This is a genomic window from Halococcus thailandensis JCM 13552 (assembly GCF_000336715.1).
Classification (GTDB): Archaea; Halobacteriota; Halobacteria; order Halobacteriales; family Halococcaceae; genus Halococcus; species Halococcus thailandensis.
The window spans coordinates 108,520-163,543 of sequence record NZ_AOMF01000145.1; the positions used below are offsets into that span (position 1 = coordinate 108,520).

Below are 55,024 nucleotides of genomic sequence, written 5' to 3' on the forward strand. Positions count from 1 at the left end.
TGGCGACGAGCTTCGCGCTCGGAGGGAGTTCGCGCAGGCGGTCGCGGAACTCGGTCTCGGTCAACGGGTCGTCGGGCTGTGCGCGGTCCGTGGTGGCGCTCATGCTCACCACTCTTCGACGGGCTATGGTAAAACTTGCCCATATATGGGAATGTATACTACTACCGCATGAATGAATACCTTTGCCCTTATATTTCGTGGTGAGACGCGCACCGCACGGTCAGGATACGGATGGCGTGAGCAGTTGGATCGTGCCAGTCGGTTCGCTCGACGGTCGCCACCGACGGGCAGCGCGTCATATCCGTACGGTTTTATTCCTCGGCCGAAAACCACGGGTAGCGTGAAGGGACAGGAGTGGTACCAGACCGCCGAGGTCGCCGAGGAGTACGACACCAAGCGGTTCTCCGACGGCGGCCGGCTCATCGACGAGCGGGAGAAGGAGGCCGTGCTCTCGGCAGTCGGTCCCGTCGAGAACAAACGCATCCTCGAAATCGCCTGCGGAACGGGGCGATTCACGACGATGCTCGCCCAGCGCGGCGCTGATATCGTCGGCCTCGATATCTCGCCCGCGATGCTCCAGGAGGGTCGGAAAAAGGCGCGCGCGGCGGGCGTCGACGACCATCTGGAGTTCATGCGCGGCGACGCCGCCCGCCTGCCCTTCCCCGACGACCACTTCGAGACCGTCATCGCGATGCGGTTTTTCCATCTCGCCGATACACCCGCCTCGTTTCTCGCCGAGCTACGCCGCGTCGCCCGCAAGCAGGTCGTCTTCGACACCTTCCGTCGGTTCAGCACCCGCAGCATCTACAACTGGCTGCTGCCGATGGGCTCGCGGCTGTACGCCCGCGCCGAGATCGAGGAGCTGCTCGACGGGGCCGGACTCCAGCTGGCCGGCGAGGAACACGACTTCTTCTTCCCGTACGGCCTCTATCGCCAGCTCCCCGACGCGATGGCCACCCGCGTGCGCGAACTCGACGACATGATCATGGACTCGCCGATCGGCGAGTACGTGGCGTCGGTATCGTACTGGGACGCACGGTTGCAAGGGGAGTGAGAACCGATCGCCGTGCTGTCGGCTGGTGCGAACTTTCGTCGATAGTGGACTAGCTGGCACACGAGCGTCCGCGAGCGACCGCTTCGTCGGTCGTCGGGAGGATCGGCAGCGATCCGAAGATAAAGCGGTTGTTTTTATGTCGAGCGGCGCTATTCGGTCGGTATGCAGCTCTCGGTGGTCGTGCCGACTCTCAACGGCCGAACCCAACTCGTGGCGTGTCTCGACGCGCTCGCGGCGGTGGCCCCCGAGAGCGAGGTGGTCGTCGTCAACGGTCCCTCCGCGGATGGCACCACCGGGATGGTCAGCGAACGCGACGACGTCGACGTGCTCGTCGAGGTCGCCGACCGCAATCTGAACGTCGCGCGCAACGCCGGCATCGAACACACGACCGGCGAGCACGTCGCGTTCGTCGGCTACGACAAAACCATCGAGTCGGGCTGGAAGGACGCGCTCATGGCGGGCTTCGACACCGGCAGCCACGGCGACGGTCGTGCGCACACCATCGCCGAAGGGTATCCACCGCGGATGCGCCGGGACGTGGGGGTCGTCACCGGGCCGGCGCGATCGGCCGACGGACCGACGACACCCGAATCACGGACCATCACCGGCCGCGAGGTGACGTATTTCGACGGCTCGAACGTCGCGTTCACCCGCACGGCGCTCGAAGAAGTAGATGGATTCGACGAATATCTCCAGACGGGTGGTGCGCGCGATCTCGCCCACCGGCTCGCGGCCGCGGAGTACGACGTGCGCTGGGCGGCGGGGATGGCCGTCGGCGACGCGCTCGGCACCGAGACGACCCCGTCGGCCCCGCGAGCGATCTCCGACGGCGGCCGAACCGAGCGCGACTGGTACTGGAAGTATCGTGCGCTCGCCTACCGCCTCGTCAAGAACTACGGGCTGCGGCCGACGACCGCCCGACGACTGCTCTCGCACGCGGGCCGGGACGCCCTCACCGGACTCGAAGGCGTCGTGCGCGGCGAGGCGAGCCCGACCAACTGGGTCGGAAACGGGCGGGACGTGCTCGTCGGGAGTCTGCGCGGCAACGGCTCCGGGCTGGCCGCGCGCTGGCGCTCACGCGACCGCCGCAACCCGAACGGGCTCTCCGCACGATCCGAGCGGGCGGTCGCGGTCCACGACTGGCGCTGACGGCGATTGATAAGCGTTCGTTCCGATGTTCGTGTGCCAGAGCCTGCCGTTCGCGTCCGGCGTTTCCGCGACCCCGAGTAGCAATTTTTATATAGAACCGCAAACGACCCATTGACGAGGATTTCAAATCATGGCACAGCAACAGCGCATGGGTGGACAGCCGATGTTCATCCTCAGCGATGACAGCGAGCGCACGCGCGGTGAGGACGCACAGAGTTCGAACATCGAGGGCGGCAAGGCCGTCTCGGAGTCCGTCCGGACGACGCTCGGCCCGAAAGGGATGGACAAGATGCTCGTCTCCGATTCGGGCGACGTCGTCATCACCAACGACGGCGCGACGATCCTCGGCGAGATGGATATCGAGCATCCCGCCGCACAGATGATCGTCGAGGTCTCCGAGACACAGGAGGACGAAGTCGGCGACGGGACGACCACGGCGGCCGTCCTCACCGGCCAGCTGCTCGCCAAGGCCGAGAACCTCCTCGACGACGACGTCCATCCGACGACGATCGTCGAGGGCTATCACGAGGCCGCGGAGCTGGCCCACGAGGCCGTCGACGAGATCGTCGTCGACGAGACGGTCGACGACGACGTCCTCCGCAACGTCGCCGAAACGTCGATGACGGGCAAGGGCACCGGTGACGTCGGCGCCGAGGCGCTCGCCGAGACGATCGTCGAGGGGATCCGACGGGTCGAGAACGACGGCGTCGCACGCGAGGACATCACCGTCCGCACCCAGACGGGCGCGAGTTCGAGCGCGACGGAGCTCGTCGAGGGCGTCATCAGCGAGGAGGAGCCGGTCCGCGAGGACATGCCCGCGACCGTCGAGGACGCCTCGATCGCCGTCCTCGACGTCGAGTTCGACATCCGCGAGTCGAACGTCGACGCGGAGTACGACGTCGGGAGCGTCGAGGATCTCAACGCCGCCATCGACGCCGAGGAGAGCCAGTTCGAGCAGTACGCCGACGCACTCGCCGATCTCGACGTCGACGTGGCGTTCGTCACCGAGAGCGTCGACGACCGCGCGGCCGCCCATCTCGCCGACGAAGGGGTACTGGCCTTCGAGAGCGTCGATGACGACGAGGCGAAGGCGATCACGCAGGCGACCGGCGCGAGCCGCGTCGGTGCCATCGACGACCTCGAAGCGGACGATCTGGGCAACGCCGAGCGCGTCAGCGTCGAGTCGTTCGCCGACGACGATCTCGTCTTCGTCGAGGGCGGCGCGGCCGCCGAATCCGTGACGGTGTTCGCCCGGGGCGGCACCGATCACGTCACCGACGAGCTCGAACGCGCGCTCCACGACGGGCTCGACGTCGTGACCGCCGCGCTCGATGCGGGTGGTGTGGTACCCGGTGGCGGCGCGAGCGAGGTCGCCATCGCCGCCTACATCCGTGACCACGCGGCGAGCATCGAAGGGCGTCGCCAGCTCGCCGTCGAGGCGTTCGCCGACGCGACCGACGTGCTCCCGCGTACGCTCGCCGAGAACACCGGCATGGATCCGATCGACGCGCTCGTCGAGCTGCGCAGTCGCCACGACAGCGAGGGCCGAGCCGGCATCATCAGCGAAAGTCAGACCGGCACCGTCACCGACCCCGTCGAGGCCGGCGTGTTCGACCCCGCCGCCGTCAAACACGAGGCCATCGAGAGCGCGACCGAGGCCGCGACGATGATCGTCCGTATCGACGACGTCATCTCCGCGGACAACTAATCGACCCACCGTTTTTTTCGACCCGAGCGACGACCAGCGCGTCGCACGTCCGTCGACGGTCCTCAGATCGTCGGAAGCCGCCAGTCGTATCGCAGCGCCAGCAGGCGAAGGCCGAGCACGACGACTGCACAGCCGAGCGCCGCCCGACCGGACGCGACACCCGCCCGCACTGTGAGCCAGAACGCAACTCCGCCGATCACCGCCGGTGTCGCGTAGAAGTCCTCGTGGAGCACGCTCGGCACCCGACCGAGCAGCAGATCGGCGATGCTGCCGCCGCCGACGCCGGTGAGCGTCGCGAGAACGACGACGCCGAACGGCGAGAGTGCCGCTCGAACGCCGACGAGCGCGCCGGTGGCCGCGAACGCCGCGAGCCCGACGGCATCGGGGAGCTGGACCACCGCGTGGGTCCGGAGGCGACTGCCGAGCAGTCGTGCGAGCACGAGCGCGAGTGCGACGCCAGCGAGGGCGATGGCGACGTCGCCGGTCGTCCGCAGTGCGACCGGGACGCGGCCGACGAGCGTGTCGCGGAGAATGCCGCCGCCGAGCGCCGTGAGCATGCCGAGAACAGCGATGCCGAACAGATCGAGATCGGCGTCGGCACCCTTGAGCGAGCCGGCGAGCGCGAACGCCACGAGGCCGATCGCGTTCATCGCGCCGAAGGCATCGACCATCAGACGTCCGTCAGCACGACCGGATCGCCCACCGCGACGTCGAACGCCCGCTCGCCACGGCCACGATTGACCGCGAGTTCGACGTTCTCGTGGCTGCCGACAGTGACGAGGCGCTCGCCCGATGCGACGTGGGCGTACGACCGTTCGACCGGTGCCCCCTCGTCGTTGACGGTGATACTGTCGCCGAAGGAGCCGTCGAGCGCCTCGCCGGGAACGTTCGTGATGGCGTTGCCGAACCCGTCGACGACGAGCACTTCGCCCGCGATCGCGTCGTTGCGGTGTGTCGGTTCGGGAAAGGAGAGCTCCTCGATCCCGTCCGCCGGCGTGCAGCGATCGAGACTCTCGACACTGTCGATGCCCGCCTCGTGGACGGCGGCGGCTGCCGGCGCGAACACGTCCCGGCCGTGGAACGTCGAGCTCTCGGCCTCGTCGTCGGCGATCACGAACGCCTCGATGTCGTTGCCGTCGGCGAGTCGGCGAGCTGCGGGGACGAGAACGCCGTTGTCCGGCCCCACGAGGGCGTGGTCGCCCGCACGCACGACGAGCGCCGCGCGGTCGGTGCCGACGCCCGGATCGACCACGACGAGGTGGACGGCGGGCGGGAAATAGGGAAGTAGCTCGCGCAGCCAGAACGCCGCCGTGCGGACGTCCTGTCTGGGGAACTCGTGGCTGACGTCGACCAGTCGGGCATCGGTGTTCGAGAGGAGCACGCCCTTCATCGCCGCCGGGTAGGGTGTGCCGAAGTCGGAGCTCAGCGTGAGCATGCTATTCGGGATCGGCGGTGTTCGAGCGGTGCGGACGGTTGTCGGCCGCGCCGTCGGTGTCGCTCACCCGCTGGAGGCGCTCGATGCCGTCGATCTCGGTGACGACGTCGACGACGGCGCTCGGGACGAGCTCCTCCCAGCCCTCGTCGTCGATCATGCGCTCGCGGATCTCGGTGCCTTCGAGCTTCTCGCGCTCGAACATCGGCGACTGGCGCACCTCGACGCCGGCCTCCGAGAACAACTGGACGACGAGCGGGTTGTTCGAGTAGGCGACGTCGAACGCCGGCGACATGCTCCGAACGTGGGAGACCCAGACGGCGTTGCGATCGAGATCCTCGATCGGCACCGGATAGATGACGAGATCGGCGTCTTCGAGCGACTTGGTGATCATCATGATGCGCTCGCCGGCGGTGAACGGGTTGTGGCGCGTGTGTGAGTCGTCGGCGCTGCCGATACCGAGGACGAGCTCGTCGACCTCGTCGGCGATGCGTTCGACCATGTGGTGGTGGCCGTCGTGGTAGGGCTGGAAGCGACCGATGTAGAACCCCCGCGTCATATCCACACTCCCGCCCCACACGTATATAAAACCGGCCGGTCGTCCGTGAACGGCGAATCGTGCCAGAAACGCACTCACAGGGGCGGTTTCGACAGCGTGTGCACGACGTTCGAGGGGAGAAAGTATATCAGTAAACGTGCCCTCGTTTCTACTGTTAGAGACAGTCACATGAGCAACGACACCGACACCGACGACGCGTTCCCGACCGAGTCGGAGATCGACTCGGACTCGGAGTCGGGAGCCGAGACGACCGTGCCGTCAGGGGAGAAACTCGGCAGCGACGTCGACGACGAGGCCATCATCGAGGGGCAAGAGGACGACCTGCTCGGGGGGCTCGACATCGAATCGACCGCCGACATCGAGATCCCCGACCGACTCGTCGATCAGGTCATCGGACAGGATCACGCCCGTGACGTCGTGATGAAGGCGGCCAAGCAGCGCCGCCACGTCATGATGATCGGGACGCCCGGGACGGGCAAGTCGATGCTGGCTAAAGCGATGAGCCAGCTCCTGCCCAAGGAGGATCTCCAGGACGTTCTGGTCTATCACAACCCCGACGATGGCAACGCGCCGAAGGTCCGAACCGTGCCGGGCGGGAAGGGCAAACAGATCATCGAGGCGCACAAGGAGGAGGCCCAGAAGCGCAACCAGATGCGCCAGTTCCTGATGTGGATCATCATCGCCATCGTGCTGGGCTACTCGCTGCTGATCGCCGGGCAGGTGCTGCTCGGTATTCTCGCCGCCGGCGTCATCTACATCGCCTTCAAGTACAGCTCGCGCAGCACTGACGCGATGATCCCGAACCTCCTGATCGACTCCTCGGACACCCAGACCGCCCCGTTCAAGGACGCGACGGGTGCCCACGCCGGCGCGCTGCTCGGCGACGTCCGCCACGACCCGTTCCAGTCGGGTGGGATGGAGACGCCGAGCCACGACCGCGTCGAGTCGGGAGCGATCCACGAGGCCAACAAGGGCGTGCTGTTCCTCGACGAGATCAACACGCTCGACGTGCGCTCCCAGCAGAAGCTGATGACGGCGATCCAGGAGGGCGAGTTCTCCATTACGGGCCAGTCCGAGCGCTCCTCGGGCGCGATGGTCCAGACCGAACCCGTCCCGACGGACTTCGTCATGGTCGCCGCCGGGAACCTCGACGCGATGGAGAACATGCATCCGGCGCTGCGCTCGCGGATCAAGGGCTACGGCTACGAGGTGTACATGGACGACACCATCGAGGACGAGCCGGAGATGCGCCGCAAGTACGCCCGGTTCGTCGCCCAGGAGGTCGACAAGGACGGGCGGCTCCCGCACTTCACGCGCGATGCCATCGAGGAGATGATCCTCGAAGCCCAGCGCCGTGCGGGCCGGAAGGGGCACCTCTCGCTCAAGATGCGTGATCTCGGCGGACTCGTCCGCGTGGCGGGCGACATCGCCCGTGCGGAGGACGCCGAGTTCACCACCCGCGAGCACGTCCTGCAGGCGAAGAACCGCTCGCGCTCGATCGAACAGCAGCTCGCCGATACGTTCATCGAGCGCCGCAAGGACTACGAGATGACCGTCGCACAGGGCGACGTCGTCGGCCGAATCAACGGGCTCGCCGTGATGGGCGAGGACTCGGGGATCGTCCTCCCCGTGATGGCCGAGGTCACGCCCTCGCAGGGCCCCGGTGGCGTGATCGCCACCGGTCAGCTCAAGGAGATGGCCGAAGAGGCCGTCCAGAACGTCTCGGCGATCATCAAGAAGTTCTCCGACGAGAACATCTCGGAGAAGGATATCCACATCCAGTTCGTGCAAACCGGCCAGCAGGGTGTCGACGGCGACTCGGCCTCGATTACCGTGGCCGCCGCCGTCATCAGCGCGCTGGAGGACGTGCCGGTCGATCAGAACCTCGCGATGACCGGCTCGCTCTCCGTCCGGGGCGACGTGCTCCCGGTCGGCGGCGTGACCCACAAGATCGAGGCCGCGGCCAAGGCCGGACTCGAACGGGTCATCATCCCGGCGGCGAACGAACAGGACGTGATGATCGAGGACGAGTACAAGGACCAGATCGAGGTCGTCCCCGTCTCGCACATCAGCGAGGTGCTCGAAGTCGCCCTCGCCGGCGAGGGCGAGAAGGACGGACTGGTCGACCGCCTGAAGTCGATCACCGGCCAGGCGCTCGACCGGCAGCAGGTCGGCCAGCAGGGCACCGGCAGCCCCAGCCCGCAGTAACGTGGCCCGTTGGGCGGTCTTCGCGGGGCTGACCGCCCTCGTTCTCGTTTTGTTGCTCGCGCTCGCGCGCGTTTCCCAGGTGGCGAGCCACGAGGCCGCCCCGACGGATGAAACGCCGGCGAGTGTTCCCGAACACGCTGAACCAGAGCATCATCCGGAGGCAGCACCCCACCAGGAAGCGGAATCCCATCCGGACGCCGAACAGCGTCCGGAAGCGGAGCGTCCGAAACGCGAACCACAGGAACCCGCATCGCTGTCGACGGGGCTACTGCTCGCGAACGTCGCGCTCTCGCAGGGACTGTTTCTCGTCGTCCTGCTCGGCAGCGCGTGGTACACGCGGATCCCGCTCGGAGCGCTCGGTGCGTCACCGGCAACCAGTGGCCTCCGAGAACTCGCCATCGGCGTCGCGCTCGGCGTCGGACTGTATCTCGCCAACGAGGGAGGGTCGCGCGCGGCGAAGGCTGTCGGCATCGAGGTGCCCGAGCAGCTGCGCGGGTCGCTCGCGCCCGATTCGAGGGGCGGCTGGATCGTGCTGCTCGGCGTCGTCCTGCCGACGATCGCCGTCTTCGAGGAGTTCCTCTTCCGGGCGGCGCTCGTCGGCGCGTTCTCGACGGGCTTCTCGCTCTCACCGTGGCTGCTGGCGCTGCTCTCGTCGCTCGCGTTCGCGCTCGGTCACGGGGCGCAGGGCGCGCTCGGCATGGTCGTCACGGGAAGCCTCGGCTTCGTGCTCGCGGGTGCGTTCGTCGTGACCGGAAGCCTGCTCGTCGTGGTGGTTGCTCACTATCTCATCAACGCGCTGGAGTTCGCCGTCAACGAAAGTTCGCTCGGGTAATCAATCCTCGAATGGAGCCACGGCATCCGCGTCGATCAACTCCTGAATTTCTCCCGCGTCGTAGCCCGCCTCGTGGAGGAGGTCGCGGGTGTGTTCGCCGAGGCGGGGCGGATACTGGCGGATCGTCGTCGGTGTATCCGAGAAGTGCATCGGGCTGCCGGGCATCTCGACGGTACCGGCTGCCGGGTGGTCGATCTCGCGATGCATCCCGCGCGCCGCGACCTGCTCGTCGGCGAAGACGTCGGCCATGTCGTGGACGTCGCTCGCGGGCACGTCGTGCTCGTCGAATAGGGTGAGCAGTTCATCGGTGTCGTACTGCCGGAGCTCCTCGGCGAGCAGCGAATCGAGTGCTTCGCGGTTGGCCACCCGGTCCTCGTTGGTCGCGAACCGGTCGTCGTCGATGAGATCCTCGCGATCGAGCGCCGTACAGAAGTTCGGCCAGAGGTTTTCGGAGGCGACCGCCACCACGACGTGGCCGTCGTTCGTCGCGAACGCCTGATACGGCGCGATCGTCGGGTGTTTGCTGCCCATCCTGGTGGGCGGGTCGTCGGTCGCGAAGTAGTTCGACGCCATGTACGTCATCCAGGCCACCTGGCCGTCGAACAGGCTGATATCGAGTTTCTGTCCCTCCCCATCTCCGAGTTCGCGTTCGAGCAGCGCCGCCAGGATCCCCTGCGTGGCGTACATCCCCGCGCCGATATCGGCGATGGCGACGCCGACGCGGACGGGAGTCCGCCCCTCCTCGCCGGTGATGCTCATCAGCCCACCTTCGGCCTGCATGATGATGTCGTAGGCCGGGCGGTGGCTGTCGGGCCCCCACTCGCCGTAGCCAGTGATCGAACAGTAGACCAGTTCCGGGTTCGCCTCGCGGAGGTCGTCGTAACCGAGCCCCCACTCCTCCATCTTCCCCACTCGGAAGTTCTCGACGAGCACGTCGGCCTCGCGGGCGAGTTCGCGGAACACCTCGCGACCCTCTTTCGAGGCGAGGTTCAGCGCGATCGAGCGCTTGTTCCGGTTGATGCTCATGTAGTAGGCGCTTTCGTCGGAGTCGCCGTAGGAGGGCGGCTGCCAGCCGCGGGTCTGATCGCCGGTGTCGGGGCGCTCGACCTTGATCACTTCCGCACCGAGGTCGCCCAACTGCATCGTACAGAAGGGGCCGGCGAGAACGCGCGAGGCGTCGAGTACCGTCAGCCCGTCGAGCGGCCCACGATCGCCGTCGGCCGTGCGCGCTTCACCGGTCATGCTCCCTCCATGAACGCGCTCGCCTGTGGCTCGTCGGGATCCGTACGGACCTCGATCAGCACGGGTTCGTCGCGCGCGATGGCCTCGGAAACACGGTTTTCGAGGTCCGCGACGCCGTCGGCCCGGAACGCGGTCATGCCCATCCCCTCGGCGATCGTCGGGAAGTCGAGCGCGGCCGACGGCCAGCCGTAGGCCCCCGATTCGAGCCCGTAGCTTCGCTCGGCCTCCTCGCTGATGATCGCGTAGTCGTCGTTGTTGAACACGACCGTCGTGATCGGGAGCTCCTCGGCGACGGCAGTGTGGAGTTCGTGGACCGCCATCATCAGTCCGCCGTCGCCACAGAGTGCCAGCACGGGTTTCTCGGGGTTCGCCAGCTGCGCGCCGATGGCGGCGGGCAATCCGGTGCCCATCGTCGCCCACGAGCCCGGATTCACGTACCGCCGCGGGCCGGCAGCGCCGAAGACGTTGAGCGCCCACACCCGGAAGCCGCCCGCGTCGGCGCTGACGACCGTCTCGTCCGGGATCGCGCGACGAACTGCTCGAAGGCAGGCGACCGAGGTCGGCGGCTCGCGCTCGGCGTCCAGAAGGTCGGCGATGCGTTCGTCGTAGGCATCCCTGACCGCCGCGACCTCTTCGGTCCCATCCCACCCCGACGTACTTCCGTCGAGACGAGCCGATAGTGCATCGAGCGTCGCGCGCGCGTCGGCGACGATACCCACAGTAGGACTGTAGCCGGTACCGATGTCGTTCGCGTCGAGGGTGACATGGACGAGCTCGTCGGGCAGCGGTGCCGACCAGTTGCTCGTGGCGACCGCGTCGAGATCCGAGCCGACGACGAGCGCGGCGTCAGCGGCGGCCAGCGTCTCGTCGAGCTCCGGGCTGGCGCTACCGGAGAGCGTGCCNAGAGCGGGTGGTCACCACCGACGACGCCCTTTCCCTTGTACGTCGTCACGATCGGCGCACACAGGCTCTCGGCGATCGCGCTCAGTTCGGTGGCGGCTCCCGTGGTTCTGACGCCGCCGCCAGCGACGACGATCGGCTTTCGGGCTTCGTCGAGCAGTTCGGCCGCAGCGGTGACGTCGTCGGGTTCGGCAGGAGCCGACGGTTCGTGTTCGGCCGGCGATGCGACCGCCGCGTCCTGTTTGAGGAAGTTCTTCGGGATCCCGATCCTGACCGGTCCCTTCGGTGGCGTCTGCGCGATCGTGAGCGCGTGCTCGATCTCGGCGGCGGTCGCCTCCGGAGTCTCGACGAGGAGGTTCTCCTTCACGATCTCGTCGTAGATTCTGGGCGGCGTCTCGTGGATGGCGTCGCCGCCGCGGAGCTCCGGCTCGGTCTCGATGGCGATGTGGAGAAGGGGTGTACAGTCGTTTTTCGCGTTCTTCAGCCCGTTCATCGCGTTCATGTCGCCCGGGCCGGGCACGACGATCGTCGCCGCCGGCCGACCGCTGGTCTCGGCATAGCCCCACGCCGCCTGGCTGACGGCGGTCTCGTGGCGCGCGACGACGTAGCGGATGTCGTCCGCACGATCGATACCGTCGTTCAGCGGGAGCGACTGCTTGCCAGGAATGCCGAAGACGGTATCGATACCGTTCGCGCGAAGTCGCTCGACGACGGCGGTGCTGACGTGCATGATAAATCCACCACGTCGGAGGATAAAAAGCGTCCCGTAGCGATCCGTTCAGTCCTCGTGCACCGCGTGATGAGGGGTGATGTGCGGCCCGCGCTCGCCCTGCTCGACGGTCGCCGAAACGCCGAAGACGTCACGAAGGAGCCCCTCGGAGACGACTTCCGACGGCGGTCCATGGGCGTAGATCTCGCCGTCGACGAGTGCGAGCATGTGCTCGGCGTGGCGGGCGGCCTGATCGAGATCGTGGAGGACGAGCACGACCGTGACGTCGCTCTCGGCTCGCAGCGTCTCGACGATCGCCATCACCTCCAGCTGGTGGTGGAGATCGAGGAAGGTGGTCGGCTCGTCGAGCAGCAGCACCTCGGTGTCCTGGGCGAGTGCCATCGCGATCCACGCGAGCTGCTTCTGGCCGCCGCTGAGGCTGCCGAGGGTCCGCTCGCGGAGGTGGTCGACGCCCGCCAGCGAGAGTGCACGCTCGACGGCCGCCTCGTCGTCCTCGGTCGGCGAGTCGAACGCGCCGCGATGCGGGTAGCGCCCGTGCATGGCGAGGCTCTCGACGGTGAGACTCGCCGGGAGACTGCTCTCCTGGGAGAGCAAGCCGAGCTTGCGGGCGAGCTCCTTCGTCCCGAGCGACTGGATCTCCCGGCCGTCGAGCGTGACGACGCCCGAATCGGGATCGAGCTGGTTGGCGAGGCCCTGGAGAAGTGTACTCTTCCCCGATCCGTTCGGGCCGACGAGCGCCGTCACGCGGTTTTCGGGGATCGACACCGATTCGCCGTCGATGACCGGCTCACCGGTCGGATAGCCGAGCACCAACTCCTCGCCGACGAGGGCGCTGTCCGGCTCGGTCCGGCCGTCTGCCGACGACTCCCTCCCCTCTATCGTCGATCCGCCGGCGACGAGCGTACCGCCGTCCGGCGCGACCTCGCTGGAATCGGCCATCAGTCGTCACCACCGGCAGTCCGTCGTCGGTACATGTCGATTAGGCACGCCGAAAACGTCCTAAAGCCTTCCGATTTTGGCCTGCCTAAAGTCCGACGAACCGGGAAAAGGTCGGCGATGGCTACGCGGTCCCGTCGACGACGGCTGCGAGCTGCTGCCGGTCGAACAGCTGCTCGTCGGCCGGAATCTCGGGATATGGATCGCCGCTCGTGTAGTCTGGCCAGTCGCCGAACTGTTCGGGATAGAGCTGTTTGGCGGTCATCTCCAGCTGGAAGAGGTTCATGATCGGGCCCTGGTAGCGCATTCCGGCGGGATAGACGCGGTCGTTGCGGACGGCGGCGAGCTCTCGACCTGCCGGCTTGCTCGTGATGCGCTTGCGCACTTCGTCGATGTCGTGTTGTGGGGAGATGCTCCAGAGATGGAGGATCACGTCGGGATCGGCTTCGAGCATGGCTTCGTAGCCGACTTCGCCCCAGAGGCTCGACCAGTCCTTTTCGGCGAAGGCGTCGCGCGCCCCGAGCGGACGGGTGTCGGCCAGCCAGTAGCCGGGCCGGTTGAGATGGTAGGTGTAAAACGCGCTGTTGTCGTCGTTGAGCGTGACGCGGACGGCGGTCGGCCGCTCCTCCTTCGGTGGGAGCTTCGAGCGGATCGTCGAGAGCACGTTCGAATGCATCCGTTCGAGTTTCCGGTAGCGAGCGCGTTCCCGAAGCACGCGCGCGACCTTGCCAAACAGGTCCCAGAGCGAGTAGTACTGATAGCTCTCCCGGTAGGATTCCGGCGGCTCGTCGTGCGTGCCGCTGTAGAAGTTCCCGAACCAGGGGCCGACGTTGGTCGCGATCTCGTCGATATCGGCCCGTTTCCAGTTCTGCTGGGTCGAGACGTACGCCGGATCGAGGAAGTGGACGTCGCTGTCGAGTTCGTAGAGCGTCTCCTTGCTCAGCCCGTCGGCGAGCGGGTCGGTTAGGTCCTTCCAGCCCGGCGAGACGCCGTCCAGGCGTGCACAGTAGGAGCCCATGACGTCGCCGGCGAGCTCCGGACTGTAGATCGTGTTCACGGCGTCGCCGTGACCGAGCGCGACCGCCATGTCCGCGTACTGCGAGAACACGACGAACAGGGATTCGGGGGCACCCTCGAACGAAACGTCGCCCATCGGTGCCATCCCGACGGTGTACGAGTCGTCGTTCGCTGTGGTCGAGTCAGTCGACGAGTTGTTGTTCGTGCCCGACTGCGCTCCGCCGCCGGTACAGCCCGCGAGCACGCCACCGGCGAGCATCGCACTACCACCCTTGATCACGCCGCGTCGTGTGGGGTTCGCGTCGGTTCGTTCGGCCATATATTTTAGGTCCGCCAAAACAACGGTTATCCGTTTCGATCGATGCTCGACGAACCGATTTGGAACGGGCGACCGCACCGACCCGACACCACCCCGATCGACGACGGAGTCTCCACTTTCGACAGCGTTTGTTCGCTCTGTTGGGAACTGGTTTTTGGGATGCCGAAAATATATTTTCCGAACAGCAACAGTTAAGTGGGTTGTCCACCTACAATGGAGTGTAATGAGCTTCCAACAGTCCGATTCCGAGCTCCGACAGGAGTTCGGGTCCGTCGAGGAGTCACCCGCACTCCGCATCGAAGAGGAACGTGCAGAGCAGATCATCGACGCACTGAACGCCGATCTCGCCGCGTCGTACGTGCTCTACCACCAGCTCAAAAAACACCACTGGAACGTGGAGGGTGCGGAGTTCCTCGAACTCCACCGGTTCCTCGAAGAGGCCTACGAGGACGTCGAGGAACAGGCCGACGCCATCGCCGAGCGCGCGCAGGCGATCGGTGGCGTCCCGGTCGCCGGCCCGACGAACCACGCCGATCACAGCTACGTCGACTTCGAGGGCGAGGACGTCTACGACGTCCGTACCTCGCTGCGCAACGACATGGAGATCTTCGGCGACATCGTCGAGCGGTTCCGCGATCACATCGAGCTCGCCAACAGTCTCGGCGACTACGCCACCGAGGAGGTCCTCAGGGACGCCATCGACGACTACGAGGAACACGCCCACCACCTCGAACACTACCTCGAAGACGACACGCTGGTGGTCGACGAAGCGACCCACTAAAACCCGATTTTTTAGCGTTCGAGCGGAACGGTCGTATCGGTCGAGATCCAGCCATCGGCGTTGTCCGCCTCGATGAAGACGCTTCGTTCGAGAGAGGTCGAATGGATCGAGACATCGCTCTCAGCGGTCGTGGTGTCGTCGGCGCTCGTCAGTTCGGAGGGAACCGCCATACCGGTGTTAGGCGGGCCTAATTCTATAAGCGTTTTGGTCGGCCTAATTCCTCGCGATCAGTCGTCGGCGTGGGTCGCGGGCCGGTAGCCCCGGCTGATCGCCTTCCACTTCCCGGTCCAGAACCGGTAGTAGTTGACCGCGGCGGGGACGGCCATCAGCGTCACGATCGCGAGCGCCAGCCCGGCGAGGCCGAGTTGCGTCGTCGCGCCCGCGTAGGCCAGCGGCAGCGCGACCACGTAGCCGAGCACCTGCCCGTAGAACGGCCAGCGCGTATCGCCGCTCGCGCGCAGCGGGCCGGTCGCCGTCCGCGAGAGCCCCTTGAAGACGATGCCGACGCAGGTGGCGTAGATGAGCGTCACGGCGACCGGCAGTGTCCCTGCCGTCGGGTCGTCGACGAACACGCGCGCGATCGGGTCGGCGAAGACGGCGACGAGTATCGCCGAAACGAGATAGACGGCGACGCCGAACCGGATGACCTCCCGGCCGTAGGCCTCCGCGGTCGTCTCGTCGCCCGTACCGAGCTCCTGGCCGACGAGGCTGGAGGAGGCGAGGCCGAAGCCCCAGCCGGGCGTGTTGAGCAGATCGCGCACGCGCTGGGCGACGACGAACGCCGCGACGACCGCCGTCCCGAACAGATCGACGATCGCGAGCATCGGGAACTCGCCGAGCCGCCACGCGAGGTTCTTCCCAATCATCGGCATGCCGATGCGCAGCAGCCGCCGGATCGTTGCCCCGTCGAGATACGTGCCGAACGGGGCGACGGTGACGGGGAACGACCCGATCAGCGGGACCGAGCCGGTCGTGAAGCCGGTGGCAAAGGTCGTCGTGACGACAATGTTGGCGAGCACGGTGCCGATCGCCGCGCCGACGACGCCGTAGCCGAACCCGAAGATCAGGATCGCGTTGGCCGCGATGTTCAGTACGGCCCCGCCGGCGCGAACGACCATCGGCGTCCACGCGTCGTCGGTGCCGACGAGCGTGCGGCTGCCGATGAGATTCACTCCGGCGAAGGGGACGCCGAACGCGACGACTTCGAGGTAGTCGGCACCGAGCGCCACCACGTCCGGGTCGTCGCTGAGAACGCCGATGAGCGCGCTCGGATAGGTGTGAAAGAGGACGGCGACCGGGAGCGTCAGCACGATCACGCAGACGACGCTCGATCGGACTGCCTGACCCGCCGGCCTGTTCGCGCCGTAGGCCTGTGAGACGAGCGCGATGGTGCCGCTGGCGAGCCCGCCGCCGAGCGCGAACGCCATCCCCCAGTAGGGTGCAGCGAAGCCGACGCCGGCGATCGCGCCCGTCCCGATCGCCGCCCCGACCATCGCCACGTCGGCGGCGCTCTTGGACATCCTGGCCAGTCCGGTGACGATACGTGGCCACGCGAGCGTCGTCGCTCGGCGGGCACGCTCGCGTTCGATCAGGCCGGCGCGAACGAGCGCGAGTCCGACCCAGTAGACGACGAGTCGAACCGGATTCGGGAGCCGCTGCACTCTTTCGAGATCGGTGTGGCGGGATGAAATGGGTTCCGTCCTCGGCAGGAGCGACTGGCTTCGCCGACCCGATCACCGCGAGCACAGCACAGCCATCCGGTCATGGGATCCCAGCCTCAGACGGTGTCGACGTCCGTCCCGACCGAGCAGACGTACTCGCCGGTGGCGACCTGCGGCAGGCGGCGGGTACGCCAGAACACGCCGTCGACGTCGGCGGTCGTCTCGGCTTTCACGCGCCCGAAGGCGTCGGTCACGCGGAAGATACGATCGCCCTGCTCCACCGAGTCGCCGAGATCGAGCTCGAAATCGACGAGTCCGCCGGCGGGCGCGCCGTACTGCTCGAAGCCGGTCGCGCGCGTCTGCTCGCCGTTCGTGACCTCGCCGTCGAGGAAGCCGTAGGCGGTGAGGACGTTCATGACGCCCTCGACACCCGTGTCGATGCTCTCGGGATCGAGCCCGACAGCGCCGCCGAGTTCGGGGTCGATCGTGGGGATCCCTTCGTCGGGAGCGGCGCGGGCGAGCTGGCCGTCTGGCCCCTTCTGGTCGAGGACGTGCCCGCAGTCGAACGTCTTCGCGAGCGAGAGACACTCGTCGTGGAGATGGTGGCGCGGGCCACAGCGGACGCGCGTCTCGTGGATCATCCGACTGGTCGAGCCCTGATGGAGATCGAGCGCGAGATCCGCGCGCTGGACGGCCTCGAAGGTGGCCGCGGCGATGCGCTCGGAAGAAGTGCCGTGCTCGTCGCCGGGGTAGGCCCGGTTCATCTTCGTGTCGTCGATCGGGTTGCGGTGCTCGGCCACGCGGAAGCCGTAGACGTTGACGATGCCGACGACGAGGATCGTGCCCGACAGCTCCGTGGGATCGAGCTGGGGGACGAGTTCGCGGACGACGCCGACGCCGTTGAGCTCGTCGCCGTCGCTCGCGGCCTGGATGTAGAGCGTCTTGCCCGCCTCATCGCCGTTGATAACACAGACGGGCAGCCCCGCCCGAGCGCCGTCACGCGTCTCGCCGATCGGCAGTCGCCCGGTGTCGACCTCGCCGGGAGCGGCGCTCGCAGTTCCGAGGCTCGTCATTGGTTGATGGGACTCGCCGACCGACTTGAGCCGTTCGATATGCGAACCGAACCGACGCGGATTTGTCGATGCCGGCGATAGTCGAGGCGTGTCGAGCAACGCCCCCGAGCGACCACCGACCGCACAGTTCATTGCGGCGCTGTCGGTCGCCCGGAACGCGAAGATCGGGCTCGCCAGCGGCGTGGTCGTCGCGGTGCTCGCCTACGCCTACCGTGTCTTCGAGATCGCCGGCCCGTCGGTCGACACGCGCGGCTCGCCGCTGCTCTTCCTCTCGCTGGCGCTGACGCTCGTGCTCGCGGTCGCCGCACTCGTCACTGTCGGCCTGACGCTCGTTTCGGCCTACCGCCTCGCCCGCGAATCGTAACTGTAGTCGAACACAGCCCACACGATCACGGAATCGCCAAATCGATCTGCCAGATATCACCAGCCCAATAGTTATTGGCCGTCTCGACGGAGTGCAGTCGATGGATCAACATCGGTCGATGCCCCACTGGTGGCGGTACTGGAACTTCGGCGTCGGGCTGTTGCTACTCGTCGCCACCGGAGCGCTGTACGTTCTGTTCGACCCGCTGACGACAGGCGAACAGTTCGAGCTTCTCCTGTTCGTTCTGGCTGCACTCCTGTTTTTTCTCTCCGGACTGGAAATCCATTTCAGCGTCGGAGCACGACGAATACGGGAGCGACAGTTCGTCACCGCTGCACAGCTGCTACTCGGCGTCGCGCTTCTCTGGTCGCCAGCTGTTTCCGTCCTCGAACAGGCCGTCGAACCGTACGACGTCGTCGCCTTGGCCTCCGGACTGTTTATGCTACTGATTGGTGTCGGAACGGTGTACCGTCCGGCTGCGTTCGGACCGTACGACGGCGCTGATTGAGCGTCGATCAGTATCCTCGTTCACTGCTCCCCGGCGAGCGCGCCGAGTCGCTCGGCGGCCGTTCGCGGTCCCTTCGCGAGCAACACGTTGCCCGCACGGAGTTCGGTCTCGGGACCGGGCGAGATCTCCCACTCGTCGTGATCGCGCGTCACCGTCTCGGTCGTGACGGACTCGTCGGTGACGTCCGTCCGCCCCGCTCGCCGGACCGCGATGACGCGCATCCCCGTCTCGGTCTTGACCATCCGCCCGCCGAGGGTCGCGCCGTCGAGATCGCTGTCGCGGCCGACGGTCAGCCGGATGATCACCTCGTCCGATTCGCCGACGGCCTCGGCGATGACCGGATGCGAGCCGAGCCCTCTGAGGACGCCTTCACTGATCTCGACGGCCGCATCGGAGATGACCTCAGTGCTGCGTGCGAGATGGACGAGCCCGCGCAGCGAGACGGGATCGTCGACCCGGCTCGCCGCACGGAGCGTCCAGGCTTCGAAGCGCGACTGGAGCGCGTCGACCTCGGCCTCCAGGTCGACCACCTCGTCGGCGAGGTTCGTACTGTCGAACAGCACCGCACCGTAGCCCAGATCGACGGCGAGTTCACTCATGTTCTTCATCAACACCACCGAATCGGTCGCGCGTTCGAGATCCGAGATGGTCGGGTCGGGCGGCTCAGGCGGCGTGTAGGCCTCCCCAGTAGCGCTCTGATAGACGCCCTCCAGCGCTTCCTCCGGCCCGCGAAAGAGTACGACATCGTCGGCCTCCAGAGTGGTCTCAAGATCGGGATTGAGCACCCACTCGCCGGCCCGCCGGAGCGCGATCGCCCGCACGCCCGTCTCGCTCTCGAGATTGAGCTCGCCGAGAGTTTTCCCGGCGAAGCGCGCGTCGGGAGCGACCCGCGCGCGGACGATCGTCTCGACGGCGTCGGGCAGCGCCCCGCGGATCGCCTCTGGCAGACCGATCTCCTCCAAGACGACCTTGGCGATGTCGCCGGTCGCGTCGCTCACCTTCTCGGTCGCGCCGACGATCCCCACGACCGGCGCGAGCGCCTCGGCATCGTCGGGGCTGCGGGCGGCCATCAGCAGACTCATCCGTGTCTTGAGCTGGAGGACGTCCATCTCGGATTCGAGTTCGAGTACCTCGGCGGCGACCTCCCGGCTGTCGAGCAGCACCGCCGAGTACGAGAGGTCGATCATGAGCTCGGCGATGTCCTTCATCTCCGCGAGGAGCCGCTTGACGCTCCGTGGCTCGTAGCCGACCTCCCGTGACATACATCGCGTTCGACCGGGCCGATCAAAAGCTTGCCGTGGCGCAACGGTAATGCTTTTCCCGGAAGGTAGGGAAGCAGAGACATGGCCGACGACCTCCAGAAGGGCCTCGACGATGTGCTCGTTGCCGAATCATCGCTCAGCTATATCGACGGTGATGCCGGGCTGCTCGCCTATCGCGGCTACGACATCAAGGACCTGGCGCGCGAGGCGAGCTACGAGGAGGTCCTCTACTTGCTCTGGCGCGGCGAACTCCCCGACCGCGACGCGCTCGACGAGTTCGCCGACGAACTCGCCGCCGAACGCGCGATCGACGAGTCGGTCATCACGACGCTCGACGGTCTCGCTACCGCCGACGAACGTCCGATGGCCGCGCTCCGAACCGCGGTCTCGATGCTCTCGGCGAGCGACGCCGAAGAGAACGATCCCGACGATCTCGACGCCTCCCTCCGGAAAGGCCGCCGCATCGCCGCGAAAGTGCCCACCGTGCTCGCGGCCTACGACCGCCTGCGCAACGGTCAGGAGCCCGTCGAACCCCGCGAGGACCTCGGCTACGCCGCGAACTTCCTCTACATGCTCGACGGCGAGGAGCCCGACGACGTGGCCGCCGAGACCTTCGACATGGCGCTCATCCTCCACGCCGATCACGGACTCAACGCATCGACCTTCACCGGGATGGTCATCGCCAGCACGCTCGCCGACACGTATAGTGCTGTGACCGGCGGCGTCAGCGCGCTCGCGGGCTCGCTCCACGGCGGCGCGAATCAGGACGTGATGGAAACCCTGCTCGAACTCGACGAGAGCGAGAAGGACCCCACCGACTGGATCCGCGACGCCATCGACAACGACCGCCGGATCCCCGGCTGGGGCCACCGCGTCTACAACGTCAAGGACCCGCGCGCGGAGATCCTCACCGAGAAATCGAAAGACCTCGGCGAGAGCTCCGGCGAGAAGAAGTGGTACGACTACGCCGCCACGATCGAGGAGTATCTCACCGAGGAAGAGAACTTCCCCGAGAAAGGGCTCGCACCCAACGTCGACTTCTACTCCGGTACTGTGTACTACCAGCTCGGCATCGATCTCGACATGTACACCCCGATCTTCGCGATGAGCCGCGTCGGCGGCTGGGTCGGCCACGTCCTCGAATACCAGGAGGACAATCGCCTCATCCGCCCGCGCGCACGCTACGTCGGCCCCGAGAACCGCGAGTTCGTCCCGATCGACGAACGGTAAACACCCCCACTTCATTTCCACTTTTTTAGACGGGGGCATCGCGCTCGCTCACTACGTTCGCTCACGCTCAACCCCCATCCAAAAACCTGGACTAAAAACTCCTGCTCACTCGCCTGTGGCTCGTTCGCAGTGAACCGCGCTCGCTCCGCTCGCGCGGACATCGACTGCCCCCGCAAACCGCACAGCACCACAGAAGCCCTCACTCGCTCCCGCCGGTCGCTCGTTCGCCCTTCATCCACCAGGCACCGCCACCGCAACCGCACCGCAGCCGCGCCGCAAGCGGCGCGAAACCACCGGGCTGGACCGTCAGGTACTGGTTCACGACGCGCGTTCGAGCGGTATGTCACCTGATCTCCAGTGTGTTGCCTGCGGCGCTCGCTATGCCGACCGCTGGCGGTGTGCGTGCGGGCAGCCCCTCGATTTCGTCGATCGACCGCTGCCCGAGGGTCCGTCGCCTGCACCGACCACCCTCGACACCCGCGAGGGTCTCTGGACGTTCGACGAGTTTCTCCCGATCGAGCGCCGCGTCACGCTCGGCGCGGGCTGGACACCGCTCGTCGACAGCGAGGGACGGAGTCTCTCGAAGAGCCGAACGGACTCCGGTGAAGCACCCTACTGGAACTGCGCGTTCAAGCTCGAATCCGTCTCACCCACCGGGAGTTTCAAGGACCGCGGCGCGGCGCTGACGGTCTCGCGAGCGCTCGCCTGCGGGGCCGAGCGACTCGTCGAGGACTCGTCGGGCAACGCCGGGACTGCGATCGCGACCTACGCCGCCCGCGCTGGCCTCGAAAGCGAGATCTACGTGCCGGCCGACGCGACCGCCGCGAAACTCCGCGCGATCGAGCGCACGGGGGCCGATGTCGTCCGCGTCGAGGGGTCGAGAGGAGACGTGACAGAGGCGGCCATCGACGCCGTCGAGACGGGCGCGGGCTGGTACGCGAGCCACGCGTGGCGACCGTCGTTCTACGTTGGCACCAGCACCATCGCCTTCGAGATCGCCGCCCAGCGCGACTGGCACGCCCCCGAGGCCGTCGTCTGCCCGCTCGGCCACGGCACGCTGTTCCTCGGCCTCTCCCGCGGCTTTCGCGCGCTCGCCGACGCCGGCTGGATCGACGACCCGCCACGGCTGCTCGCCGCTCAGGCTGCCGGCTACGCGCCGTTCGTCGAGGGTTCGGAGGACGACAACGACCGCGCCGACGGTATCCACATCCGTGAACCGGTCCGTACCGACGAAATCGAGGCGGCCATCACGGAAACGAACGGCGACGCGATCGCGATCGACGGCGCGGCGACCGATCGCGAACACGAACGCCTCCACGAAGCGGGCTTTCCCGTCGAGCCGACGAGCGCCGTCGCACCCGCCGCGCTCCGAAAATACCGCGAGCGCGGGGTGCTCGACACGGATGCCGACGTGGTAGTGCCGCTGACCGGGCGGGCGAAGAACTGACTCAGAGCAGCGCGTCGAGCCGTTCGACACTGGTCTCCATATAGCCCCAGTCGAGCGTGAACGCCTCGATCGAGAGCGTACCGGTCCAGTCGTCTCGAAGGGGGTCGAGGATCGTCCCGAAATCGAGCGTGCCGGCACCGAACGGGAGGTGTTCGTCGCTGGCTCGACGGGTATCGTTCAGATGGAGATGGGTGACGCGATCGCGATGGCTGTCGAGGAAGTCGGCCATGTCCGTCGAATCCAGTCCGTTCATCCGCGCGTGACCGGTGTCGAGGGTCATGCTCGCGCCGGTCGCGTCGAACAAACGCGGGAACCGTTCGGCAGGGAAGAACTCGCCAGGGATGTTCTCGACGCAGACCTCGAACCCGTGTTCGCCCGCAAACTCGTCGAGTTCGCGCACCGAATCGAGCAGCTGCTCGCGGAGCTCGTCGTGTTCCCACGCGGGCGACCAGGCCGACGTGCTCGCGTGGACGACGCCCTTCTCCGCGCCGCAGTCGGCGGCCGTCTCGATCGCCGCCAGGAGTTCGCGCAGCGCGCCCTCGCGGACGTGCTCGAACGGCGAGGCGATATCGAGCGCGAACGGGAGATGTACCGCGAGATCGATCCCGTTCTCGACGGCGCTCTCCCGGACCGCCTCGGCGTCAAGATGGTTTCGCACGTGTCGCCCGTCCATCATCAGTTCGACGAAATCCAGGCCGAACGCGTCGGCGCGTGCGAACGCGTCCCCGTACTCCATCCCGACCTGCGTGACGAACCCGCGTCGAATTCCCATGCACGCGCTCGGGGACGCGAACGCTTGAATCCGCGGCGTCAGCGCTCGGGATGGATCGGCGCGTCGAACCCGCCACGTACCAGCGGTTTGGCGATATGGCGGCGCGCACAGGGCGGCACTTCGTACCATCCATCTTCGAGATCGCGCTCGACCGATTCCTCGACTTTCCCCGGCGAGCCCGTCCCACACCGTCGACAGCGATAGCCCTGCCCGCGGCCCGCGCTCTCCATCGAGCGCCCGCAATCGGGACAGGTCGGGACCACGAGTTCGGTCGTCACGAGATCGCGGACGGCGAACTTCTCGAGTTTGAAAGTCCCCTCGGAGATCTCGCCACAGACGGTGAGCGCGTCGCCGACCCGGAGCGCGCGCACTCGATCACGGAATCGTTTCGTCGGCTCGAAGGCCGCACAGGCGAGCGTCGTGCTCCCGTCTTCGAGTTCGAAGAAGACGTGGCCACCCCGACGCGTTTCGGGCGACGTCGCCACCCGACCGTCGAGGCGATACGATCGACCGTCCTCACTGGCCTCGATCGTTCCGTCACGCAGGTGCGCGTCGGTACCCTGGTTAGTGACGAACAAAGCCGCTCGCTCAATCGGTTCGCTCTCGATACGCTCCGCGACGGCGCGCACGATCTCGGGATCGTCGCCACGCACCCCGTGAAGGATCGGGCCGGGCGCGTGCGGGACACAGACCATCGCGTTCTCGCCGTGATCGACCGTATCCCACGCGTCCGGGTAGCCCCAGTCGGCGGCCGCGAACAGCGAGTCGTGATCGACGTCACGGGGCGTGCCGCGCCGATCTGCTTCCCGATAGCTGATGTGCTCGTAGGTCGGGTCGTCGAACGCCTGCCACGCGCCGACCGCCGCGAGCGCACCGATGAGACCACGCGCGTTGCCCCACTCCGCGTGGCGATAGCCAGCGGCATCGATCCGCGCCTCGGCGTCGTCGAGCGCGAGATGCTCGCGAACCGCCTGGCGTGAGAACGCCACCACGGGCTCCGGGGCCGTCTCGCCCGGGGCGACCACGATCCCGGGGTTCGTCCGCGGATCGTCGGTCGCCGCGAACGCATCGACCGCCTCACGAGCGATCGAGAGAGCTTCGTCGGCAGCGAGATCGCAGTGCACACAGAGCGCGGCGTTACCGCGCGTCTTGTGCTCGACGGCGGGGTTCAGTCTGACGAGCACCAGTCGCTCGACCGTCCCCCCGGCCGCGCGCACCGCCGCGGCGACCCGCACGGCGAGATACGTCGTACACATCCCTCGCTCGCGCGAATCGCTGTCGTCGAGCCCGATGAGCGTCACACCGGTTCTGGGACGCCGGCGCTCAACGGCGTTCCGGCTCACATTTCATATATAACTCTTTTGCCGTGGAACAACGAACCGCCCGCCGAGAGGGTCTTCCGCCGGCACAACCACTATATACGATGCGCTACTTACGTACGGCCATGTCCCGGTCCGCGCTCGTCGGCAACGTGACGGCCATGCTCGAAGACGCGGGCTTTCTCGTCAGCGAGCGCTGTGCGGTCCGCCCGAAGAGCTTCGACGTGGCTGCACGTCGCGACGACACGGTACTGCTGCTCAAGATCCTCGGCAACATCGATGCCTTCGATGCCCGCACCGGCATCGAGATGCGGCGACTCGGCACGCATCTCGACGCCACGCCGATGGTCATCGGCCTGCGAACCCGCGACGAGGAGCTGAAACCCGGCGTGATGTATCTCCGACACGGCGTGCCGGTCTTGAGCCCCGACACCGCCCTCGATCTGTTCATCGAGGACGTCCCGCCGATGATCTACGCCGCACCCGGCGGGCTCTACGTCAACATCGACGGCAAGGTGCTCGCCGACGAACGCGAAGAGCGCGAATGGAGTCTCGGCCGCCTCGCATCGGAGCTCGGCGTCTCACGACGCACCGTCTCGAAATACGAGGACGGCATGAACGCCTCCGTCGAGGTCGCCGCCAAGATGGAGGACCTGCTCGACGCACCACTCGTCGATCCCGTCGACGTGCTCGACGGTGCCGAAGACCCCGACGACGAGGACGCAACCGACGACGAGACCGACGACGCGCTCGTCGCCGTGCTCACACGGGTCGGCTTCGACGTCCATCCGACGACGCGCGCACCGTTCAAAACCGTCAGCGAGGACGACGGCGACGAGGAGAACGTTCTGACCGGCCACTCGGCGTTCACACAGACCGCCGAGAAGCGCGCCCGCATCATGTCCTCGCTCGGCACCGTCACCCGCACGCGCTCGGTCTACGTCGTCGACGACGCCAGCCGCGACGCCGTCGAGGAAACCGCACTCATCGAACGCGAGGAGATCGACGCCATCGACGATCCCGACGCGCTGCGCGAACTGATCCGCGAACGCGCCGAGGGCTCCGCCTGAAGCCTGAACCTTTTTACTGCGGAGGGTCGCCTGCGGCGACCCCGCTTGCAAAAATTTCACCGGAGCGGCGGAGCCGCTCCGAGCCCTCGCTCGCTACGCTCGCGAGGACATGAAAAACTCCCGCTCACTCGCGACTACGGCGCTCGTTCACGGTGTTCTCGTAAACGACCGCATGGAGTGAACGAGAGCCAGAGAGACGCTTCGCGTCTCTCGCGAACCGCGCTCGTTGCACTCACGCGGATGCTAACGCGTTCCGCAAACCGCCACGGCACCGCAGAAGCCCTCGCTCACTTCGTTCGCTCACCCTTCATCCACCAGGCAAGCACCGCAACCATCGGCTGCCGCACCGCAACCGCCCGGCGGCCGCCGACCGCACCGCAGCCGCCATCGCGCCGGCTCAGTAACGACTTTCAGCACGCCGGTCGAAGACCGATTATGAACCACGAAACCTCGCGCGACCTCTACGATCGTGCACTCTCGGTGCTCCCCGGCGGCGTCAATTCCTCGGTGCGAGCGACCCAGCCCTACCCGGCGTTTATCGAGCGCGGCGACGGTGGCCACGTCATCGACGCCGACGGCAATCGCTACATCGACTACGTGATGGGCTACGGGCCGCTACTGCTCGGCCACGACCTACCCGAGTCGGTTCGGGCGGCGATCCAGTCGTCGATGAGTGACGGACCGATGTACGGCGCACCGACAGAGATCGAGGTCGAACTCGCCGAGTTCGTCGCCCGTCACGTCCCCTCGGTCGAGATGCTGCGGTTCGTCAACTCCGGTACCGAAGCGACCGTCTCGGCCGTCCGCCTCGCGCGCGGCTACACCGGCCGCGAGAAGATCGTCGTCATGCAGGGCGGCTACCACGGAGCCCAGGAGTCGACACTCGTCGCGGGCGACGCCGAGAACGCGCGCTCCTCCTCACCCGGCGTGCCACAGACGTTCGCCGAACACACCATCCCGGTGCCGTTCAACGACAGCGAAGCTATCGAAGACGTGTTCGAAACCCACGGTGAGGAGATCGCGGCAGTGCTGACCGAACCGCTGCTTGGTAACACGGCGGGCGTACCGCCTGTCGAGGGTTATCACGAGTTCCTGCGCGAACTCTGCGACGAGTCCGGCGCACTCCTGATCTTCGACGAGGTGATGACCGGCTTTCGAGTGGGGGGACTCCAGTGCGCACAGGGGAAACTCGGTGTGACGCCCGATCTCACGACCTTCGCCAAGATCATCGGCGGCGGTTTCCCGGCGGGTGCGGTCGGCGGCCCAGCGGAGATCGTCGAATCGTTCACGCCCGCCGGCGACGTCTTCCAGTCGGGCACCTTCTCCGGCCATCCGGTCGCGATGGCTGCCGGCCTCGAAACCCTGCGCTACGCCGCCGAAAACGACGTCTACGATCACGTGAACCGACTGGGCGAGACACTGAGAACGGGCATCGCCGACATCGTCTCCGACCGCGCACCGGGCTACACGATACTGGGCACCGACAGCATGTTCAAGCTCGTGTTCACACGCGACGGTGCGACCGACACCGACGAGGCCTGCATCGCGGGCTATCGCCAGTCACCCGACAGCGAGTGCTTCGACCACTGCCCGAAAACAGGGGCCGACGTCGAGAGCGCCGAAACCGATCGCTGGGACAGGCTGTTCCGTCCCGCGATGAAGGAAAAGGGGATCTTCCTCACCGCCAACCAGCTCGAATCACAGTTCGTCAGCGACGCCCACACCGACGAGGACGTCGAGCAAACCCTCGAAGCCTACAAGGAGTTCTTCGAGTAGCTCAGTCGTCGGCCGGAGCCGATTCGGCGATCGATTCGGGCGCGACGGGGGCGTAGCGGACGATCCCGTCGAAATGCTCGATGGCGAACCGATCCCCGTCCGCGATGCCGCGCGCGTCGGCCTCGCGCAGTCGCGTCTCGACGAANATGTGTATAAGAGACAGATCGAGTTCCGTCTGCGCCTCGGCGAGCAGCAGCGCCGCGGTATAGATGTCGAAGACGTATTCGGCGAGCTCCTTCGCCTGTAACTGTGCCTCGTCCGTGTCCGCCCCCGCGAGATGGACGAGCGCTTCCCGAAGGTCGGCGAGTGCGTCGTCGACCGTCTCAACGCAGTCGGCCAGCACCGGATGGTCGACCGTGTCGATATGGTCCCGGATCGCCGGCAGCAGCGCCTCGTGGGCGTCCTCGCGGTCGAGCGCGCGGAGCAGGTCCAGACTGAGGACGTTCGAGGTGCCCTCCCAGATCGGGAGGACCTGCGCGTCGCGGAGCAGCCGCGGCGTGACGTGCTCCCTGACGTAGCCGTTGCCGCCGAGGACCTCGCAGGCGTAGGAAGCGGTCTCGACGGCCATCCGTGCAGTCACCTGCTTCGCGATCGGGACGAGCGCGCGCATGAGCGTGAACGCCTCCCGATCTTCCTCCCGCCGATGGCGATCGAGCAGGCCAGCACACTCGAAAGTAAAGGCCGCGGCGGCCTCGTAGTCGACGCTCATGTCCACCAGATCACGGCGCATGAGTGGCTTCTCCTGGATCGGTTCGCCGAACGCCTCGCGGGTCGCCGCCTGGACCTTCGATTCGAGCAGAGCGCGACCCATGATCCCCACCGCCGCGCCGGCGTTCGAGAGCCGCTCGAAGTTGAGCATCGCGGTCATCTGCCGGAAACCGTTCTCGGGCTCGCCGACGAGGGAGGCCTCCGCACCGCGGAACTCGATCTCGCCCGTCGGCACCGAGAGCGTCCCCAGCTTGTCCTTCAGTCGGCGGAAGAGCGCGTCGTTGACCTCGCCGTTCGATTTCGTGCGCGGCACCAGAAACAACGAGAGCCCCGCCGTTCCCTCGGGCGCATCGGGTCGGCGAGCCAGCGCCAGCGCGCCTTCGGCGTCGATGTTGGAACAGAACCACTTCTCGCCGGTCAGTCGGTAGCTCCCGTCGTCCGCCCGCTCGGCGACGGTCTCGTTCGTCCCGACGTCGCTGCCGCCCTGCTTTTCGGTGAGGAACATCGCACCCTCGATGTGCTCGTCGGCGTCGCGACTGGTGAGGCGCTCGAAGTAGTCGTCGAGCGAGCCGTCGTCGAACTTTTCGAGCACGAGCGCGACGCCGTTCGTCATCGAAACCGGGCAGACGAACCCTGCGTCGGCGTACGAGAGCAGCGTCTGCTGGGTCAGCGTATGCGTCAACCCCATCGGCTCCTCGCGGTCCGGCGGCGCGTGGAAGGCGTCGTGCGTCAGGCCGAACTCCTCGTAGGCGATGCGCTCGTTTTCGTGCTGTGTGGGATGATATTCGACCTCGTTTCGGACTGCACCCTCTTCGTCGTACGTGTGGAGTTCGGGCTCGTGTCTGTCGATACGATCGGCGTTGTCGGCAATCGTCGATCCGACGACGTCCCCGAACTCCGACAGTCGGGACTCGGCCCACGCGAACTCGTCGTCGGGATAGACGCGCCGCGCCTCGAACTGGAGCGTCCGATCGAGCTCCCAGTAGTTCGCGTCGCGGCCCGCCTCGAACTGGCCGTAGTCGATCGCTTCGCGTGTCATACTCACCCATTACCCGCCATCGCAATAACCGCTGGGGCGAGTCGCTTTTTCCCCGTGAGCGACTTCCACCGGTAATGACCGCGTTCACCCGCGAGGAAGCCGTCGAGCGCGTCGAGCGCCTCGTCGAGACCGTCGAGGAGGAGCCGATGCCCGTCCCGGTGCGCGAGCTGTGGGTCTACGGCGATCTCGCGCTCGGGCTCGATCCCGTCGAGCGCCTCGACGTCTATCTCACGAAGGACCTGCTCTTCGGCGGCGACGAGGAGCGCGAGGCGGAGTTCCGCGAGACACACGGCGTCGAAGGGATCGGCAAGACCGTGAGCGCCGACTGGGCCGACGAGTATCCCGACCGGATCCGCGCCAGCGCCAACGGCTACGCCGCCCCCGAGAAGTGTCTCGCGGCCCAGCTCGTCGGCGACGACGAACCGATCCATCTGGAGGTCTGCAACGCGAGCTTCGAGGACAACGTGACCCAGCGCCTCAAGGGGGCGATGGCCCGCGAGAACTACACCGAGATCCTCGACCCGCGCGGGGTCTGTCTCTGGCTCGACGGCCAGCGATCCGCGGACGCGTTCGAGAAACTCGAAGAAGGCGAGTTCGTCTTCCCGACCCTCGCCGATTCGCTCGGAATGGTCGGGATGGACGAGGCCGAAGCCGAACGCGCCGCCGACGCGGTGCGGGAGTACCGCGATCGCCAGGAGGGCGCGAGCGTTCGCGGTGACGTGGTCTGAGCCGCCGCAGCGGAACACGAGAAGGGTTAACTCCCCACCGGTCGTCGGCCGGTTGCATGACCGAAGAGAACGAGAAGAGACGGCTGACTCGCCGACGAACACTCTCGCTATCGGCCGGTGCGCTCGCGGTCGGGCTCGCCGGCTGTTCCGATGTCGGCCTCGGTGGCGAGGGCGAAGAAGGAGAGGACGGCGGTGAGGGAGAGGAAGGTGGCGAAAACGGAGGCGGTGGGGGCGAAGGAGGAGAAGGCGGCGAGGACGGTGGTGGAGGCGGTGACGGTGGTGAAGAGGGCGGCGGTGGCGGGGAGCAGGAAGGCGGCGAAGGGGGAGAAGGCGGCGAGGAAGGATAGTCGCGAGACACGCTTCGAAAACTGACCGACCGATCGTATCCGGGATGCGGTGAAACGACGGCCTCAGTCGGCGCGCAGTTCGCGAACGCGGTCGATGTTCCAGGCGAACCCGCGGCCATCCTCGGTCGGCGTTTCGAGGACGAACGGGAGTTCGCGCAGCTCGTCGTGGGTCACGATCGCGCGCATGCCCGCGTCGCCGATCTCGCCCTCGCCGATGTGGGCGTGTTCGTCCTTGTTCGTCCCGCAGGCGTGTTTCGAGTCGTTGAGGTGGAAACAGTGGAGATCGTCGAGACCGACCGTATCGTCGAAGGCGGCGACAGTCTCGTCGACCGCGTCGGGCGACGAGAGATCGTAGCCCGCGGCGAAGGTGTGAGCGGTGTCGAGACAGAAGCCGATGTCCGTCTGGCTGCGGTCGCGAACGGCCGCGAGATGGGCGAACTCGTCGCCCAGTTTGGTGCCGCTGCCGGCGTCGCTCTCGACGAGCAGCGTGACGTCCGCGGGGATATCGAGCTCGTCGATGGCGCTCGCGGCGTTGTCGAGCCCGTTCTCGACGCCCGCGCCGGTGTGTGCGCCGAGATGGACGTTGACGTACTCGATGCCTAGCTGTGAGGCCGCGTCGCACTCGTCCTGGAGGCTCGCGATGGATTTCTCGCGGAGGTCGTCCTTCGGCGTGGCGAGGTTCACGAGATAGGAGGCGTGGATGACCCACGGGCCGAGATCACCCTCGCGAAAGCGGGCGGCCTCCTCGTTGTCGATATCGGGGCCGGCCCAGACCTGTGGCGAGGCCGTGAATATCTGTCCGCAGTTCCCGCCGACGTCCTCCTCGCGCCCGACGGCGTTGTCGACGCCGCCGGCGATCGAGACGTGTGCTCCGACGTGCATGTACGGACGTCGCCGGGGGTACTCATAGGGCCATCGAAGGGCCGCGACTACTCGGTCGAGTCCTCGCGATCGGCTACGGCTCGCGCTGCGGTGGGATCCTCGCGGTCGCGGTTCCAGGCATCGCTTGCAAATTTCTCGCGGGCGCGCTCGTGCGCTCGATCGAGTTCGTCGTCGGTCCACGTGCCGACTTCGGCGTCGGCCCAGTCGGCGAGCGCGTTTGCGAACGCCATCACGGCGCGCTCGCGATCCACGTTCGCCTGCTCACGGACGTTCGTCACCCGTTCGTCGAAGCGCTCGGCTGCTGGGGGGTCGGCGAAGCAGGACAGATGACGCTCGGTCGCGTCGTCGAACAGGATCGAGCCGTGCTGGATGACGCTGTCGCGGCGGCGGTACTGGGCGTTGCCGCTGATCTTCCGGCCGTCGGCGGCGATCACGTCGTGGGCCGGATGAAGCGCGCGGAGATAGCAAGCAGGCTCGTGGATCGCCGGGCGATCCTCGCTCGCGAACGAGACGGGAACGTCGAGGCGATCGAACCCGTCGAAAAGTGGCTCACAGAGCAGTTCGTAGGTATCCATCAGATCGCCGGGGAGCTCGGCGGCGGGCGCGACGATGGAGTAAGAGACGTCGCCGTGGCTGTCGTGATAGATGCCACCACCACCGGTCGGTCGGCGCGTCACCGAGATCCCCTCGCGATCGCAGAACTCCCAGTCGACGGTCGCCGGTTCCTGTCGGTAGCCGAGCGAGAGCGTCGATGGCTCCCAGCGATAGACGCGCACCGTCCGCGGGCCGCCTGCCGCGGCCGTCTCGGCGGCGATCTCGTCGAGCGCCATGTTCAGTGGCCCCGGTCTGACGTCCTCGCGGACGAGCCGCCACTCCCGATCCTCGATGTCGGCCATGCGGAGTGAAACGACCATCGACGCAAAGCCGTTGTGGAGCCGGCGGTCGGGCCAGGTGTTGGTTCCACGTTCCATCGATTGCACGAAAACGGACAGCACAGGCCGTGAGCGCTGCGATCAGCTCTCATGGCCACATATATCACAGAACGTTCATTTATTCACGACCCGAACATCCACGTACCAATGATTCATCCACCCGGAGCGGTCGCATCAGCGTTCATCTGGTCAGTAACCATACTGTTCGCCGTCGCGGGTCTCTTCTGGCTGTTCGAGACCCTCGTCCTCGCGCGGTATCGGGACGACCGAGAGACGGCGTACGGCCCGGAGGACGTCCAGGTACGCATCCTCACGATCGGTGCCGAGGACGTCGTCCAGCAGACGGTCGATTCGTTGCCGGCGTCGATCACCGATCGGCACGTGATCGCCGAGAAACCGATCGCGATCGACGGTGCGGAGGTCCACGTCGTCCCCGAATCGTTCTCCTGCGAGGCGGTCCGGAAGGGTCGCGCAATCGAGTGGGCGCGGCAGACTCTGTCGTGTGATCGGGAATACGTCCTCTATCTCGACGAGGACAGCATCGTCGAGGAGTTCGACGGGCTCCCCGACGCCGACATCGTCCAGTTCAGCGAACGGCCCCGCTACACGGGGTCGTGGCTGGCGTACTTCGCCGACGTGTTCCGCATGGGCGCGCAGATCGAACAGCACGCCTTCCATCGCTTTCGCATCCCGCTGTTCGCGTGGGGCGGCGGCATCGCCGTCCGGAAGTCGCTCGAGGATCGGGTGACGTGGGACTGGCCGACGCTCGTCGAGGACACCGCCTTCCTCTGGCGAGCCGCCGAATCGGAGTCGGTCTCGTACGCGCTCGATTCGGCCAGTTTCTCGAACCAGGCACCGCCGAGCCTCGGTGAGATCTTCCAGCAGCGCCGGCGCTGGGCCGCCGGCAACCATCAGGAAGCGTCGAACCTCCCGCTGCGGTACAAACTGCTCGCGAAAGGCCGGTCGTACGTCTGGGCGATCGCCCCGATCATGCCGCTCATCACCGTCGGCGTGACGCTCAGCGGCCTGCAACTGTTTTGCTCCGGGCTGTTGCAGGCTCTCTCGATATCGCTCGCGCTGTTGATGGTCGCCTGGTTCGCGCTCGGTCTCTTTCAGTACGACCGGCTGTCACTGCGATCGCTACCGATGTTCGCGCTCGTTCCGCTGGCCGTGCTCGTCCACTCCGTGGGGGCGACGGCCGGCCTGATCGCGCCGCCGGACGACTTCCACGTCACCGAGAAGACGACCGACTGAGACGAACCATCGTCAGGGACGAATCGCCGATCGGTCGGTGACATCTGATGGAAACAGCACGTGAGCCACGGTGCGTGATCGAGCTACCCGAACATGATGTCCGAGCGATCTTGGCTCTCGACCGCGTCGAGATGCTGGCTCAGTCCCTCGTAGTAGTTCCGTACCTCGTCGGCGAACGCCTCGAGCGGTTCGGTGTCGATGTCGAGCCCATAGATCGAACGGACGCCTTCGATGAGCCGGAGCGCCGCCTCGACGTCCGGCCCCTGGCTGTGGACCGGCGTCGTGAGGATCCCAGTCGCGAGGTCGGTCTCCAGTCCGCGCTGCATCAGGCTCGCGTTCACGCCGTCGAGGAACCCCTCGGTCATCGGCGGGAGCTCTGTCCCCGACAGCCGGCGTTCCTGATAGTCCTCGGAGGCGACGTAGAACACTCGATGGCCGTCCGGTCCGTGCGGGATCGGCACGCCCGAGAGCACCGTGACCTCCGCGACATCGTTTGCGGTCGTCCAGTCGAGCAGCGCCGTGCTGAACGCTTCGGTGGCGACGGGCGGGATGAACAGATTACCGACCAGAACGGTGACGGCGAGCCCCTCACGGGAGAACAGGCGCGTGTGATGGCGCGGCGTGCCGTTCTCGAAGGGTGTGATCGTCGGCAGCTGATCGACGGCGACGTGTCCGCACTCTTCGAGATCGAGGTGGTCGACGACGTAGTCGACGGCCGTGAGACCCGCGAGCCCGAACGTCGAGAAGCCGGCGATGAGCGTCTCCGACGTCGGCTCGGCCGCCTGTTCGACGTGAAACGACGGTGTCTGCGGTGCTGGCTGTCGCGACATGGACCGCCTTCGCCCGGCCGCGTGTTAACCGTTGGCGTCACGGAAGCACGACGCCGATCGACGACCACTCACTCGGCGTGGCGGGCGATGTAGACGTCGTAGTCGGGATCCTCGGCGACGGGCGTGCCGACACTGGTCGGCGGTGCGGTGACGCGGCCGGCGTTCTCGCTGCCGACGAAGACGACCGTCGCGTCGCGCTCGTGGGCGACCTCACGGATCGTCCGACTGATGTCGGTCTCGGTCGAGGCGAGCGAGCTCGTCGCTTCGGTCGTCTCGACGTGCACCTCGCTCTCGGGCGCGATCTCCCCCGCGGTCATCGCCAGCTCGTCGCCGGCACGCTGGGGATCGAACGGCTCGTCCGCCGTGATCCAGCCGCGTTCGCGGGCGAACGAGGCGTCGTCTGGGACGACGACGAGCACGAGCACGTCCTCGCCGAGCGCCGATCCGAACTCGCGGGCACGGGAGAGCGCCGTCTTCGCGAGCGCCGAACCGTCGAAGGGAACCAGCAGCATACCGTTCGTCACGGACGGTCATGTCATAAGCGTTGGCGCTGAACGCTCCGCTCTCGGCCCCCTGAGGACAGCCGCTCGCGTTCGTACTCGTCATGATCGGTATCTACACCACCGTGCGGCTCGGGTTCGCCGGGCGCGTGAGCCGGGACGTCGAGTCACTGCTCGGATGCGAACCGATCCCGCTCGAACGGTTCGTCGCCGACTACGCAGACGCCTTCGAGCGTTCGCAGGCCGAATAGCGCCGTTCCCAGACAGAACGGTTTTTCGCTCGTGACGGCTAGCTCGGCCATGATCTGTGTTCTCTCGGATACGCACGGCACGGACGGCCATCGCCTCGATGGCCACCTCCTGGATACCGTCCGCGAAGCCGAGCTGGTGGTCCACGCCGGCGATTTCACGACCGAGCGTGTGCTCGACGCCTTCGAGGCCGAATCACGGACGTTCCGCGCCGTCTACGGCAACAACGCCACGCCGGCCGTCCGCGAGCGCCTGCCGGGCGAGCGCGTCGTCGAGCACGAAGGAATTACCATCGCTCTCACTCACGGCGACGGCCGCGACGAGACGGAACTGGCACTGTTCGGCCGGCAGGCCGACGCCGACATCGTGATCTCGGGACATTCACACCAGCCGGGCGTCACCGACACGGGTGAGATCGTGCTTCTCAATCCCGGTAGTCACGCCGACCCGCGGTGGTATCGACCGGGCTACGCAGAACTCGACCTGGAGGAGGGGCGTGTCGAGGGACGACTCTTGGAACCCGACGGAGAGGTCTTCGAGGAGTTCGTGGTGGAACTGTGAACTGAAGCAGTGTCGATACCCACAGCACCGACAGACATTTGTAGATCGAATTACAAGAACGGTGCGACGCAGCAGCCGTCACTCAGAGAATGGCACCATCACCGAGCGATCCGGCCACGGCGGTCGTCGTCCCGGTTAGCATCATCGCGTTCCTGTTCGGGATCGTCCAGCTCGGAACCGGGACGCTCTTCGGCGTGCTCCCGATCCTCATCGGCGCTGTCGGTCTGCTCTATCTCGCTGGCGGCGGCGAGCGCATCGACGAGTGGCTCGACACACGCACCACAGCCGACACGACGGCGGACGATACCAGCGAGGACGCGTTGACGACCCTCCGGCAGCGGTACGCGCGCGGTGAGATCGACCACGCGGAGTTCGAGCGCCGCCTGAACGAGCTTCTGGAAACGGAGACGGTCAGCGACGTGGCCAGCCGAAACGACGAGCGACTCGTCGAGCGGTCGCAATGACGCTCACCAGCCACGGCCCGACCGCGCCACAGCAACGGCTGTGACGCCCGAAACGGATTTACGCGGCGGTCGGCTACGCGCCTCATGGCCCTCGGTCTCGATCCGGTGTTGCTCGTTCTCCTTGCAGTCATTCTCCTGGTGTTCTTCGGGTTCTACCTCCTCATCCGGCGCACCGCCACCGCCTTCCGCGAGGGGAGCAAGCGCGGTCGGCGCTAGTCCAGCGCGCGCTCGACGCGCTCGATCGCTTGCTCGATGTTGCTCTCGTCGACGTCCCAGTGAGTACACAGCCGAACGGTGTGCTCGCCGAACGCCGACGCACGGACTCCTTCCGCGGCGATGGCTTCGACGAACGCCTCGGCCGGGTCGTCGGTCTCGACGAGAACGATGTTCGTCTCGGGTGGTGCGGCGACGAGACCGTCGATGGCGTCGAGACCGGCCGCGAGCGTCCGGGCGTTGGCGTGATCCTCAGCGAGTCGGTCGACGTTGTCGAGCGCCTCTATCCCAGGAGCGGCGACGAGCCCTGCCTGACGCATCCCGCCACCGAACAGTTTCCGGTTGCGGTGTGCACGCTCGACGAACGCCTCGCTCCCGGCGAGCATCGAGCCGACGGGCGCGCCGAGCCCCTTCGAGAGACAGAACATCACCGAGTCGGCGCTGTCGAGCAGTCGTGAGGCGGGCGTGTCGAGCGCGACGCTCGCGTTGAACAGCCGTGCGCCGTCGACATGAGTTGGAACGTCGTGCTCGTCGGCGGCCGCAGCGGCCGCGTCGATCTCGTCGGCGGTGATGGCGATACCGCCCTTCTGGTTGTGCGTGTTTTCGATCGCCAGCAGGCCGGTGCCGGGCCGATGGTCGGTACGTTCGACGTACGCGTCGTGGACGGCGGCCGGAGTGATGACGCCGCGTGCGCCGCCGTCGATGGGACGTGCCTGAATCCCCGAAAGCTGAGCGAGACCGCCGACCTCCCAGTTGTAGATGTGGCTATCGCGCTCGCAGAGCAGTTCGTCGCCGCGGTCGGCGTGGGTGCGCGCGGCGATCTGGTTGCCCATCGTCCCCGTCGGAACGTAGAGGGCGGCCTGCATGCCGACGGCCTCGGCGGCACGAGCTTCGAGCTCGTTGACCGTGGGGTCCTCGTCGTAGACGTCGTCGCCGACGGCGGCCGTACTGGCCGCCTCGCGCATCGCTTCGTCGGGTCGCGTCACCGTGTCGCTACGGAGATCTATCACGGTTTTCGTACCGGATGCGAGCTGAAATACTCAACGTCATCGGGGTTCGCCACACGCGCCATGGCTTCGCTGCCAGCCACGGCAGGGACAAACGACATACCCCATCGACACGTAGCCGCACTTGATGGTGAATCTGGCTACCGAACTGCCAGACGAGTCCCTGTCCACGAGCGAGATCGAACGCCTCCGCGAGCGCCCAGCGGTGCGAAGCGTCATCGAGCTGCCGACGAGCTACGAACACAGCCACGACGTGACGAGCACTGCGACCGCTCTCGTCGACGGAACCGTCCTGTATCTCACGCTCGATCCCGACCACGAACAGTGGCAACAGCATGTACTGGCGCGCGATGCGAACGAGCGTGAGCTACTGGAAGCGACGCTCGATCAGTTCGAAGCTGGCTAGTTGCTAGCGACGTCCGCACACGCCTGCATCACGACCTTGCTCAGCGCGGGGTGGGCGTGAATCAGCGTGTTCGCGAGCTCGTCGGCCCCCAGCCCGTACCGGACGGCGGGCGTCACCTCGTGGAGCAACGTCGACGCCTCGTGGCCGAGGATATGACAGCCGAGGATCTCGTGGCTGTCGGGGTCGGCGAGCACCTTCACGAACCCGCGATCGAGTTTCAGCGCTCGGCTCATCGCCGTGTCGGTGAACTCGGCTCGTCCGACGACGTACTCTCGATCCTCGTCGTCGAGCGCCGCCTCGGTCTGCCCGACCGCACCGATCTGTGGCTCGGTGAACACCGCGTGCGGGAGAGCGCTGAAGTCGGCGGCCCGTTCCGCCCCGTGAACGACGTTGTCGATGACGATCTCGCCCTCGTAGTCGCCGGAGTGTTTGAACATCGCATTGTCGGCGATATCGCCCATCGCCCAGACGCCGTCGACGTTCGTCATCAGTTCCTCGTCGGTCGCGACGAACCCCGCGTCGGTCGTTTCGATGTCGGTCTCGTCCAAGCCGATCGAATCGGTGTTCGGACGGCGACCGAGCGCCACGAGCAGTTCGTCGCCGGTCACGTCGATCTCGTCGCCGTCCTCCGCTTCAGCGCTCACGACGATCCCGTCGTCCGACTCGGCGACGCCCGTGACGCGATGCCCAGTGTAGACGTCGTGGCGCTCGCGGGCGATCTCGGTGAACGCGTCCGCCACCTCGCCGTCCTCGCGGGGCACGAGGGACTCTTCCATCTCGACGAGCGCGACGTCCGTCCCGAACGAGCCGAAGAAGTAGCCGAGTTCGGCCGCGATGTAGCCGCCGCCGAGCACGACCAACCTGTCCGGCGGCGTTTCGAGCCGGATCGCGTCGTCGCTGGTGAGGAAGTCGACCTCGTCCAGCCCGTCGATCACGTCGGGCACCGTGGGTCTGGAACCGGCCGCGACGACGACCTTCTCGCCGGTGTGCGTTGCGCCGCTCTCGGTCTCGATGGTGTGATCGTCGACGAACCGTGCCTCCTCCTGGACAAGAGTCAGGTTCTCCTCGTCGCGTTTGTTCGACTCCTTTCCGCTCGCAGCGTCGGCTAGTTCGTCGTTCACCTCGCGGACGAACTCGCCGAAGTGGACATCGTCGACGGTGGCCTCGATGCCGAACTGCTCGGCCGCGCGGACGTCGTTGAGCGCGTTCGCGTGCTGGATGAGCATCTTCGAGGGGTTGCAGCCACGGTTGAGACAGGTCCCGCCGATCGGTCCCCGTTCGACGAGCGCCGTGTCGAGTCCCGCCGCGGCCGCTGCCGACGCGACCGTGTTGCCGGTACCGCCGCCGAAGACGACGAGGTCGAAGTTCGCCATATAGTCCGGAGACACCCGACGCATAAATCGGTTTAGCGCGGGGAGATGAGCGACGCTCGAAAGGGTTTTTCACGAAGCGCACAATACTTCCATCGAATGGCACTTCCGATCGATCCGACCCAGCTGGACGAGGACGACGTCGGCGTGAAGCGAACGACGCTGGAGATGGAGCACGAGGCGGCCGTCGAACACGTCCGCGAGACGTTCCTCGACGCGGGCTTCGGTATTCCCGTCGAGTTCTCGCCGTCGGAACTGCTCAACGAGAAAGTCGACGCCGACCGCGATCCCTACTACGTGCTCGGCGCGTGCAATCCCGCGGTCGCCGATCGCGCGCTCGACGCTACCGACAACCGCATGGGCGGACTGTTCCCCTGCAACGTCGTCGTCTGGGAGGAAGAACCCGGGACGCAGACCGTCTATCACGCCTCGATCATGCGCATCGCGCGCCTCGTCGGCCTGGCCCCCGACGACGAGGTGATGGCCGACATCGTCGCGGACACCGGCGCGCTCGCCGACGAGGCGTTCGAGGCGCTCTGATGGGCCATCACACCTTCGACGCCGACCGCGCGGACAAGCTGGAGGACGCCGGGCGTCGCTACCGGTACGTCTCCGGTGAGGAACTGCTCTGGGCGCTCGCGCCCGATTCGAGCGACACCGTCGCCGATCTCGGCAGCGGCACGGGCTTCTTCACCGACGTCGTCGCCCCACACGCCGACACGGTTTACGCGATCGACGTCCAGGAGGCGATGCACGACCACTACGCCGAGAAGGGGCTGCCCGACACCGTCGAGCCGGTGACGACCGGGATCGAGGAACTACCCTTCGAGGATGGCTCGATCGACGGTGCGTTCTCGACGATGACCTACCACGAGTTCGCGAGCGACGACGCACTCGGCGAACTCCGGCGAGTGCTCACCGGTTCCGGTCGTCTCGCGATCGTCGACTGGAGCGGCGAGGGTCTCGGCGAGCGCGGCCCACCGCTCGACGAGCGCTACACCGTTGAGACGGCATCCGGGAGCCTTCGCGAACACGGGTTCACGATCGAGCACACGTTCACGCGCCCCGAGACGTTTCTCCTGATCGCCGTGGTTGAGTAATCAGCCGAGCTGGTCGGCGACGACGGCGTCGGCGCGTTCGACGAACGCCTCCTCGTCGCCCTTCGGGATCGTGGCCCCCGCGGCGACGTCGTGGCCGCCGCCGTCGCCGCCGAGCGCCCGCGCGACCTCGCCCATCACCGCCGAGAGGTCGAGCCCCGATCGAACTAACCTGTGTGTCCCGCGCGCGGAGACCTTGCTCTCGGTGTCGTTTTTCGCTGCGAAGGCGATGACGGGTCGATCGCCGCGCAGCGCGTCGGTCCCGAGCGCCATCCCCGCGATGATGCCGACGATCGTCTCGCGGATCGCCTCGCCGGCGTCGAACCACTGGACGTGCTCGCCCTGCGTGACGCCCTCTTCTTTCACCCAGTCGAGCCCCGTCGCGAGGTTTTTGCGGTGGTTCGTGAGCAGCGTTCTGGCCTCGTCGAGTGCGTCGTCGCGATCGCCGCGACAGACCGCCAGCCCGACGTCGGCGCGATCGTAGCGCGCGGTCGCGTTGAGCAGCGTCGAGAACTCACTCGCGTCGCGCAGCTCGGTGCCTTCGGCTTCGTTCGTGAGCGTGTAGGTCGTCCCGACGAGATCGTCGATACGGTTCGCGGGCACGCCGCGGGCGACCGCGCGCTGCAACAGCGCGCTCGCGACCGTCTGTCGCTCGTCGGCCGTGAGATCGACCCACCGCCGCCACTCTCCATCCCGTTCGAGCTCGATGTCGAGATCGGAGAGGAAGCCGATCGCACCGCGCTCGCTGCCCGAGATGCCGGGGATCCGCACGTCGTTTGCGTATTCGAGGAGTTTCGGCAGCGGACGGCTCTGTTTACCGTAAAGCGCGAGATCGGTCGTCTCGGCGAGCACGCCCGCGTCGACACCCTCGGCGACGATCTCCCGGTTCGCGCCGACGAGCTCGCCCGACGAGTCCTGCATGTCGCCGACCGCACCGACGACCGCCAGCGCCGCCAGATCCCGGTTGTCCGCTTGCAGTTCGTCGCTTCGCTCCTCGCCGCTCGCCGTTCCCGAGGTGTTGCGCATCTCGCTACCCAGCGCCCGTGCAAGAACGTAGGTCGTGCCGGCCCCCGAGAGTTCGGTTGCACCGTTGAGACCCTCCAGCAGCGGGTTCAGATGGAACTCGGTCCCGGCGTCGGCCGGCTGGTGGTGGTCGGCGACGACCGGCGTGAACGCGCCCGCGGCCTCGTGGTCGGCGATGTCGTCAAGCTGACCGCTGCCGAAGTCCGTGAAGAGCACGGTTCGAAAATCGCGCTCGGCGATCCCCGCGATCGCGTCGGGATCGAGCTGTTTTGCGAAGACGGTCTCGAAGGGGATGGCGGCGCGATCGAGTGCCTCGGCGGCGATGGCCGCGCTCGTGAGTCCGTCGGCGTCGATGTGCGAGGCGAGCAGCACCCGCTCGGCGCGAGCGAGGCGCTCGGCGCACGATCTCGCGCGTGCGTCGAGTGCCGGAATCGGTCCACCCATCGGCGGCAGCTACGGCGCAATCGGGTTTAAACCTCCGGACCGCGCACTGTGAACGCGAAAAATCGGCCGATGGCTGTGGCGCGCGGGAGCGCCAAAGGCGCGACTCGTGCGAGGGATGAGCGAACGAGCGAAGCGAGTGAGTGAATCGGTTGGGGAGGGTGTGGCCGTCGCGGTGCGTAGCGGTCGTCTGCGGTTTCACTGCGGACGAAACGATAACAAGACCAATCCGCCGAATCGTCCGATACAGTCGGTCCCGTCGCTTACTCCGACAGCCGCCCGACGGTCTCGCGCGCGAGCGCCTCGAACGACGCCGATTCGGGAACGACGTCGACGCTGATGCCCTCGCGCTCGGCGGTCTTTCGCGTCGGTTCGCCGATGGCTCCCACGACCGCACCGTTCAGCCCGGCGACGGCGGCCTCGTGCACGCCCCGCTCGGCAGCGGCCGCGAGGAAGTTCTCGACCGTGAGCGACGAGGTGAACAGCGCGCCAGCGAGATCGCCGCTCGCCGCCAGCGCCGCCGATTCGCCCGATTCGGGCGGGCGGCGCAGTTCGTAGAGGATCGTCTCGTGGACGTACGCGCCGGCGCGTTCGAGTCCGTCGGTGAGCTTCGGCGAGCCGTGGGTGCTCCGGGCGACCTCACAGCGCGCACCCGCGATCTCGTCCTCCAGATCGGCCACGAGCCCCACGGAGGAGAACTCCGCCGGCACGCGATCGACATCGTAGCCCGCCGCGCGCAGCGCCGTCGCCGTGGCGTCGCCGATGGCACAGAGCACGCCGTCGGACTGCCAGCCCGCCTCGGTGGCGATCTCAACCCCTGTTTTGCTCGTGAGTACGGTGTAGTCGGCATCGGTCCGGGGCGTCTCTCCTGTGGCTTCGACCGCGAGCATCGGGTCGAGAACCGGATCGACACCGAGCGACGCGAGCAGTTCGCCGGCGCGTTCGAGACGCTCGTCGTCCGGCCGGAAGGCGGCGACGTTCATCGCTCGGCCTCCCGGGGCTGCTCGCGCTCGTCGACGACCTGGCCGATGACCGTGACCGCGGGCGGTTCGATACCCTCGCGCTCGGCGACGTCGACGATGGTGTCGAGCGTTCCCGTCGCCACCTGCTGGTCGGGACGACTCGCGCGTTCGACGAGCGCGACCGGAGTATTACTATTCATTCCGGCTTCCCGGAGCGCTGCGGTGTAGTCGGGGAGCTTGCCGACGCCCATCAGGACGACGATCGTCCCCCCGGTGGCGGCGAGCGCTTCCCAGTCGACGGCCGATTCGTCCTTCGTCGGGTCCTCGTGACCGGTGACGAACGACACGCTCGAAGCGTGCTCGCGGTGGGTGGTGGGAATCCCCGCGAGCGCGGGCGCGGCGAGCGCCGAGGAGATCCCCGGCACGACCTCGAAGTCGATCCCGTTGGCGGCGAGATGACTCGTCTCCTCGCCGCCGCGACCGAAGACGAACGGGTCGCCACCCTTCAGCCGGACGACGTTTTTGCCCTCGCGGGCGAGTTCGACCAGCCGCTCGTTGGTGTACTCCTGACTGGTGCGCTCGCCACCGGCGCGCTTGCCGACGTCCTCGCGCTTCGCTTCGGGGATGGTGTCGATGATCTCCGGGCCCGGAAGTTTGTCGTGGAGCACGATGTCGGCCGCGTCGATGCGCCGGCGTGCCTTCACGGTCAGCAGCTCCGGATCGCCCGGACCGCTGCCGACGAGGGACACAGTACCGTTCATTCGGCGCGCTTGGCCTCCCCGTCGGTCCCGCGGGCCTGTTCGATGAGCTCGGCTGCGCCCTGTTCGGCGAGGTCGACGGCGAGTTCGCTGGCCGCCTCGGGGTGGCGCTCGATCGGCAGATCGCGCGTCGCGCTCACTTCCTCGTCACCGTCCTCGCTCAGCACGCGCACCACGGTGTGGACGTACTCGCCCTGGACGACCGCGTACGCGCCCATCGGGGCGACACAGCCGCCGCCGAGCTCCTCCAGCACGACTCGCTCGACGGTCGTCTCAACGCGCGTGCGCGGGTGGTCGATCGCCTCGTTGACCGTCTCGGCGAACGGTCCGTCGGGGGCAGTCACCGCGAGCGCACCCTGGCCGGGAGCCGGGACGAACGTCTCGGGCGGGAGCTCCTGAATGTCGAGCCCACGACCGATCCCCGTCCGTTCGAGCCCCGCCGCCGCGAGCACGATGGCGTCGTACTCCGTATCGACCTCGCGTTCGAGTGATCGCCGCTCGATCTCGCGCAGATCGTCGAACCACTCCTGGGGCGTGCGCTCGAATTCGTCGTCATCCTCCTCGTCGGCCTCCATCCGTTCTTCGTGCTCGTGCTGACGATGCGGCGCGAGCAGTTTCTCGATGCGGGTGTCGACGTTGCCCCGGAGCGGTTCGACGTCCAGATCGGGGCGGGTGGCGAGTATCTCGGCCTTCCGGCGGAGGCTCGACGTGCCGACGGTCGCACCATCGGGCAGTTCGTCGAAGTCCGTCCCGTCGGGCGTGACGAGCACGTCGCCCGGGGTCGCCCGCTCGGGGACACCAGCGACGACCAGCCCGTCCATCCCCTCGGTTGGGACGTCCTTCATCGAGTGGACGGCGAGATCGCAGTCGCCGTCGAGGACCTCCTCGTCGAGCGCGCGGACGAACGCCCCGGTTTTTCCGAGGCGGTGGATGAGTTCGTCACGGATCTTGTCACCCCGCGTCTCGACCTCGACGAGTTCGACCGATCGGCGGCGTGATTCGAGGTGTTCCTGGACGCCAGCAGCCTGACGGCGCGCGAGGTCGGACCCCCGCGTCGCCAGCCTGATGGCTCCCTCGTGTGTGCTCATGCCCGCACTCGGACGGCTGGGTTGATACCCCCTTCGAGAGCGCCTCATCGCTGGATGATCGTCGAGGGTCGAGTGCCGGCGCTGCCGCCGCCGACCGGCGGCGGTCGCGGTGGCTGTGTGGTTGCGGTGCGGGCCTGGCGGATGAAGGGCGAGGCGCGAGTAGCGAGGGACCGGAGGTCCCTCGTACCGTGCGAGCGGGCCTCCGGCCCGCGAGCAGACGACCGAAGGGAGCGAGTAGCGAACGCAGTGAGCGCGCCGAGGGCTTCAGCGGAGCGGTGCTGTGCGGAAGTTATCGAATCCGCGCGAGTGGAACGAGCGCGGTTCGCCGCGAGCGACCATCGGGAGCGAGCGGAAGTTTTTAGCGTAGCTTTTTGCGAGGAGTGGTTCGCGCGGAGCGCGAACCCGACGAAGTAAAAAGGTACTACCACGGCTCGCTCTTCAATCCGGCCCCGTAGGCGATCACGTTGGTCGTGACGTGTAGGAGCGGCGTCAGCACGAGTGCCGCCGCGAGCACGGAGAGAGTGAAGGTCGTGGTGAACCACGTGGTGGCGGCCAGTGCGGTGAGCACGAGCGCGCCGACGAGGAAGTCGAGCTGATCGAGGCCCGGGAACGCCGCGCCGCGCGAGCGGCCGGTGCGCCGTTTGAGGAAGGAGGCGACAATGTCGCCGAGGATCGCGCCGAGCGGGAGCGCGAGGGCGGCAGCAGGGGGAAACGTCGGTAGTGCCAGCCCGATTGCGGTCCCGACGGTGGGGGCGAGCACGTTGAGCAGGGCAGCGACCTCCACACCGGCGAGCGTACCGGCGAGTGCGCCGCGCCAGGTCTTGCCGTCACCGAGGAGGCGTGCGCCGTCGAGCGTCCGACCGCCGTCGATGGGGCGACCACCGCCGAGAAGCACGGCGGCGTTGTTCGGGACGTACGCCGGTAACAGCGCCCAGATCGCCACGGCGACCGTCTCGACGAGAGTCACGGAGGCACTCGACCCGGGGCGCTCTTAACCGCCCGGATTCGGCGCGCGAGCGACAGTTCTTTGCCGCCGACGGCAAAACTTGCGACCATGATACCGCCGATCGCGGATCGGTTCGTCGCCGGCGAGACCGAACGCGATGTCATCAGCCACGCCCGCGTGCTCGACACCGAGGGTATCAACAGCATCTGTAATCTCCTCGGCGAACACTACGACAGCCCGGAGCCGGCCGCCGCCGACCGCGAGTCCTACTGCGCGCTCATCGAGGCGATCGGCGGGGAAGATATCGACGCCACGGTCTCGATCAAGCCCTCACAGCTCGGCCTCGGCATCGCCGAGGGATGCTTTCGCTCCAATCTCGAACTCGTCGTCGAGCGGGCGGCCGAGCAGGGGGTGTTCCTCTGGATCGACATGGAGGACCACGAGACGACCGACGCGACGCTCGACGCCTACACCCACCACGTCGAGGAGTACGACGGGATCGGCGTCTGCGTGCAGGCGAACCTCAAGCGGACGCCCGACGATCTTCACCGACTGGCCGACTACCCGGGAAAGGTCAGGCTGGTCAAGGGTGCTTACGACGAACCGAGCGACGTCGCCTACCGGGAGAAGTCGCGCGTCAACGAGGCCTATCGCGAGTGTCTAGAGATCATGTTCGCCGAGTTCGACGGCGGTATCGCGGTCGGCAGCCACGATCCCGCGATGATCGACTACGCCGAGGAACTCCACGACGAGCACGGAACGGCCTTCGAGATACAGATGCTGATGGGCGTTCGCGAGGACGCACAGCACGACCTCGCCGCCGAGCACGAGGTCTATCAGTACATTCCCTACGGCGACAGCTGGCTGTCGTACTTCTACCGGCGGATGATGGAGCGTCGGGAGAACCTGCTGTTCGGGCTGCGCGCGCTGATCGGTCGGTAGCGACCGCTCCAGTCGACGCCGACGGACCGACGCTCGACCCGGATTTCGCCGGCAGTATCATAACCTTCGGGAAATCATACGGGCCAATGGTCTCGTGGAAGCGCGATGGCACCCGTGGACTGGTCGTGCTCGTGCCCATCATCGTCACCCTCTACGTGCTCGCATTCGTCTACAACACGATCGCCAGCCTGCCCTTCATCGAGGCGATCCAGCCGGCGATCGTCCGGGTACCGCTCACGCTCGCGGTGTTCGCACTGCTGGTCTTCGGCGCTGGCTATCTGATGCGCACCGCGAGCGGCCCGTTGGTGGAGGGGGCGATCGACGACGTGATGAACAGCCTGCCGGGACTCCGGGTGGTCTACAACGCCTCGAAGATGGCCGTCGAGACGGCCGTCACGGGCACCGGTGATCTCCAGGCACCGGTGAAACTCGAGACGTGGGACGGCCTGCGGATGACGGCGTTCAAGACGGGCAAACGAACTGAGGACGGCCGCGATGTGCTCTTTCTCCCGACCGCGCCGAACATCACCACCGGGTTCGTCATCGAGGTCGCACCCGACCAGTACGAGGAGACCGACGAACGCGTCGAGGACGCACTCACACGGGTTCTCAGCGCCGGTTTCGGCGAGACAAACGACTCCGAGGTTCCCATCGACGTCCGCGAGGAACCGCTCTATCGTGAGTCGTAGGCAGCACCGGCGGATACTCTCACGTCGACTGCACCGACCGCCGTCGGGCGCTGTCGCGCCGTTTATACCCGCTGCGGTCGATCCGACGGCATGACCGACACGGAACTCATCGACGCGCTGCGACGGGCCGACGCGGTCGAATTCGGCGAGTTCGAACTCTCCCACGGCGGTACGAGCGACTACTACGTCGACAAATACCGCTTCGAGACCGATCCAGACTGTCTCTCGCTGATCGCCGACGCGTTCGCGACACGGCTCGACGACGAGACACTCGCGGGCGTCGCACTCGGCGGAGTGCCACTAGTGGCCGTGACGAGCGTCGAGACCGATTCGCCGTACGTCATCGCCAGAAAGCAGAAAAAGGAGTACGGAACGGGCAATCGGATCGAGGGCGAGCTGGCCGAGGGCGAGTCGGTCGTCGTCATCGAGGACATCGCCACGACGGGTCAGAGCGCGCTCGATGCGGTCGAAGCGCTGCGGGAGGCCGGCGCGCACGTCGAGCGCGTGCTCGTCGTCGTCGACCGCGAGGAAGGTGCCAGCGAAACCCTCGCCGAGGCCGACGTCGAACTCGACGCGCTGGTCACGGCGTCGGAGCTGCTCGCCGACGAGTAAACCGGCCGCCCGCGCGACGGCAATCGCAAGCGATTCAACCGCCGGGCTGCGCTGAACGCGTATGGCTTCGCTTCCGCCGCGGCGCTGGCTGCTCAGGGGCGCGCTCGCGCTCGTCGTGGGCGCACTGCTCCTCGCGGCAGCCGTCTCGGCGGCCACCTACGAGCCGACGAATCTCGGCCCCGGTACGATCGACGAGCCCGCCAACGGCTCGACGGTCGTGAGCGTGCAGGGGTTCCACTTCCAGGGCATCGGCAACGGCAAGAAGCCGGCCCGGCTCGTCTCCGCCGGCCCACGCGGCACGACCGAGTGGGTCCACAACGGCTCCCAGGAGGGGGCACGCTGGTTCTACGACGTCGATCCGCTCGCGAACGGCAACCTGCTCGTGACCTCTACGGTGCCGGGCGACACCGTGGTGTACGAACTCGATCCCGAGACCGACAGCCGCGTCTGGGAGGAGACGTTCGACGCCGAGGACACCCACGACGTGGACCTCATCAACGGCGATCAGCTGCTCGTGGCGAACATGCGGAAGACGAACGAATCCGGCGTCGCGAACGATCGGCTGTTCGTCTACGACCGCAGCGAAGGTGAGATCGTCTGGGAGTGGACGTTCAACGAGCACTTCCCGGAATCGACCGACGGCGGCTACTCGGAGGACTGGTCACACGTCAACGACGTCGACAAGATCGGCGACGGGAAGTATCTCGCCTCGCCGCGCAACTTCGATCAGGCGATCGTCGTCGATCGGAAGACGGGCAACATCACCATGCGCCTCGGCAGCGACGGCAACCACTCGCGGCTGTTCGAACAGCACAACCCCGACTATCTCGAAGGGCCGAACGGCACGCCGACGATACTGGTGGCCGACTCCGAGAACGACCGCGTGATCGAGTACGCCCGCGAGGGGCCCGGCGAGTGGAATCGGACGTGGGAGCTCTCCGGCGGGTTCAACTGGCCGCGCGACGCCGATCGCCTGCCCAACGGCAACACGCTCATCACGGACACGCTCAGCCATCGCGTCGTCGAGGTCACGCCCGACGGCGAGATCGTCTGGGAGTATTACGCACCGTGGGCACCCTACGACGCCGAACGACTGAGCGCCGCCGGATCGGCCGAGCGAAACGCCTCGGTCGGCGGGTCACACGGCCCGACCGCCACCGCAATGAACGCGTCGGGCAACCACACCCTCTCGGGCAGCGCCGCGAGCGGTCCCGGCGACCGGACGAGGTTTGCGTCGTGGGTCGCGGCCGCAGCGGCCGGCACGCCGGTCCAGGAGGTCGTCCAGTCCGCCGCCGAGCGCTACGCGCACGTGACGCCGTTCTTCCGCCCGGTCTGGCTGTCGAGCTGGGCTTTCGCCGCGCTCGTCGGGGCGCTGCTCGTCGTGCTCGTCTGGGCGATCGGTGAGATCGTCTATCAACGCCGGCGCATCCAACGACGGGTCGCGGGCGTGCTCTCCTGATCGGTGTTGTGCTCTGCGCGCAACATCGTGGCGTTCTTGTGGCTTGGTCCCGTACTGCTGGTGATGTCGAACCTCGAACTCTACGAACTGGATGGCTGTCCGTACTGTGCGAAAGTGAAAGACAAACTCGCCGATCTCGATCTCGACTACGAATCGCATATGGTGCCGAGCTCACACGACGAGCGCACCGAAGTCGAAGAGGTCAGCGGCCAGACCGGCGTCCCCGTCCTCGTCGATCCCGAGCACGACGTCGACGGCATGAGCGAATCCGACGACATCGTCGACTACCTCGACGAGACCTACGGCGACGCAGCGGCCTGAGAACGCGCTTTTTCGTGTCGATTACCGGCCGATAGCGACGCGTCTCAGTCGAAGTAGCCCTCGTCGTCGAGACCGGCCATGACGTCGTCGACGAGCGGATCGACGTCCTCGTAGGGGAAATCCTGCCGGCCGCCGGCCTGGGTGTTGAGCTCCATCGCCGTGAAGCTCACGTCGCCGGACTCGAAGGTGGTCGACGGCCCGTTCGGCAGCGCCGGCACGAGATCCATCGGACTCGATACGGGGTAGTCGGCATCCGCGAACCCGTCGTGGAGTTGCTGTCTGATGTCGTCTTTGTCTGACATCGCAGGTGGGGGATGGTGCCGTCGCGGCGTAGCTCTGTGGCCGCTCATACGGTGGAATTTAAGTGGCCAGTACCGACATATCGGCGATCGACCATCAGGAGAGCAGCTGTTCCATCAGTTTGGCTTCGGCCTTGCGGAGATGTTCGTCGATGGTTGATCCCGAGAGATCGAGCACGGTGGCGATGTCGGCATGCGTCGTTCGTCGCGGGATCTCGTAGTAGCCGAGATCGAAGGCCGTCTCGATCACCTCGCGCTGGCGGTCGGTGAGTGCGGCCACCAGCAGGCCATCGCTCTCGGCACCACCCAGTCGATCGACCGAGCAGGCGATCCCCGAGGGCAGGCGCTCCATCGCGCGTTTGATCATCGCGGGCGTCCCGATGACCTGCAGCCGGAGCCCACGACCGGTGATCGCGATCGGCGGATCGACGAGCACACCCTGTTCGAAGAAACAGCGCTCGAACACGGCGAGTTCGCCCTCGACACGGAGGTACAGCCCGAACGCGCCACCGTCGTCGTGGATGACGTCGTCGAGAAGGACATCCGATCGTTCGTCGAGCACTGCGGGAAGACGGCGTTCGTCACCCTCGATCCGGTAGCACAGCGTGCTCGTTTCCGGGTTGCTCTGGACGTGTCTCAACGACTGCCGGTCGAGCGCCGGTGCGGCCGCGAGTGCGTCGTCGACGGGATGGACGAGCCCCTCGTCCGGCCGAAGCGAGAGGGTGAACTGCCGGATATGCGCGCGCTCGTCGGTCGATCGCTCCACCGTCAACTGTACGCGCTGGCGTCGGTGAGTTCCTTCCCGACGATCAGCTTCTGGATCTCCGTGGTGCCGTCGGGAACGGTCATGACGCGGGCGTCACGGTAGTAGCGTTCGAGCCGGTTTTCGGTCTTCAGCCCCTCGCCGCCGAACACCTGGATCGCGTCGTCGGTCACGTCCTTGCAGGTCTCGCTGGTGTAGCCCTTCGCCAACGAGGACATCAGGCGGGCGTCCTCGCTACCGTCTTCGAGCAGTTCGGCTGCACGCCGCGAGAGCTGGCGCGAGGTTTCGAGCCCGGCCTTCATGTCGTAGAGCTGCTCGGTGACGAGCTGATGCTCGGCGATCGGCTTACCGAAGGTCTCGCGGTCGGTCGCCCGATCGAGCGCGGCGTCGAACGCCGCCTGCATGATGCCGACGGACATGAACGACATCCCCGTGCGCATGAACGAGAACGTCGCGTTGAGCGGTTTCTGGTCGAAGAACAGCTGCGTGACGCTCTCGGGGAACGGGACGATGTCGTTCATCTCGTTGCCCGCCATGATCGCGTTGGAGAACATGTTCGAGAGCCGGTTGCCCTCGGGCACGCGCACGTCGTCGAAGGAGATCCGGGCATTCGAGACACCTTTCCAGCCCATCTTGTCGATCTCTTGGGTCTCGAAGCTGTTGTTCGCGCGATCGACCATGAACATGTCCGACGCGCCCGTCGAGTCGTCGTGGGCGACCACGAGCACGCAGTCGGCGTAGTGGGCGTTGCCGACCCACGTCTTCTCGCCGTTCAGGACGAACTCGTCGCCGTCCTTCTCCGCGACAGTGTTCGGCCGTGCGGTGTCGCTCCCGCCCTCGGGTTCGGTGACGGCGAGCGCCGCGAGACAGTCGCCGTCTTCGAGTTTCGGGAGCATCGCCTCGCGGGTCTGCTCGGCCGCGAACTGGACGAACAGGGCGGGAAAGGACATCATCACGCCCACGAGCAGGCTCGGCCAGGTGTAGCTGATCTCCTCGGCCGCGATCGTGAAGTTCCGGACGTCGCCGAAGAAATTCGGTGCCGTCTCGGGATCGAAGCCGACGCCGAGGTCGTTCAGATCGTTGACGTAACCGAGCAGTTCTTCACGGTCCATCGGCCCGTTTCTGTCGGCTTCGTCGACGATCGGGTCGATCGTCTCGTCGAGATATGCCCGGAGATCGTCGCGAAACGCCCGCTGTTCGTCGGTCAACTCCATCTCACTCGGGCACCTGCTCGGAGAGGCTGTTCATGATCGGTGCGAGCTTCGTCCCCTTCTGTACGGGGCCGTCCATCTCGTACTGCTGTTGCATGAACCCCTGAATCGGGTCGACGGTGCCGGTGATGAGCCCCACCAGCACGTCGGCCGGTCCCGTGATGGTGATGTCGGCATCGTCGAGCTGGCCCGCCCCTCCCGTGACGAGTTCTTCCTCCTCGCGGACCTTCAGGTGGCCCTCCATCGGGCAGTCGTCGGCCTCGAAGTTCGTGGTGATGTCCTCGTTGATCTGCTCTTTGACCTCGGGGTTCCGCTCGACCATCACACGCATGCCCGACCAGAGCAGTTCCTGGAACTGGTCGGCCGTCTCGGGGTTTGCGGAGACGAACGAGGCGATATCCATCTCCTCCATGCGCCCGAGAGTGCTGGCCATCACCGCCGGATGCTCGCGCACGAGCTCGTCGGTCTGGCCCTCCATGTCGGCGAGAATGGCCGGGAGGTCCGCTTCGAGCTGGTCCTGCTCCTCTTCGAGCGCGGTCTCGATTCGCTGGATGAGTTGCTCGTCGGTCATAGTGATCTGTCGGCTCGTGGCCGACCGTACGATCGAAACGGCCGGGAACCCAATGGGCTTGCTTCGATGAATAACAGGTGATTTATATACTATCCGACGAGCGACGGGAGCGTCGTGGGAGCCAACACCGGTCGGGAAAGAGCGCCATCGTTTCGAGAATTGTCAAAATGTTGATATAGTCCCGGGCGGATTCGAACCGCCGTCAATGGCTCCAAAGGCCATTATGATTGGCCGCTACACCACGGGACTGCTCGTTGCACGGTCACGTATCGATGGAGCGCACTTGAACGCTTCGAGAAGCCCGATCAGTCGGCGGCTCCGCCGTCGGCATCGAGCAGCGCACAGACGTCCTCGTCGGGGGCGAAACAGTCCGGACACTGCGATTCGCGGTCGATGATCGTGTCGAGGCGCTCGGCGACCGTCTCGTCGATGACGCTTTCGAGCTGGCTGGCTTCGGTGCGGAACTCCTCGACGCCGAGCACTTCGACGAGGAAGCGCTCGATGATGCAGTAGGTCTGGAGCGAGTCACGAGCCCGCTCGATCCCCTCGTCGGTGAGCGTCACGCCCTTGTATTTCTCGTGGTCGGCGAGCCCGCGGTCCTCGAGCTTGCCGATCATCTCGTTGGCGCTCGCCGGACTCACGTCGAGCGAATCGGCCAACCGTCCCGTAGCCGCCGGCCCGTTCTCGACCTGCTGGACGAGATAGATCGCCTTCAGATACTGCTCGGCCGTGTTCATATGTGCCACCGCGAGTGTCCGTGGCTCATTCGCGCGCCTCCATCAGCCGCGTAACCTCCTCTGCGCCGTCGGCTTCCTCCTCGCGGATGGCCGACAGCGTTGCCACGAGCTGCTCGCGGTCGATACCGAACGTCGCCGAACTCGCTTCGATAGCGGCGATGAGATCGTCATAGAACTTGTAAGCGGTCTCCTCGTTGCACAGTTGATCGTACAGCACACCGTCGGTGTCGCGGTCACGGTCGTAGTGGTCGGCGACGAGCGGCGCGATCTGCTCGAACGGGATCCGCTCGGCGTCGAGATCGTCGATCAGCGCCGCCAGCCGATCGCGGTGATCGGCCGACTCCTCGGCGGCATGTTCCAACAGCGCCTCGATCTCGGTATCGAGATCCGCGCTGACGGAGCGGTAATGCTGGTGTGCGCGTGCCTCGACGACCTCTTCGAGCACCATCCCGATCTGGAGCAGTCGGGCGAGCTGGTGGTCCGAGGCCACCGGCTGGCTGACGCTCACGGAGCGCTCCCGCGCGCAGCGTGGTTGAAAACCGATGCCTCGTTCGTGTCCATAGCCTGACTGGGGAATCCAACCCCTTAAGCGATTACTCCCGCAGGCGCGCCGCGACGAGATCGTCGAGATCGTCACGGAACTCCTCGACGGCGATCTCGTCGAGCACCGGCACGAAGAAGCCCTCGACGAGCATGTTCCGTGCCGCCCGTGGCGACACCCCGCGCGAGGTCATGTAGAACAGGTCCTGCTGGTCGACCTGTCCTACAGTTGCGGAGTGGCTCGCCTCGGTGTCGTGGTTGTTGATGATGAGCTTCGGCGAGGCGTCGGCCTCCGATTCGTCGCTCAGCATCAGCGTGTTCTCGCGCTGGTAGGAGTTGGTGTTCCAGGCCTCCGAACCCACGTCCTGAACGCCCTCGTAGACCGAGCGTGCCTCGTCGTCGAGCACGCCCCGCGTCACGAGATCGGCGGTCGTGTGTTCGGCCTCGTGCCAGACGCGCGAGGCGACGTCGAAGTGCTGGTCGTCGTGACCGAAGAAGGCCCCGACGATCTGCGATTCGGCACCTTCGCCGAGTAGTCGCGTCTCGACCGACGATTTGGTGAGCCGCGAGCCGAGGTTGCCCTCGATCCAGTCGATCGTACCGTAGGTGTCGGCGTGGCCGCGCTTGAGCGAGTAGGTGTACGTCTCCTGATCGACGTTCTGGAGCGAGCCGTACTGAACGTTCGAGTTCTCGTCGGCGTCGATCTCGACGAGTCCCGAGTAGTAGCGCTCACCCTCCACGTCCTCGCCCGTGGTCTGGCGTTCGAGGATCGTCACCGAACTCGACTCGCCGGCGACGACCAGCGTGTAGTTGAACAGCGACCGCGAGTTCATCCGCGTCCGGACGGTGACGTCCTCGGCGTCGACGCCGTCAGGGACGTAGACGACCGTGCCGGTCGAGAACAGCGCGGTCGACAGCGCCGTCAGATAGTTCTCGGTCGGATCGATCACCGAGCCGAACTTCTCGCGGACGAGCTCCTCGCGCTCGTCGAGCGCCTCGGTGATCGACATGACCTCGACCTCGTCGGGACCGACCTGGTCCTTCTCCTCGGCCGCGTTGAGCGGATCGACGAACCCCGCGAAGTCGAGATCGTAGAGGTTCGTCCAGTTGCGCCCCGGCGTCCGGATGACGTCGGGCATCTCGAGCTCGTCGAGTGCGTCGAGCGCGTCGAGGCGTGTTTCGAGCAGCCACTCCGGCTCGTCGAGGCTCTCGGATATCTCGCGAACCTGCGCTTCCGTGAGGTTCGCGTGGAGCTGTGCACTCATCGATTACCCGAGGCTCCCTTCCATCTCGAGTTCGATCAGTCGGTTGAGCTCGACGGCGTATTCGATCGGCAGCTCCTCGGTGATGGGCTCGATGAAGCCGGCGACGATCATCTGTTTGGCGTCGTCGTCGTCCAGCCCGCGCGACTGGAGGTAGAAGACGTCCTCGTCGCCGATCTTCCCCACCGTGGCCTCGTGAGCGACGTCGACCGTCGACTCCTCGATCTCCATGTACGGCATCGTGTCCGACGTACTCTCGTTGTCGAACATCAGCGCGTCACACTCGACGCTCGTCGAGGAGTGCTCAGCGCCGTCGGAGATGTGAATCAGACCGCGGTAGTTCGTGCGACCGCCGTCCTTGCTGATCGACTTCGACTCGATCGTCGATTTGGTCCGGGGCGCGTTGTGGTAGACCTTCGCACCGGTGTCGATGTCCTGGCCCTCGCCCGCGAAGGCGATCGTGA

Annotated in this window: 60 protein-coding genes, 1 tRNA gene and 1 pseudogene (2 of these 62 running past the window's edge); 27 read left to right on the plus strand and 35 right to left on the minus strand. The window is 66.6% G+C overall.

The features are described 5' to 3' along the window. Positions 1-103 carry the 5' end (the start) of a MarR family transcriptional regulator gene (locus tag C451_RS07365; RefSeq protein WP_007739315.1) on the minus strand. 170 nt of this gene lie to the left of the window's left edge, so the window shows 103 of its 273 coding nt (coding positions 1-103); it begins with the start codon at positions 101-103; its stop codon lies beyond the left edge, outside the window. Positions 104-340: 237 nt separating this feature from the next. Here C451_RS07365 and C451_RS07370 point away from each other — a divergent pair, with 237 nt between their 5' ends. The 3 genes from C451_RS07370 to thsA all read left to right on the plus strand — a co-directional run bounded on the left by C451_RS07370 (position 341) and on the right by thsA (position 3,911). Then, positions 341-1,054, plus strand: coding sequence for a class I SAM-dependent methyltransferase (locus tag C451_RS07370; RefSeq protein ID WP_007739317.1), 714 nt, complete (start codon positions 341-343; stop codon positions 1,052-1,054). A 162-nt stretch (positions 1,055-1,216) separates the two neighbouring features. Then, positions 1,217-2,203, plus strand: coding sequence for a glycosyltransferase family 2 protein (locus tag C451_RS07375; RefSeq protein ID WP_007739318.1), 987 nt, complete (start codon positions 1,217-1,219; stop codon positions 2,201-2,203). A gap of 148 nt (positions 2,204-2,351) precedes the next feature. Beyond that, positions 2,352-3,911, plus strand: a complete 1,560-nt coding sequence (gene thsA / locus C451_RS07380) for a thermosome subunit alpha (RefSeq protein WP_007739320.1) — start codon at positions 2,352-2,354, stop codon at positions 3,909-3,911. 62 nt (positions 3,912-3,973) lie between these two features. Here thsA and C451_RS07385 read toward each other — a convergent pair whose 3' ends face one another. From C451_RS07385 to C451_RS07395, 3 genes are read right to left on the minus strand one after another with little or no spacing between them, the layout of a single operon-like run. After that, on the minus strand, positions 3,974-4,582 hold the full coding sequence (locus C451_RS07385) for a trimeric intracellular cation channel family protein (protein ID WP_007739321.1): 609 nt from the start codon (positions 4,580-4,582) through the stop codon (positions 3,974-3,976). Further along, complete coding sequence (locus C451_RS07390; protein WP_007739322.1) at positions 4,582-5,346, minus strand: SAM hydrolase/SAM-dependent halogenase family protein; 765 nt, start codon at positions 5,344-5,346, stop codon at positions 4,582-4,584. Before C451_RS07390 ends, C451_RS07385 begins: the two co-directional genes overlap by 1 nt. Position 5,347: 1 nt before the next feature. Next, positions 5,348-5,902 (minus strand): nicotinamide-nucleotide adenylyltransferase, encoded by a 555-nt coding sequence (locus tag C451_RS07395; protein ID WP_049913036.1) that lies wholly within the window; start codon positions 5,900-5,902, stop codon positions 5,348-5,350. A 168-nt stretch (positions 5,903-6,070) separates the two neighbouring features. Here C451_RS07395 and lonB point away from each other — a divergent pair, with 168 nt between their 5' ends. Both lonB and C451_RS07405 read left to right on the plus strand, forming a co-directional pair. Next, positions 6,071-8,110: an ATP-dependent protease LonB gene (gene lonB / locus C451_RS07400; protein WP_007739324.1), complete on the plus strand. Its 2,040-nt coding sequence runs from the start codon at positions 6,071-6,073 to the stop codon at positions 8,108-8,110. A 1-nt stretch (position 8,111) separates the two neighbouring features. Next, complete coding sequence (locus C451_RS07405; RefSeq protein ID WP_007739325.1) at positions 8,112-8,942, plus strand: CPBP family intramembrane glutamic endopeptidase; 831 nt, start codon at positions 8,112-8,114, stop codon at positions 8,940-8,942. Here the strand turns inward: C451_RS07405 and C451_RS07410 are convergent, their stop codons facing one another. The 4 genes and pseudogenes from C451_RS07410 to C451_RS07425 all read right to left on the minus strand — a co-directional run bounded on the left by C451_RS07410 (position 8,943) and on the right by C451_RS07425 (position 14,086). Next, a complete protein-coding gene (locus tag C451_RS07410; RefSeq protein ID WP_007739327.1) occupies positions 8,943-10,184 on the minus strand; it encodes a CaiB/BaiF CoA transferase family protein in 1,242 nt (413 codons plus the stop codon). Further along, positions 10,181-11,814 (minus strand): annotated as a pseudogene (locus C451_RS24390) (thiamine pyrophosphate-binding protein). The gene C451_RS07410 and the pseudogene C451_RS24390 overlap by 4 nt, the downstream one beginning before the upstream one ends. A gap of 48 nt (positions 11,815-11,862) precedes the next feature. Next, positions 11,863-12,753, minus strand: a complete 891-nt coding sequence (locus C451_RS07420; RefSeq protein ID WP_007739332.1) for an ABC transporter ATP-binding protein — start codon at positions 12,751-12,753, stop codon at positions 11,863-11,865. A gap of 121 nt (positions 12,754-12,874) precedes the next feature. After that, positions 12,875-14,086, minus strand: coding sequence for an ABC transporter substrate-binding protein (locus C451_RS07425; protein ID WP_007739334.1), 1,212 nt, complete (start codon positions 14,084-14,086; stop codon positions 12,875-12,877). A gap of 223 nt (positions 14,087-14,309) precedes the next feature. Between C451_RS07425 and dpsA the strand changes: the two genes are divergently transcribed. Continuing rightward, positions 14,310-14,867, plus strand: coding sequence for a DNA starvation/stationary phase protection protein DpsA (dpsA, locus tag C451_RS07430; protein WP_007739341.1), 558 nt, complete (start codon positions 14,310-14,312; stop codon positions 14,865-14,867). 11 nt (positions 14,868-14,878) lie between these two features. Here dpsA and C451_RS22890 read toward each other — a convergent pair whose 3' ends face one another. The 3 genes from C451_RS22890 to C451_RS07440 form a co-directional block, all read right to left on the minus strand. After that, positions 14,879-15,037, minus strand: a complete 159-nt coding sequence (locus tag C451_RS22890) for a hypothetical protein (RefSeq protein ID WP_162832749.1) — start codon at positions 15,035-15,037, stop codon at positions 14,879-14,881. Positions 15,038-15,094: 57 nt separating this feature from the next. Beyond that, on the minus strand, positions 15,095-16,528 hold the full coding sequence (locus C451_RS07435) for an MATE family efflux transporter (RefSeq protein ID WP_007739343.1): 1,434 nt from the start codon (positions 16,526-16,528) through the stop codon (positions 15,095-15,097). 116 nt (positions 16,529-16,644) lie between these two features. Further along, positions 16,645-17,601 (minus strand): succinylglutamate desuccinylase/aspartoacylase family protein, encoded by a 957-nt coding sequence (locus C451_RS07440; RefSeq protein ID WP_007739345.1) that lies wholly within the window; start codon positions 17,599-17,601, stop codon positions 16,645-16,647. An 88-nt stretch (positions 17,602-17,689) separates the two neighbouring features. On the opposite strand from C451_RS07440, the gene C451_RS07445 reads away from it, so the two are divergent. Then, positions 17,690-17,965, plus strand: a complete 276-nt coding sequence (locus C451_RS07445) for a DUF7536 family protein (RefSeq protein WP_007739346.1) — start codon at positions 17,690-17,692, stop codon at positions 17,963-17,965. A gap of 100 nt (positions 17,966-18,065) precedes the next feature. Next, entirely contained in the window at positions 18,066-18,473 is a 408-nt protein-coding gene (locus tag C451_RS07450; protein WP_007739347.1) for a hypothetical protein, read from the plus strand. A 20-nt stretch (positions 18,474-18,493) separates the two neighbouring features. On the opposite strand, the gene C451_RS07455 is transcribed toward C451_RS07450, so the two are convergent. After that, the gene (locus C451_RS07455) at positions 18,494-19,735 is read right to left on the minus strand and encodes a potassium channel family protein (protein ID WP_007739348.1); all 1,242 of its coding nucleotides are present in this window, start codon (positions 19,733-19,735) and stop codon (positions 18,494-18,496) included. 81 nt (positions 19,736-19,816) lie between these two features. Between C451_RS07455 and citZ the strand changes: the two genes are divergently transcribed. Both citZ and C451_RS07465 read left to right on the plus strand, forming a co-directional pair. Continuing rightward, a complete protein-coding gene (gene citZ, locus C451_RS07460; RefSeq protein WP_007739349.1) occupies positions 19,817-20,965 on the plus strand; it encodes a citrate synthase in 1,149 nt (382 codons plus the stop codon). Between the two features lie 340 nt (positions 20,966-21,305). Further along, complete coding sequence (locus C451_RS07465) at positions 21,306-22,412, plus strand: pyridoxal-phosphate dependent enzyme (RefSeq protein ID WP_007739350.1); 1,107 nt, start codon at positions 21,306-21,308, stop codon at positions 22,410-22,412. Between the two features lies 1 nt (position 22,413). Here C451_RS07465 and C451_RS07470 read toward each other — a convergent pair whose 3' ends face one another. Continuing rightward, a complete protein-coding gene (locus tag C451_RS07470) occupies positions 22,414-23,184 on the minus strand; it encodes a sugar phosphate isomerase/epimerase family protein (protein ID WP_007739352.1) in 771 nt (256 codons plus the stop codon). Positions 23,185-23,222: 38 nt separating this feature from the next. Beyond that, on the minus strand, positions 23,223-24,485 hold the full coding sequence (locus C451_RS07475) for a tRNA(Ile)(2)-agmatinylcytidine synthase (protein ID WP_007739353.1): 1,263 nt from the start codon (positions 24,483-24,485) through the stop codon (positions 23,223-23,225). Positions 24,486-24,628: 143 nt separating this feature from the next. Here C451_RS07475 and C451_RS07480 point away from each other — a divergent pair, with 143 nt between their 5' ends. Further along, the gene (locus C451_RS07480; protein ID WP_007739354.1) at positions 24,629-25,573 is read left to right on the plus strand and encodes a transcriptional regulator; all 945 of its coding nucleotides are present in this window, start codon (positions 24,629-24,631) and stop codon (positions 25,571-25,573) included. A gap of 435 nt (positions 25,574-26,008) precedes the next feature. Beyond that, on the plus strand, positions 26,009-27,349 hold the full coding sequence (gene hemL, locus C451_RS07485; RefSeq protein WP_007739355.1) for a glutamate-1-semialdehyde 2,1-aminomutase: 1,341 nt from the start codon (positions 26,009-26,011) through the stop codon (positions 27,347-27,349). A gap of 1 nt (position 27,350) precedes the next feature. Here hemL and C451_RS07490 read toward each other — a convergent pair whose 3' ends face one another. After that, complete coding sequence (locus C451_RS07490) at positions 27,351-29,096, minus strand: acyl-CoA dehydrogenase family protein (protein ID WP_007739356.1); 1,746 nt, start codon at positions 29,094-29,096, stop codon at positions 27,351-27,353. Positions 29,097-29,170: 74 nt separating this feature from the next. Between C451_RS07490 and C451_RS07495 the strand changes: the two genes are divergently transcribed. Continuing rightward, positions 29,171-29,824, plus strand: coding sequence for a DUF7095 family protein (locus C451_RS07495; RefSeq protein WP_007739357.1), 654 nt, complete (start codon positions 29,171-29,173; stop codon positions 29,822-29,824). A 56-nt stretch (positions 29,825-29,880) separates the two neighbouring features. After that, positions 29,881-30,171, plus strand: coding sequence for a hypothetical protein (locus tag C451_RS07500; protein ID WP_080503529.1), 291 nt, complete (start codon positions 29,881-29,883; stop codon positions 30,169-30,171). 63 nt (positions 30,172-30,234) lie between these two features. Here C451_RS07500 and C451_RS07505 read toward each other — a convergent pair whose 3' ends face one another. Next, complete coding sequence (locus C451_RS07505) at positions 30,235-31,053, minus strand: deoxyribonuclease IV (RefSeq protein WP_007739359.1); 819 nt, start codon at positions 31,051-31,053, stop codon at positions 30,235-30,237. 47 nt (positions 31,054-31,100) lie between these two features. Further along, positions 31,101-31,949 (minus strand): lipoate--protein ligase family protein, encoded by an 849-nt coding sequence (locus tag C451_RS07510; protein ID WP_049913037.1) that lies wholly within the window; start codon positions 31,947-31,949, stop codon positions 31,101-31,103. A gap of 183 nt (positions 31,950-32,132) precedes the next feature. Between C451_RS07510 and C451_RS07515 the strand changes: the two genes are divergently transcribed. Then, on the plus strand, positions 32,133-33,239 hold the full coding sequence (locus tag C451_RS07515; RefSeq protein WP_007739363.1) for a glycosyltransferase family 2 protein: 1,107 nt from the start codon (positions 32,133-32,135) through the stop codon (positions 33,237-33,239). Positions 33,240-33,322: 83 nt separating this feature from the next. On the opposite strand, the gene C451_RS07520 is transcribed toward C451_RS07515, so the two are convergent. Next, positions 33,323-34,069 carry a proteasome assembly chaperone family protein gene (locus C451_RS07520; protein ID WP_007739364.1) on the minus strand — a complete coding sequence of 249 codons (747 nt, stop codon included), beginning with the start codon at positions 34,067-34,069 and terminating at the stop codon, positions 33,323-33,325. 68 nt (positions 34,070-34,137) lie between these two features. Beyond that, positions 34,138-34,581: a universal stress protein gene (locus tag C451_RS07525; RefSeq protein ID WP_007739365.1), complete on the minus strand. Its 444-nt coding sequence runs from the start codon at positions 34,579-34,581 to the stop codon at positions 34,138-34,140. Positions 34,582-34,673: 92 nt separating this feature from the next. On the opposite strand from C451_RS07525, the gene C451_RS07530 reads away from it, so the two are divergent. The 4 genes from C451_RS07530 (at position 34,674) to C451_RS24050 (ending at position 36,059) form a co-directional block, all read left to right on the plus strand. After that, positions 34,674-34,820, plus strand: a complete 147-nt coding sequence (locus C451_RS07530) for a hypothetical protein (RefSeq protein ID WP_007739370.1) — start codon at positions 34,674-34,676, stop codon at positions 34,818-34,820. Between the two features lie 49 nt (positions 34,821-34,869). After that, complete coding sequence (locus tag C451_RS07535) at positions 34,870-35,379, plus strand: metallophosphoesterase (RefSeq protein ID WP_007739372.1); 510 nt, start codon at positions 34,870-34,872, stop codon at positions 35,377-35,379. Positions 35,380-35,468: 89 nt separating this feature from the next. Continuing rightward, positions 35,469-35,843 (plus strand): SHOCT domain-containing protein, encoded by a 375-nt coding sequence (locus C451_RS07540; RefSeq protein ID WP_007739374.1) that lies wholly within the window; start codon positions 35,469-35,471, stop codon positions 35,841-35,843. Positions 35,844-35,927: 84 nt separating this feature from the next. Next, entirely contained in the window at positions 35,928-36,059 is a 132-nt protein-coding gene (locus C451_RS24050) for a DUF7859 family protein (protein WP_275039118.1), read from the plus strand. Here the strand turns inward: C451_RS24050 and C451_RS07545 are convergent. After that, complete coding sequence (locus C451_RS07545) at positions 36,056-37,066, minus strand: threonine aldolase family protein (protein ID WP_007739376.1); 1,011 nt, start codon at positions 37,064-37,066, stop codon at positions 36,056-36,058. The genes C451_RS24050 and C451_RS07545 overlap by 4 nt on opposite strands. Positions 37,067-37,190: 124 nt before the next feature. On the opposite strand from C451_RS07545, the gene C451_RS07550 reads away from it, so the two are divergent. After that, entirely contained in the window at positions 37,191-37,469 is a 279-nt protein-coding gene (locus tag C451_RS07550) for a hypothetical protein (protein ID WP_007739378.1), read from the plus strand. Here C451_RS07550 and C451_RS07555 read toward each other — a convergent pair. After that, positions 37,466-38,842, minus strand: a complete 1,377-nt coding sequence (locus C451_RS07555; RefSeq protein ID WP_007739380.1) for a dihydrolipoyl dehydrogenase family protein — start codon at positions 38,840-38,842, stop codon at positions 37,466-37,468. The genes C451_RS07550 and C451_RS07555 overlap by 4 nt on opposite strands. Positions 38,843-38,938: 96 nt before the next feature. On the opposite strand from C451_RS07555, the gene C451_RS07560 reads away from it, so the two are divergent. Together C451_RS07560 and C451_RS07565 are read left to right on the plus strand one after the other, a co-directional pair. Next, on the plus strand, positions 38,939-39,379 hold the full coding sequence (locus tag C451_RS07560) for a DUF302 domain-containing protein (protein ID WP_007739382.1): 441 nt from the start codon (positions 38,939-38,941) through the stop codon (positions 39,377-39,379). Continuing rightward, on the plus strand, positions 39,379-39,939 hold the full coding sequence (locus C451_RS07565) for a class I SAM-dependent methyltransferase (protein ID WP_007739384.1): 561 nt from the start codon (positions 39,379-39,381) through the stop codon (positions 39,937-39,939). The genes C451_RS07560 and C451_RS07565 overlap by 1 nt, the downstream gene beginning before the upstream one ends. Here the strand turns inward: C451_RS07565 and C451_RS07570 are convergent, their stop codons facing one another. The 5 genes from C451_RS07570 to C451_RS07590 all read right to left on the minus strand — a co-directional run bounded on the left by C451_RS07570 (position 39,940) and on the right by C451_RS07590 (position 45,175). Beyond that, positions 39,940-41,403, minus strand: a complete 1,464-nt coding sequence (locus C451_RS07570) for a DHHA1 domain-containing protein (protein ID WP_007739386.1) — start codon at positions 41,401-41,403, stop codon at positions 39,940-39,942. 260 nt (positions 41,404-41,663) lie between these two features. Then, entirely contained in the window at positions 41,664-42,383 is a 720-nt protein-coding gene (locus C451_RS07575) for a uroporphyrinogen-III synthase (protein WP_007739387.1), read from the minus strand. Continuing rightward, a complete protein-coding gene (cobA, locus tag C451_RS07580) occupies positions 42,380-43,123 on the minus strand; it encodes a uroporphyrinogen-III C-methyltransferase (protein ID WP_007739393.1) in 744 nt (247 codons plus the stop codon). Before cobA ends, C451_RS07575 begins: the two co-directional genes overlap by 4 nt. After that, entirely contained in the window at positions 43,120-44,208 is a 1,089-nt protein-coding gene (gene hemC / locus C451_RS07585; protein WP_007739395.1) for a hydroxymethylbilane synthase, read from the minus strand. Before hemC ends, cobA begins: the two co-directional genes overlap by 4 nt. 421 nt (positions 44,209-44,629) lie before the next feature. Continuing rightward, positions 44,630-45,175, minus strand: coding sequence for a CDP-2,3-bis-(O-geranylgeranyl)-sn-glycerol synthase (locus C451_RS07590; RefSeq protein WP_007739396.1), 546 nt, complete (start codon positions 45,173-45,175; stop codon positions 44,630-44,632). A gap of 87 nt (positions 45,176-45,262) precedes the next feature. Between C451_RS07590 and C451_RS07595 the strand changes: the two genes are divergently transcribed. The 5 genes from C451_RS07595 (at position 45,263) to C451_RS07615 (ending at position 49,177) form a co-directional block, all read left to right on the plus strand. Next, positions 45,263-46,096 carry a proline dehydrogenase family protein gene (locus tag C451_RS07595; protein WP_007739398.1) on the plus strand — a complete coding sequence of 278 codons (834 nt, stop codon included), beginning with the start codon at positions 45,263-45,265 and terminating at the stop codon, positions 46,094-46,096. 86 nt (positions 46,097-46,182) lie between these two features. Beyond that, entirely contained in the window at positions 46,183-46,785 is a 603-nt protein-coding gene (locus C451_RS07600) for a DUF502 domain-containing protein (RefSeq protein ID WP_007739399.1), read from the plus strand. A gap of 90 nt (positions 46,786-46,875) precedes the next feature. Next, positions 46,876-47,397 carry an orotate phosphoribosyltransferase gene (gene pyrE / locus C451_RS07605; protein ID WP_007739400.1) on the plus strand — a complete coding sequence of 174 codons (522 nt, stop codon included), beginning with the start codon at positions 46,876-46,878 and terminating at the stop codon, positions 47,395-47,397. Positions 47,398-47,458: 61 nt separating this feature from the next. Next, a complete protein-coding gene (locus tag C451_RS07610; protein ID WP_007739401.1) occupies positions 47,459-48,856 on the plus strand; it encodes an arylsulfotransferase family protein in 1,398 nt (465 codons plus the stop codon). A gap of 63 nt (positions 48,857-48,919) precedes the next feature. Further along, positions 48,920-49,177 carry a glutathione S-transferase N-terminal domain-containing protein gene (locus C451_RS07615; protein ID WP_007739402.1) on the plus strand — a complete coding sequence of 86 codons (258 nt, stop codon included), beginning with the start codon at positions 48,920-48,922 and terminating at the stop codon, positions 49,175-49,177. Positions 49,178-49,221: 44 nt separating this feature from the next. On the opposite strand, the gene C451_RS07620 is transcribed toward C451_RS07615, so the two are convergent. The 9 genes from C451_RS07620 to sufB form a co-directional block, all read right to left on the minus strand. Further along, on the minus strand, positions 49,222-49,479 hold the full coding sequence (locus C451_RS07620; protein WP_007739403.1) for an MTH865 family protein: 258 nt from the start codon (positions 49,477-49,479) through the stop codon (positions 49,222-49,224). Between the two features lie 94 nt (positions 49,480-49,573). Then, positions 49,574-50,242, minus strand: coding sequence for a helix-turn-helix domain-containing protein (locus C451_RS07625; protein ID WP_007739405.1), 669 nt, complete (start codon positions 50,240-50,242; stop codon positions 49,574-49,576). A 2-nt stretch (positions 50,243-50,244) separates the two neighbouring features. Continuing rightward, entirely contained in the window at positions 50,245-51,453 is a 1,209-nt protein-coding gene (locus C451_RS07630) for an acyl-CoA dehydrogenase family protein (RefSeq protein WP_007739406.1), read from the minus strand. A 1-nt stretch (position 51,454) separates the two neighbouring features. Beyond that, on the minus strand, positions 51,455-52,021 hold the full coding sequence (locus tag C451_RS07635; protein ID WP_007739408.1) for an SCP2 sterol-binding domain-containing protein: 567 nt from the start codon (positions 52,019-52,021) through the stop codon (positions 51,455-51,457). A gap of 176 nt (positions 52,022-52,197) precedes the next feature. Continuing rightward, positions 52,198-52,270: transfer RNA gene (locus C451_RS07640), tRNA-Gln, on the minus strand. 56 nt (positions 52,271-52,326) lie between these two features. Beyond that, positions 52,327-52,758 (minus strand): metal-dependent transcriptional regulator, encoded by a 432-nt coding sequence (locus C451_RS07645; RefSeq protein ID WP_007739410.1) that lies wholly within the window; start codon positions 52,756-52,758, stop codon positions 52,327-52,329. A gap of 25 nt (positions 52,759-52,783) precedes the next feature. Further along, a complete protein-coding gene (locus C451_RS07650) occupies positions 52,784-53,266 on the minus strand; it encodes a ferritin family protein (protein WP_007739411.1) in 483 nt (160 codons plus the stop codon). Positions 53,267-53,351: 85 nt separating this feature from the next. Then, on the minus strand, positions 53,352-54,563 hold the full coding sequence (gene sufD / locus C451_RS07655) for a Fe-S cluster assembly protein SufD (RefSeq protein ID WP_007739413.1): 1,212 nt from the start codon (positions 54,561-54,563) through the stop codon (positions 53,352-53,354). 3 nt (positions 54,564-54,566) lie between these two features. Further along, positions 54,567-55,024, minus strand: the 3' end of a protein-coding gene (sufB, locus tag C451_RS07660) for a Fe-S cluster assembly protein SufB (protein WP_007739415.1). The gene runs 976 nt beyond the window's last position; only the last 458 of its 1,434 coding nucleotides appear in the window; its start codon lies beyond the right edge, outside the window; it ends in the stop codon at positions 54,567-54,569.

Coding starts and splice junctions, on each gene's coding strand:
- C451_RS07375 (WP_007739318.1), top strand. CDS start 1,217: ATGCAGCTCTCGGTGGTCGTGCCGACTCTCAACGGCCGAACCCAACTC.
- thsA (WP_007739320.1), top strand. CDS start 2,352: ATGGGTGGACAGCCGATGTTCATCCTCAGCGATGACAGCGAGCGCACG.
- C451_RS07385 (WP_007739321.1), bottom strand. CDS start 4,582: ATGGTCGATGCCTTCGGCGCGATGAACGCGATCGGCCTCGTGGCGTTC.
- C451_RS07390 (WP_007739322.1), bottom strand. CDS start 5,346: ATGCTCACGCTGAGCTCCGACTTCGGCACACCCTACCCGGCGGCGATG.
- C451_RS07395 (WP_049913036.1), bottom strand. CDS start 5,902: ATGACGCGGGGGTTCTACATCGGTCGCTTCCAGCCCTACCACGACGGC.
- lonB (WP_007739324.1), top strand. CDS start 6,071: ATGAGCAACGACACCGACACCGACGACGCGTTCCCGACCGAGTCGGAG.
- C451_RS07410 (WP_007739327.1), bottom strand. CDS start 10,184: ATGACCGGTGAAGCGCGCACGGCCGACGGCGATCGTGGGCCGCTCGAC.
- C451_RS07420 (WP_007739332.1), bottom strand. CDS start 12,753: ATGGCCGATTCCAGCGAGGTCGCGCCGGACGGCGGTACGCTCGTCGCC.
- C451_RS07425 (WP_007739334.1), bottom strand. CDS start 14,086: ATGGCCGAACGAACCGACGCGAACCCCACACGACGCGGCGTGATCAAG.
- dpsA (WP_007739341.1), top strand. CDS start 14,310: ATGAGCTTCCAACAGTCCGATTCCGAGCTCCGACAGGAGTTCGGGTCC.
- C451_RS22890 (WP_162832749.1), bottom strand. CDS start 15,037: ATGGCGGTTCCCTCCGAACTGACGAGCGCCGACGACACCACGACCGCT.
- C451_RS07440 (WP_007739345.1), bottom strand. CDS start 17,601: ATGACGAGCCTCGGAACTGCGAGCGCCGCTCCCGGCGAGGTCGACACC.
- C451_RS07450 (WP_007739347.1), top strand. CDS start 18,066: ATGGATCAACATCGGTCGATGCCCCACTGGTGGCGGTACTGGAACTTC.
- C451_RS07455 (WP_007739348.1), bottom strand. CDS start 19,735: ATGTCACGGGAGGTCGGCTACGAGCCACGGAGCGTCAAGCGGCTCCTC.
- citZ (WP_007739349.1), top strand. CDS start 19,817: ATGGCCGACGACCTCCAGAAGGGCCTCGACGATGTGCTCGTTGCCGAA.
- C451_RS07465 (WP_007739350.1), top strand. CDS start 21,306: ATGTCACCTGATCTCCAGTGTGTTGCCTGCGGCGCTCGCTATGCCGAC.
- C451_RS07470 (WP_007739352.1), bottom strand. CDS start 23,184: ATGGGAATTCGACGCGGGTTCGTCACGCAGGTCGGGATGGAGTACGGG.
- C451_RS07480 (WP_007739354.1), top strand. CDS start 24,629: ATGTCCCGGTCCGCGCTCGTCGGCAACGTGACGGCCATGCTCGAAGAC.
- hemL (WP_007739355.1), top strand. CDS start 26,009: ATGAACCACGAAACCTCGCGCGACCTCTACGATCGTGCACTCTCGGTG.
- C451_RS07495 (WP_007739357.1), top strand. CDS start 29,171: ATGACCGCGTTCACCCGCGAGGAAGCCGTCGAGCGCGTCGAGCGCCTC.
- C451_RS07500 (WP_080503529.1), top strand. CDS start 29,881: ATGACCGAAGAGAACGAGAAGAGACGGCTGACTCGCCGACGAACACTC.
- C451_RS07505 (WP_007739359.1), bottom strand. CDS start 31,053: ATGCACGTCGGAGCACACGTCTCGATCGCCGGCGGCGTCGACAACGCC.
- C451_RS07510 (WP_049913037.1), bottom strand. CDS start 31,949: ATGGCCGACATCGAGGATCGGGAGTGGCGGCTCGTCCGCGAGGACGTC.
- C451_RS07515 (WP_007739363.1), top strand. CDS start 32,133: ATGATTCATCCACCCGGAGCGGTCGCATCAGCGTTCATCTGGTCAGTA.
- C451_RS07520 (WP_007739364.1), bottom strand. CDS start 34,069: ATGTCGCGACAGCCAGCACCGCAGACACCGTCGTTTCACGTCGAACAG.
- C451_RS07525 (WP_007739365.1), bottom strand. CDS start 34,581: ATGCTGCTGGTTCCCTTCGACGGTTCGGCGCTCGCGAAGACGGCGCTC.
- C451_RS07530 (WP_007739370.1), top strand. CDS start 34,674: ATGATCGGTATCTACACCACCGTGCGGCTCGGGTTCGCCGGGCGCGTG.
- C451_RS07535 (WP_007739372.1), top strand. CDS start 34,870: ATGATCTGTGTTCTCTCGGATACGCACGGCACGGACGGCCATCGCCTC.
- C451_RS07540 (WP_007739374.1), top strand. CDS start 35,469: ATGGCACCATCACCGAGCGATCCGGCCACGGCGGTCGTCGTCCCGGTT.
- C451_RS24050 (WP_275039118.1), top strand. CDS start 35,928: ATGGCCCTCGGTCTCGATCCGGTGTTGCTCGTTCTCCTTGCAGTCATT.
- C451_RS07550 (WP_007739378.1), top strand. CDS start 37,191: ATGGTGAATCTGGCTACCGAACTGCCAGACGAGTCCCTGTCCACGAGC.
- C451_RS07555 (WP_007739380.1), bottom strand. CDS start 38,842: ATGGCGAACTTCGACCTCGTCGTCTTCGGCGGCGGTACCGGCAACACG.
- C451_RS07560 (WP_007739382.1), top strand. CDS start 38,939: ATGGCACTTCCGATCGATCCGACCCAGCTGGACGAGGACGACGTCGGC.
- C451_RS07565 (WP_007739384.1), top strand. CDS start 39,379: ATGGGCCATCACACCTTCGACGCCGACCGCGCGGACAAGCTGGAGGAC.
- C451_RS07570 (WP_007739386.1), bottom strand. CDS start 41,403: ATGGGTGGACCGATTCCGGCACTCGACGCACGCGCGAGATCGTGCGCC.
- C451_RS07575 (WP_007739387.1), bottom strand. CDS start 42,383: ATGAACGTCGCCGCCTTCCGGCCGGACGACGAGCGTCTCGAACGCGCC.
- cobA (WP_007739393.1), bottom strand. CDS start 43,123: ATGAACGGTACTGTGTCCCTCGTCGGCAGCGGTCCGGGCGATCCGGAG.
- hemC (WP_007739395.1), bottom strand. CDS start 44,208: ATGAGCACACACGAGGGAGCCATCAGGCTGGCGACGCGGGGGTCCGAC.
- C451_RS07595 (WP_007739398.1), top strand. CDS start 45,263: ATGATACCGCCGATCGCGGATCGGTTCGTCGCCGGCGAGACCGAACGC.
- C451_RS07600 (WP_007739399.1), top strand. CDS start 46,183: ATGGTCTCGTGGAAGCGCGATGGCACCCGTGGACTGGTCGTGCTCGTG.
- pyrE (WP_007739400.1), top strand. CDS start 46,876: ATGACCGACACGGAACTCATCGACGCGCTGCGACGGGCCGACGCGGTC.
- C451_RS07610 (WP_007739401.1), top strand. CDS start 47,459: ATGGCTTCGCTTCCGCCGCGGCGCTGGCTGCTCAGGGGCGCGCTCGCG.
- C451_RS07615 (WP_007739402.1), top strand. CDS start 48,920: ATGTCGAACCTCGAACTCTACGAACTGGATGGCTGTCCGTACTGTGCG.
- C451_RS07620 (WP_007739403.1), bottom strand. CDS start 49,479: ATGTCAGACAAAGACGACATCAGACAGCAACTCCACGACGGGTTCGCG.
- C451_RS07630 (WP_007739406.1), bottom strand. CDS start 51,453: ATGGAGTTGACCGACGAACAGCGGGCGTTTCGCGACGATCTCCGGGCA.
- C451_RS07635 (WP_007739408.1), bottom strand. CDS start 52,021: ATGACCGACGAGCAACTCATCCAGCGAATCGAGACCGCGCTCGAAGAG.
- C451_RS07645 (WP_007739410.1), bottom strand. CDS start 52,758: ATGAACACGGCCGAGCAGTATCTGAAGGCGATCTATCTCGTCCAGCAG.
- sufD (WP_007739413.1), bottom strand. CDS start 54,563: ATGAGTGCACAGCTCCACGCGAACCTCACGGAAGCGCAGGTTCGCGAG.